Here is a 53,941-nt window from a genome sequence, read left to right as displayed (position 1 = left end):
CCAACCCGGCGTCGCCTTCGGCTACGTCGGCTGAGCCGGGTGGGCTGAACCGGACGGCGCCCGCCCGAACGGGCCGCCGCCACACGGACGCCCTCGACGCCCCGCGGGCCCACGACCAGGTCCGCGGGCCCCGCCGCCGGCGCAAGAACAACAATCAGGACCCTAAGCGCCGCGACCCATCGCAGGGAGGACAACAGCCATGGCACAGGAAGCAATCCATCGAGGCCCGGTCCCAGTCGAGGCCAACCCGGCCGAAAGACCGAGCCGCGTCCGCCTGTTCCTGATCGCCCTGGTCATCGTCGTCATCGCCGAGGCCATCGGCAACATCAACATCCCCGTCGGGACCGGAAAGATCGTCCTGCTGCCCCTGCTGTGGGCCCTCCTGCTCGGCGGAGCCCTCGGTCTGGCGAGCCCCCGGCTCCCGGCCCTCCTGCGCCTGCGGTCCTCGACGCAGTCGGCCGCGGCCGCCTTCCTGCAGCCGGCCCTCCTCGTCTTCATCGCAAAGCTCGGCCTGCTGGTCGGCGGCTCGCTGCCGAGGATCTTCGCGTAGGGATGGTCGCTCGTGTTCCAGGAGTTCGGCCACTTCTTCGGCACCATGGTGTTCGGCCTTCCGGTCGCCCTTCTCCTCGGCATCAAGCGAGAGGCCATCGGCGCCACCTTCTCGGTCGGCCGGGAGCCGAGCCTGGCCATCATCGGCGAGCGCTACGGGATGGATTCCCCCGAGGGGCGCGGCGTGCTCGCGGAATACCTCACCGGGACAGTGTTCGGGGCGGTCTTCATCGCCGTCCTGGCCGGCCTCATCGCCAGCCTGAACATCTTCAATCCCCTCGCGCTCGCCATGGGGGCCGGCGTCGGATCCGGCAGCATGATGGCCGCCGCCTCGGGGGCCATCGCGGCGCAGCAGACCCCCGAGGTGGCCAAGGATGTCGCCACCTTCGCGGCGGCGAGCAACCTGATCACCACGACCATCGGAACCTACTTCACGCTCTTCCTGTCGCTGCCCTTCACGATCTGGGCCTACGGCAAGCTCGAACCGATCCTCGGACGCAACCGCCCCAACACGGTCCGGGAGCCCTCGGCCGTCGCCGTGACCCCGGAGCATGAGGAAACCGCGATCGGATTCGCCGAGATGCTGGTGGCGTGGCTGCTGATCGGCGCCTACGGGCTCATCGGCAACTATCTGACCTACGGCGTGATCCCCGACGCCGCCGTCGTGGGCGGGATGGCGATCATCATTGGCGTCGTGATCCTCGGCTGGGGCCTCTACGTGCTCTCGGCGCGCAAGCTTCCCGCGGTGATCTGGGTCTCCCTGATCGGCATGGCGCTGACCTATCCGGCGATGCCGTACGCGGCCGAAATCGCCGCGATGACCGGCAAGATCAACTTCCTCGCCCTGGCCACTCCGATCCTGACATTCGCCGGCCTGTCCATAGCCAAGGACATCCCCGCCTTCCGGCAACTGGGCTGGCGCATCGTCGTGGTCTCGTTCATGGCGAATGCCGGCACATTCCTGGGCGCGACCCTGATCGCGCAGTTCTGGATGCATGTGCCGGTGACGTGAGACATGGTTCGATCCGCCGCCGGGCCGGGCTCGGTGGCGGATCGACCGACGCGCAGGGATGGCCGGGCTTGGACCTGTGACGGCCAGGGAGCGAACGGCATGAGCATAGACGCGGACATCCTCGATCGCATGGTCGCCTGGCGGCGCGACCTGCCGCCCACCCGGAGCTCGCCTTCGCGGAGGTCCGCACCGCGGATCTCGTCGCACGCGAACTCGCCGCCTGCGGCTTCGAGGTCCATCGCGGCCTGGGCCGGACGGGCGTCGTCGGGACGCTGCGCCGGGGAGAGGGCCCGATCGTCGGCCTGCGCGCCGACATGGACGCGCTGCCCATCCACGAGGCGACCGATCTGCCCCACGCCTCCAGGAACCCGGGGGTGATGCATGCCTGTGGGCATGATGGGCATGTCGCGATGCTGCTCGGCGCCGCCAGCCAGCTCGCCCGCGCCGAGAACCTGCGCGGTACGGTCCGGGTCATCTTCCAGCCGGCCGAGGAATGCGAGGGCGGCGGCCGGGCGATGGTCGAGGACGGCCTGTTCCGGATGTTCCCCTGCGACACGGTCTGGGGCCTGCACAACTGGCCGGGATTGCCACTCGGAGCCTTCGCCACCTGCCCGGGCCCGATCATGGCCTCCCTCGACACGTTCGAGATACGCGTCAGGGGCTCGGGGACGCACGCCGCCATGCCGGAGCGGGGCATCGACACGCTGGTGATCGCCTCCGAGACGGTTCTGGCCCTGCAGACGATCGTCAGCCGCCGGATCGCCCCGCTCGATCCCGCGGTGGTGAGCATCACCCAGGTCCACGGCGGCGACGCCTGGAACGTGATCCCGGACCTCGCCACGATCCGGGGGACCGTCCGCTGCCTGTCCGAGAGCGTGCGCGGGACGGTGGGGACTCTCATCACGGAGATCGCCACGGGAACCGCCCGCACGCATGGCGGCGCCGCCGAGGTCGATTACCACACCGGATATCCCTCGACGGTCAACGCCTCGGACGCCGTCCCGCTCGCGCTCGCCGCGGCGGCCCGGGTCCCGGCGATACCGGCCCGGCATGGAAATGTCGCGCCGTCGATGGCCTCGGAGGACTTCGCCTACATGCTGCAGGCCTGCCCCGGCGCCTACGTCTGGCTCGGCACCGACGGCGCCGAGCCCGGCCGGCCGCTTCACAATCCCGGCTACGACTTCAACGACGACGCCCTGCCGATCGGGGCCGCCTATTGGGTGGCCCTGGCGACCGGCATGCTCGAAGCGGCCCGTACGTAAGCTTGCCGACGCTTCGGGTATCGAGGCCCGCGCCTGCGAAGTTGCCGAACGGCTTCGCAGGCGGATGAGGGATCTTGAGACGGGGAACCGGCATCTTTCGCCGGTAATCGCAGATCTGACGCTCGACACGCTGATCTTAAAGGATGCGTCCCTGAGAGGCGTCTCGAGCCCCGGGCGCCAACGCGCCCGTGGCGAACACATCTCGCCTCCCCGTGGGGCTGATCAGTCGCGGCGAGCGGAACTGACGGGCTGATGTAAAGTAGAAAAAAGTGGAGCGGGCGGCGGGAATCGAACCCGCATATTCAGCTTGGGAAGCTGACGTTCTACCACTGAACTACGCCCGCGGACACGGCCGGTGCGGTGGAGTGGCGCCCACAAGGCCGGGGCCTCGTGGGTGCTCCGTGCACCCGTGTACGAATGCGATCTAGCAGCCCGCCGACAAGTCCGTCAAACGGGGTCTTTCGGTTTCTGCAGGAAAGCGTGTTCGCAAGCCGGACCTCGCCCAGTGGAGCGACCTGCGCCGGAGCCAGCGTCTCAGGCGATCCGGGACAGGTTCCCCGCGGCGGCGTGCGATTCGCGGGCAGCGTCATAGGCCCGGTTGCGCAGGGCCGTCTCGCTGGGCAGCTGTTCGACGACGTTGCCGGACCGCGAATCCACCACCTGGAACACGATCGAGCTCGTGTCCGGATCCTGGATGTAGCGCGCCTTGTCGCCGGTGGGGGTGATATCGAGCTTGACCGCCGGTTCCAGCGGAGCGGTGGCGGCCTGGGCCGGCGTCGTGTCCTGGGTGGCGGCCGGAGCGGCCGATGCCGCGAGCGACTCGAGACCCTGCGGCCCCGGCGTCGTCGCATTGAGCGGACGGATATCCATGGCTGATCTCCTGCGATCCTGTGATCGAGGGATTCAGCGGTTCTGCCGCCTAAGCGTCCGTTAACGGCGCCCCCCGGCGCAGGGGATGGTTGCGCGGCAGCCCGAGTCGCGATGAAGATCGCGTTACCGGAACGGCATCATTTTGCGATTCGTCTGGTCCTTGATGCCGCGCACCGCGCGGGTGGGGCGATCCGTGTCGCTATTGCGCCACGGGGAACGGCACGCGTCCGGAGGTATCCATGCGCTGGACCCGAATAGCGGTGGCGCTCCTGGTTGCGGCGTTTGCCGAGGCACCACCGGGCAGCGGACAGGCGCGATCAGGATTATCACCCCGGGGGCGTTCATCCGGCAGCATCGCTGCGAGGTCGTGGCGCGCCTTGACGCGATCCATCGGCGCGGGCCCGTCGAAACGTCGCGTGATCGCTTCATCGTGGTGGCGCTGCGCGATCGGCCGATGCACTATGTCCAGTGCATCTTCCAGCCCTTCGATACCGTGATGTTGTGCGAAGCCTCGTCTGGCGCCTACGGGAAAACGGGTTTTCGGCTCCAGGCGCAATCCCAGGCCGCCCTCCGGGCCCTTCAGTATGCCCAAGCCGACGGAGAAGCGAATTTCTCGCGCACCGTCAGCCTCGGAGATCCTCCCGATGTCGGCATCGCCGCCGACCTGATGCTCGCGGCGCTCTACGATGCCTACGGGGCCGAGCCGGACTCGGCGATCGAGATCACGGCGCCGCGCGGCGGCGGCGGCGGGTGCGGCACGCCCACGTCTTGAGCGGACGGGGCGTGCCGGCTCCTCATTCGGCCGCGTCGATGTAGAGCTTGCCGCCTTCGGCCAGGAACTCCTGGGACTTGGCCCGCATGCCGGCCTCGGCCTCGGCCTTCGACATTGCGGGCGACGCGCCCACGACCTCGCCCGCTTCCTCCATCGCCAGCACCTCGGCGCGCAGGTCCTGGGTGATCTTCATCGAGCAGAACTTCGGCCCGCACATCGAGCAGAAATGCGCGACCTTGTGGGCGTCCTTGGGCAGGGTCTCGTCGTGGTAGCGACGGGCCGTATCCGGATCGAGGCCCAGGTTGAACTGGTCTTCCCAGCGGAAGTCGAACCGGGCGCGGCTCAGCGCGTCGTCGCGCAGCTGGGCGGCCGGGTGGCCCTTGGCGAGGTCGGCGGCGTGGGCGGCGATCTTGTAGGTGATCACCCCGGTCTTCACGTCGTCGCGGTCCGGCAGCCCGAGGTGCTCCTTCGGGGTGACGTAGCAGAGCATCGCGGTGCCGAACCAGCCGATCATGGCGGCGCCAATGCCCGAGGTGATGTGGTCGTAGCCGGGGGCGATGTCGGTGGTCAGCGGGCCGAGGGTGTAGAACGGCGCCTCGCCGCACTCCCGCAACTGCTTCTCCATGTTGACCTTGATCTTGTGCATCGGCACGTGGCCGGGGCCCTCGATCATCACCTGGCAACCCTTGTCCCAGGCGATCTTTGTCAGTTCGCCCAGCGTCTCCAGCTCGCCGAACTGCGCGGCGTCGTTGGCGTCGGCGATCGAGCCCGGACGCAGGCCGTCGCCGAGCGAGAACGACACGTCGTAGGCCCGCATGATGTCGCAGATCTCGTCGAAATGCTCGTACAGGAACGATTCCCGGTGCCCGGCCAGGCACCAGCGCGCCATGATCGAGCCGCCCCGCGAGACGATGCCGGTGACCCGGCGGGCGGTGAGCGGCACGTGCGCCAGCCGCACGCCGGCATGGATGGTGAAGTAGTCAATGCCCTGCTCGGCCTGCTCGATCAGCGTGTCCTTGAAGACTTCCCAATCGAGCTTGAGCGGGTCGCCACCGACCTTCTCGAGCGCCTGGTAGATCGGCACGGTCCCGATCGGCACCGGGCTGTTCCGGATGATCCACGAGCGGATGTTGTGGATGTTGCGGCCGGTGGACAGGTCCATGACCGTGTCGGCGCCCCAGCGGATCGACCAGACCAGCTTCTCGACCTCTTCCGCGGCCGACGACGTCACGGCCGAATTGCCGATGTTCGCGTTGATCTTGACCAGGAAGTTCCGGCCGATCGCCATCGGCTCCAGCTCGGTGTGGTTGATGTTGGCCGGGATGATCGCGCGGCCGCGGGCGATCTCGTCGCGCACGAATTCTGGGGTGATGAACGGCGGCACCGACGCACCGAAGCTCTCGCCGTCTGCCAGCGTGGCTTCGGCGCCCGCCAGCATCGCGTCGCGACAGGCGTTCTCGCGGTGGGCGACGTAGATCATCTCCTCGGTGATGATCCCGGCTCGGGCGAACTCGTACTGCGTCACCATCTGCCCGGGGGCCGCCATGCGGATCGTCCGGGTAGCGGGGCAGGGCGCCACGAGCTTGTCGCCGGCGAAGCCGTTATCCTCCGGCTTGACCGCACGGGGCTCAACCGCGGTGTAGCCGCGCGCCGCGATCCAGGGCTCGCGCACGCCGGGCAGGCCGGCGGTGAGGTCGATGCGGGCGTCGGTCTCGGTGTAGGGGCCCGACGGATCGTAGACCCGCACCGGCTCCTCTTTCGGATCGGACAGGGCAATCTCGCGATAGGGCACCCGGATGTCCGGCCGGCCGACCGGATTCGCGTAGACCTTGCGCGACCCGGTGACCGGACCCGTGGTCACGGTCTCGGGGCTGCCTTTCACGTCCTTGGGGAGAACGGGTGCGTTCATCGTGGGCCTCTCCTCGTGTTGGAGCGCTCCGGACCACGCGATGGCTGAGATGAGATCCGGCCGCACGCACGCGAGCAGCCGCGGGTTCCCGTCCCTCCGCCGGTATGAGCCGGATCAGGTTCAAGGGTCAGGGCAGCATGCCCAATCTCAGCCCCCTTCAGGGCCCCCCTCGGAACAGTTCAAGACTCGGCCCCGGGGATGGGTTTGTCAATGCTGCGGCGAGCTGAGCGGATAACAGGCTGGTGTTGTACGGCGGGAGAAGCTCCGGTCGCCCAAAGACAAGAGCCCTGTGTAGGGGCAGGGCCGCCCAACCACTCATCAAAGCCGTCCTGGGCCAAACAAACTTGGCTACGATGCCCATCTTTGAACCTTCAAGAAACGATGCGCATCCTGCTCCTGCTGCTGGCCGCCCTGGCGGTGCTCTACCTGGCTTGGCTCGTCGCCCTGGTGCTGTTCCAGCGGCGGCTGATCTACCCGGGCGCGGCTTGGAACGGGCAACCCGTGCGCATCCAGGCGGCACCGCCCGGGACCGAGCCGGTCACGGTAGCGACAGAGGACGGCGAGCGGCTTTTCGCCCTGTGGCGGCCGCCGCATCCCGGCTGCGGCATCGTCATCAGCTTTCACGGCAACGGCTCCCGGCCCGAGCCGCACGCGGCACGCTTCGCCGCGGATCCGTGGCGCGCGGCCGGCTGGGGTGTGCTGGCGCCGGCCTATCGCGGCTATCCTGGCTCGACCGGCACGCCGAGCGAGGACGGCCTGATCCGGGACGGGCTGGCGGCGGTCGCGGCCGCTGAGGCACGGTCCCCGGGGGCGCCGATCCTGCTGCATGGCCATTCCCTGGGTGCCGCGGTGGCGGTCGCGATCGCCGGGCAAGTCGAGGCGATCGGGCTCTACCTTGAAGCACCGTTCGACTCGCTGACCCATGCCGTGCGGCTGCATGTCCCGCTGGCACCATCCTGGCTCCTGCGCGACACCTATCGCTCGGACCGGCGCATCCAAGGCACGTCCGCGCCGGTCCTGATCGTCCAGGGCACCGACGACCCGGTGGTGCCGGCCGAGCTCGCCCGGGCGCTCGCTACGGCGGCGGGGCCCCGAGCGCGGTTCGAGCTGGTGCCGGGCGACCACATGTCGATCTTCGGGTCCCGGGATCGCGAGGCCGAGGCGTGGTTCCGCGGACGTGTGGGGCCGGCCTGCAGGACGCCGGATCAGGCTGTGCCCTGAAAGGACGGGAGGAGACATCGTTTGGTCGGACGCCGCCCCCGGCGCTGGAACGCCGACGATCCGGAGATGCCCGGCGCGGTTGCCCGGATGGATCCGGTCTGCCCGCTCTGCGGCCGGCCTATCCCGCCCCGCGCCCGCTCCAGCCTGCACCACCTCACCCCGAAGCTGAAGGGCGGCACCCACCAGGGCACGGTGCGGCTGCACCAGATCTGCCACTCGGCGATCCATGCCCGCTACAGCGAGGCCGAGATCGCCCGCCGGCTCGCCGACGTGGACGCACTCCGGGACGATCCCGAGATCGCGCGCTTCGTGGTCTGGATCCGCGGCAAGCCCGACGACTTCCACGCCGCCACGCGCATGACCCGCGACCGCCGCGCGGGCAAGCGTCGGGATTGAGGCAGCCGTTTACCCGGCGCTCAGGACATCTGCAGGTTCCGGTCCCGGGCCGGCAACCCCGTCAACCTTGTCGATCCACACTGGCCCCGGTCTGGGAGCTGAACGATGGGCGGGGCAGGGGACGTGGGCGGCCGGCTGGCCTGGGTCGATATCGCCAAGGGGATCTGCATCCTCATGGTGGTGATGATGCATTCCGTCATCGGCACCGGTGCGGCCCTGGGCGGCGAGGGATTCCTGCACCCGGTGGTGGCCTTCGCCAAACCGTTCCGGATCCCGGATTTCTTCCTGCTGTCCGGCCTGTTCCTGGGGCGGGTGATCGACCGGGACTGGCGCCTGTTCGCCGACCGCCGGGTCCTGCACTTCGCCTACTTCTACGGGCTCTGGCTGGTGATTCAGTCGGCGGCGCGCTACGGCGGCATCGTCAGCGATGCCGGGCCGGGCGCCTTCGCCGCCCATCTCGCCCACGCGCTGGTCGAGCCGTATTCCAGCCTGTGGTTCGTCTACCTGCTTGCGGTCTTCTCCGTGGTGACCAAGGTCTTGCGCCGGTGCCCGGGGGCGCTGCTGCTGGCCGGCGCGGCCCTGCTGCAGGTCGCCGACATCCGCAGCGATGCGACCCTCGTCGAGGAGTTCTGCGGCCGCTACGTCTACTTCGTGGCGGGCTACCTGTTCGCCGGCCGGATCTTCGCCTTGGCCGACGCGGCCCGCCGGCATGTCGGCCCCGCGCTGTGCGGCCTCGCCGCCTGGGCCGTCTTGGAAGGATGGATGGCGCTGACGCCCGCCGGCCATCCGGCCTACCCGACCCTCGCCAGCTTGCCGATCGCGAGCCTCGCCCTCGGGGCGGCCGGCGCCCTGGCGATCGTGGTCGTGGCCGCGCTGATCGAGCGGTCGGGGACCGCCGTCGCCGAAGCCCTCCGGACCTGCGGCCAGCGCTCGATCGTGATCTATCTCGCCTTCTCGCTGCCGATGGCCGCGACCCGCGAGATCCTGGTCCGCACCGGGCTCGTGAACGATATCGGGCTTGCGAGCCTGATCGTCATGGCGGCGGCGCTGCTGGTGCCGCTGGCCCTGGAGCGGCTGGTGCGCCACACGCCGCTCGCCCTGCTGTTCGTGCGTCCGGCCTGGTTCCGGCTGGCGGGAGCGCCGCGCCCGCGTCCGTCCCTCGCGGCCACCTGAGGCCGGCAGCTCAGCTCTCGAACGCGATGCCGATCCGGCGGCTGCGCCGCCACGCCACGGCGGCCTGCCGCGGGTCGGCCCCGTCCGTCAGACGGAGCGGGAAGCGGTCCGGCACGGCTTGATCCTCCTCGACCTCGATCTGAGCGCCGGTCTCGGTGGCGTCCCAGACGAGGCAGCCGACCTCGCCGCATGCGAGCAGCAGCGTGCCGAACGTGAAGGCGTTCTTGCGGAATGCCCCGCGGCGATCCTCCGTCATCGCACCCTCTCTCCGGTCCCGGTCCGCGACACCCAGGCGCGCGGACTGAACAATACGGCGAGACGGTTAACGGGCTGGATGGCGCGCGGAGACTGGTATCCCAGGCCGAAACTCAATACGTGTTTGGGTCATCCAGGAGATGCGCCGCCGCTGCAGGCTCGCCAGCTTCGCGGCGTTCAGGATGCCCCCAGGGCTACGGCAATCCTGCAACGCATGGCGTCGATCCCGGCTTCGCCGCTGATCGCGACCTCGATATCGTGGGGCGATGGCTTCCGGCTGGCGCCCGGCATCGGTAAGGCGAACCGCAGCGACGGTCCGCCCTTCGACGCCTTCGCAGGTCGGGGCCGAATTTTCATGACAGGGATCGGGCGCGTGCCGGGTTGTTCACCGGGCGATGGTGCACCGGGAGGACTCAATGCGGGATGCGTCGGCGCAGGAGCTCATGATCCTCAGCGCGTTGCAGGAATGCCGGATCCAGCTGGAGACCGCGCGCCGGGACGAGGCGAGCCGGGCCGCCGTCCGGCTCGAACTCGATGCCGCCCTGCAGCGCGAGGAGGCGCTGAAGACCGAGATCGTGCAGGAGCGGGAGCGCACCGAGGCCGTGCGGGTCGTCTTGCTGGCGCTCACGGCCAGCATCGGCCGGTTCGGCCTGCGCCGAAAGCTGTTCACGGCGCGCATCGCCCGGCTCGGCCGGGAGACGCCGGATTCCGGCCCGCAATCGGTCCGGCACTCGGTGCTGCTCGCCGAGGCGCGGCGGGTGCTGGGGCAGGATCCGACCGCCTCGGGTTAAGGTGCGGGGATGCCCGCGGCCGGGGCCGGGGTGCTGAACGGAACGCTAACGACCCCTTAAACCGCCGCATTTAGCGTGCCGTAACCGGGCTACGCCGCAACGCACGCGCGCGCTGGTTTCGGATCGTTCGAAGACGGGATGCATGGCCAAGGGTCGGGGCAGGATGGAGCCGAATTTCGACGTGCCGGAAGGGCGCGTCCGGGATCGCGGCGAACTCGACCTGCGCCTGTCCCGGGACGACCGGGCCGGGACAGGGGAACGCGTGGGTAAGCGAGCGGACGAGATGGCGCGGGCTCCGGCCAAGACGGCGCCACGCCGGACCCAGAAGAAGTCCGGCCGGCGCCGGCGCTCGTGGCTTGGCCGGATCGCCTACGGCACCGTGGTGCTCGGCCTGTGGGCGGTGATCGGCGTCGCTGGCCTCATCGCCTACCATGCCTCGCAGCTGCCGCCGATCGACCAGCTCGCGGTGCCCAAGCGCCCGCCCAACATCGCCATCCTGGCGAGCGACGGCTCGCTGTTGGCCAACCGGGGTGAGACCGGCGGCCGGGTGGTCTCGATCAAGGAGCTGCCGCCCTACCTGCCCCGCGCCTTCGTGGCGATCGAGGACCGGCGGTTCTACCAGCATTTCGGCGTCGACCCGGTGGGCATCCTCCGGGCGATTGGCCAGAACCTGACACGCCGCGGCGTCGCGCAGGGCGGCTCGACCCTGACCCAGCAGCTCGCCAAGAACCTGTTCCTGACCCCCGAGCGCTCGGCCTCGCGCAAGATCCAGGAGGCGATCCTCGCCCTGTGGCTGGAGCACAAGTACAGCAAGGACGAGATCCTCGAACTGTACCTGAATCGGGTCTATTTCGGCGCCGGCGCCTACGGCGTCGAGGCCGCGGCGCAGCGCTACTTCGGCAAGCCCGCCAAGGAGGTGTCGCTGGCCCAGGCCGCGATGCTCGGCGGACTCGTGCAGGCGCCCTCGCGGCTCGCCCCGAACCGCAACCTGCCCGCCGCCCAGGCCCGCGCCGCGCAGGTGCTGGCTGCCATGCAGGAGCTCGGCTTCGTCCCGGCGCAGGACGCCAAGGTGGCGCTCGCCCAGCCGGCCCGGCCCGCCAACGCGCGCGGCGGCGGCTCGGCCAACTACGTGGCCGATCTCGTGATGGACGTGCTCGACGATTACGTCGGCAAGTTCGACACCGACATCACGGTCCAGACCACCGTCGACACCGGCCTGCAGGCGCTCGCCGAGAAGGCGCTCACCGACGAGCTGAACGCCAAGGGCACGCGCTTCAACGTCGGACAGGGCGCCCTGGTCTCGATGCGGCCGGACGGGGCGATCCGCGCGCTGATCGGCGGGCGCGACTACGCCCAGAGCCAGTTCAACCGCGCGACCACTGCCAAGCGGCAGCCCGGCTCTTCGTTCAAGCCGTTCGTCTACCTCGCCGCCGTGGAGCACGGGGCGACCCCCGACACGGTGAAGGAGGACGCGCCGATCCGGATCGGCACCTGGGCGCCTGAGAACTACTCGCACCGCTACGAAGGCCCGGTGACGCTGCGCATGGCGCTGGCGCACTCGCTCAATACGGTGGCGGTGCGGCTCGGCCAGGAAGTCGGCCCGAAGACGGTGGTGCAGACCGCCCAGCGCCTCGGCATCACCTCGCCGCTCCAGGCCAACGGCTCGATCGCGCTCGGGACCTCCGAGGTGACCCTGCTGGAGATGGTCGGCGCCTACGGGGCCTTCGCCAACGGCGGCACCGGGGTGATCCCGTACGTGGTCACCTCCGTGAAGAGTGCCGCCGGCAAGATGCTGTACAAGCGTTCCGACAACGGTCTCGGCCGGGTCATCGACGCCAACGCCGACGGCATGATGAACGCGATGATGCACGAGACCTTCGTGTCCGGCACCGCCAAGAAGGCCGACATCCCGGGCTGGGAGCTGGCCGGCAAGACCGGCACGACCCAGGATTTCCGCGATGCCTGGTTCATCGGCTACTCGGGTACCCTCGTCACCGGGATCTGGCTCGGCAACGACGACGGCGAGCTGACCAAGAAGGTCACCGGCGGCAACCTGCCGGCGGAGATCTGGAAGACCTACATGACCCAGGCGCTGAAGGGCCAGAACCCGGTTCCGCTGCCCGGCATCAACCGCTGGCGCAAGCCGCCGCCCGAGACCACGGCTTCCGTGGCGAGCGCGGCGCCGAGTTCCCCGGCCGACCTCCTGGGCCAGATCTTCGGCGATCCGGCCGCGCCCGCGCCCCGCCAGCAGGCCCCGGCACGCCGGGCGGCCCCGAAGGACGACCGCAACTTCGTCGAGAAGCTGTTCGGGATCGGCGAGTAAGCCGGTCCGGCTCAGCGCCGGATCAGGACCACGCCGCCGATCAGCAGCGCGACGCCGAGCGCCCGCGGCAGGTCGACCGGGCGCTGGGCGAGGCCGAGCCAGCCGTAATGGTCGAACAGGACTGAGGCCAGCATCTGGCCGGTGACCAGGAGCGCCAGAAAAGTTCCGGCCCCGAGCTGCGGGACCAGGACGATGCCGAGGCCGATGAAGATCGCCCCGAACATCCCGCCGCTCCACGCCCACCAGGGGATCCGCGCGAGCACCCCGGCGGACGGCATCGGGTCCCGGGCGACCAGCGCGAACACGACCATGCAGCCCACCCCGACCGTGAAGCTCACGACCCCCGACAGGGCAGCCGAGTTGAGGGCGGTGCGCAGATTCGCGTTCAGCGCCTGCTGGATGACGATGCTGACGCCCGCCGTGAGGGCGAGCGCCGAGGGCAGGAGCGATTTCAGCATGACGGTCGGGGGCTTTCGGGCGGCGCGCGTGACGGCCGCGGTACAGCGATTCCGCGCCCCCCGCCATTCGCGTCGACGGTATCCGGCTGCCCCCGTCGCTCACAACATCGGCAGCATCCGGGGCCGGGGCCCGCGGGGGAAATGCGCGTCGATCATGGCGATCTCGGCCGGGCCGAGATGCAGGTCCGCGGCGCCCGCGTTCTCGATCGCCCGCGCCGGCCGGCCGGTCTTGGGGATCGTGAAGGTCGCGGGCAGGCGGGTCAGGAAGGCCAGGGCCACCGCGTAGGGCGTCGTGCCGTGGGTGCTGGCGATGCCGTCGAGCACGCGGCCGCCCGCGCTGGAAGGGTCGGGGAACTCGCCGCTCCCGAACGGCGAGTAGCCGACCATCGCGACGCCGTGCCTCTCGCACCACGGCAGCACCGCGTGCTCGATCGCCCGCTCGTTGAGGTGGTACAGCACCTGGTTGCAGGCGATCCGGTCCGGCCCGGCGATGGCCAGGACCCGGTCGAGGTCGTCGACGTCGAAGTTGCTCAAGCCCCAGGACAGGATCTTGCCGGCCCGGCGCAGGTCCTCGAACCCCGCGATCGTCTCGGCCAGGGGATGCTGGCCGGGCCAGTGCAGCAGGTAGCTGTCGAGCCGGTCGGTCTTCAACCGCCGCAGGGAGGCCTCGCAGGCCCGCACGACGCCGCGGCGCGTGGCGTTGCCCGGGACCACCTTCGAGACGAGGAACACCTCCTCGCGGCAATCCGCGGTCGCCTCGGCCACGATCGACTCGGCGTCGCCGTACATCTCGGCGGTATCGATATGCGTCATCCCGGCATCGATGCCGGCCCGCAGGGCGCGCACGGCGTCTGCCCTGTCCGAGCCGTCGATATGCCACGTGCCCTGGCCGATGACCGGCACCGAGACGCGCGTCGCCCCGAAGCTTCTGGCGTACATGGCAGCGCTCCCTTCCGGCCGCGCGGGGTCTCGTTCTGATCGTCCGCCCGACCCGATCGAGCCGATACGCGGACCCCGCTGCGCCTTACTCGCGCCATCTTGGGGGGATGAGCAATGGGCCGTCGCCGCTCCGGTGTTGAACTTTAGGCCAGTGTCTCACACCGCGCTCAACGAGGCCGCCACAGGGCCTACCAAGCGGCCTGCCCGGTTGCCCGCGCGGGCCTGGAGCGCCCCGTGCGGCGCCGGCGCCGAGCCGACCCTGGGGGGGACGCGCTGATGCTGCCGGCTCACCGGATGTTCTGGTCGCTGATCCTCCTGGCCGCCGCCGGCGCCGGGCTGCTGTACAACGTCATCTTCGCCGATGCCGCCGCGCCGCTCGCCGGCTTCACCTACGGCCTGGCCATGGGCGCCACCGTGCTGGCCTTCGATCGCGGCCTGATCCTGGCCGGGTTGCAGGCCCGGATACGCCGGCTCCCGGCCTGGCTCTACGTCATCGCGGCCGAACTGGCCTACGTGCTAATGATCGTGGCCGGCAACGCGCTGGGCGGCCTGATCGTCTGGAGCTTCGGCCTGACCGGCGACGAACTCGCCGTGGCGACCCGGATGACGGCCCGCGTCCTCGCCTACGCGCTGGCGGTGGCTGGCCTGCTGGTCTTCGTCATCCGCATGCGCGACCTCGTCGGCGGCGAGATCTTCGTGAATTTCATGATCGGCCGCTACCACAAGCCGGTGGCCGAAGAGCGGATCTTCCTGTTCCTGGATGTGGTCGGGTCGACCGCCTTCGCGGAGGCGCACGGCGACCTGCGCGCGCAGGAATATCTCAGCGCGGTCTTCGCGACGCTGGCCGAGCCGGTGCGCCGCAACGGCGGATCGGTGGACGACTATATCGGCGACTTGGCCATGGTGACATGGCCGATGAGCCGCGGCCTGAAGGACGCGCGCTGCGTCACCTGCGTGTTCGACGTCATCGACCGGATCGAGGCCGACGAGGCCGCGTGGACCGGCCGGTTCGGCACGGTGCCGAAGCTGCGCGCCGCGCTGCATGGCGGCTCGGTGGTCACCGCCGAAGTCGGCGTCGACCGCCACAAGATCGCGTATTTCGGCGATGCCGTGAACGTGACCTCGCGGATCGAAGCCCTGTGCCGGCCACTCGGGGTCGGCATCCTGATCTCGCAGGATCTCCTGGGCCGGCTGCCGCGCCTGCCCGCGGGGGTGCGGGCGCGCTCGCTGGGCGCCCACGCCCTGCGTGGCCGCGGCGCACCGTTGTCTGTGGCGACGCTGGAGCGCGGTGACGAGGCCGGCGTCGCGGTGACCGAGGATCCGGCCCCGCGCAGGGTCGCGGCGATCCGCTGATGGCACCAGCCCAGGCCAGACCCCGGACCGCACTGATCGTCGTCAAGATGGCCCTGCGCTTCGGCTTTCCGCTGCTCGGGCTGATCGTCATCGGCCGCGCGGTGGTGCTGTCGATCGGCGGGGATATCGAGCGTTGGCAATTCGCCCTCGGGGCGCTCCTGATCCTGGCGGGCTTCACCTCGAAGCTGGTGCCCCGGCGATGAGCGCCACCGAGAACCGGCCGACGATCTATCTCGATGCCGATGCCTGCCCGGTGAAGGATGAGACCTACCGGGTAGCGGCGCGCTACGGCCTCACCGTCCACGTCGTCGCCAACAGCGTGCTTAACCTGCCGCGCGAGCCCTGGATCGTACGCGTCGTCGTCGGTTCCGCCCTCGACGCCGCCGACGACTGGATCGCGGAGCGGGCCGGGCACGGCAGCATCGTGCTCACCGCCGACGTGCCGCTGGCCGCTCGCTGCGTGAAGGCCGGCGCCACGGTCCTGGCCTTCACCGGCAAGCCGTTCAGCGAATCCTCGATCGGCATGGCGCTGGCCACCCGCGACCTGATGCAGTCCCTGCGCGAGGCCGGCACGATCACGGGTGGCCCGGCGCCGTTCTCCCGGGCCGACCGCTCGGCGTTCCTGTCGGCCCTCGACCGGGCGGTGATGCGGATTCTGCGGGACCGGCCCTAGCGCATCGCGCCGGGTATCGGGACCGGCACGATGCGCCGGACCCTCGTCTAGGGTCGCCTGTCACCGAAAGCCGACGGCCACCTCTCGGAACGACCCTTCAGGTTCCTGGCGCGACGCGCTCGCCCGACCATGGCCGCAGCGGCTCCGGGATGCGGAAATCGGCCGGCGGCGCGAAGTCGGAGGCAGCGCCGCGCATACTCCTGGCGCCACGCGGGAAGCCGCTCCGGTCGCCGTAATCGAAGGTCCCAGGGGGTGACAGGCGCTTCTGCCCGATCAGCCCTTGCGCACATATGACGTCGAGGACCGTCACCCCCGCCACGGCGGCGGTCGCGGCGGCGAGGTTCGTGCGCTTCGGGTTGTCGCCTTCGAAGCCGGTCGCCAGCGTGGCGAGGTCCAGCGCGTCGCCGCCGACGCGCCCGATGATCCAGGGCGTCGGATCATGGCTCATGAGGATCGCGACGCCGGTGGCGACCTCACGGACGCCGTAGGCTTGCACCAGGGATTCCCGGCCGCGCAGGCCGAGTGCCCGGCACAGGCCGCGCGGGGCCGCCAGCTCCAGGATGCCGAGGCCGATCGAGAACCAGCCGAGCCCGCGCGCCAGCGCGTCGTGTCCGGTCTCGGGACCGCGCCCTGGTGCGCCCCGGGTCGTCTGCGAATGCTGTTTATCGCTCATGGCCGGATCACCACCTTGATGCAGCCGTCCTGCTTGTCGCGGAACACCCGGTACATCTCCGGGCCGTCCTCCAGCCCGATGGTGTGGGTGATGACGAAGGACGGATCGATCTGCCCGTCTTCGATCCTCCGCAGCAGGTCCGGTGTCCACCTGTTGACGTGCGTCTGCCCGGTGCGGACCGTCAGGCCCTTGTTCATCAGCGCGCCGATGGGAAACTTGTCGATCAGGCCGCCATACACGCCCGGGACCGAAAGCACGCCGGCCGGACGGCAGACCATGATCATCTGGCGCAGCACGTGGGCCCGGTCGGTCTCGAGCATCATCGCCTGCTTGGCCCGGTCGTAGACCGCATCGACCGCGCCCGTGGCATGGGCTTCGAGCCCGACGGCGTCGATGCACTTCTCCGGGCCCCTGCCGTCGGTCATGTCGTTCAAGCGGCCGACGATGTTGGATTCCGTGTTGTAGTCGATCACCTCGGCACCCCCGGCCTCGGCCATCCTCAGGCGCTCCGGGACCCGGTCGATCGCGATGACACGCTTTGCGCCGAGCAGGATCGCCGAGCGGATCGCCATCTGGCCGACAGCCCCGCAGCCCCAGATCGCCACCGTGTCGGTTGGCTGGATGTCGCATTGGACCGCGCCCTGCCACCCGGTCGGGAAGACGTCGGACAGGAACAGGAGCTTTTCGTCGGAGATGCCGTCCGGCACCTTGATGTGCGTCGCGTCGGCATACGGCACGCGCAGGTACTCGGCCTGGCCGCCCGCGTAGCCGCCGGTGAGATGGGTGTAGCCGAACAGGCCGGCGGTGGTGTGCCCGAACGCGGTATCGCCGAGCGCCTTGTTGCGGTTGGAGCGCTCACACACCGAGAAGTTGCCGCGCCGGCACTGATCGCACTGGCCGCAGGTGATGGTGAACGGGACGACGATCCGGTCGCCGGGCTTGAGAGCCTTGTTGTCCTTGCCGACTTCGACAACCTCGCCCATGGCCTCGTGGCCCAGGATGTCGCCCGACTTCATGCCGGGCATGAAATGGTCGTAGAGATGCAGGTCCGAGCCGCAGATTGCGCAACTCGTCACCTTGATGATGGCATCCCGCCCGTCCTCGATCTCCGGATCCGGGACCGAATCGCAACGGACGTCACCGGTGCCGTGCCAGACCAGTGCCTTCATGGGGGCGTTCTTCCCGCTTCTGTTCGTCGTCCGATCGGCGTCGGACCGACCGGAACTCCGGCGTTCTTCTGTCCGCGTGCCTCGATTGCCCCCCGGGGCCGGGCGTCATGCCCGCGCCCCGGAAGGCTGAGCCATCAGCCGATCTGCTCGGACTGGGCGCCGCTGTCCGGACGTGCAGGACCGAGCACGGGCTCCTGACCCATCGGCTGGTTCTGCACGATGCTGTACTCGCCCTTGCCGTCGAGGGACGGGCCCTGGGTCCAGCGGCCCTCGGGCGGCGGCGAGCCGTCAGCCGAGGACGAGAAGTAGTTGTAGTTGAACTTCTGGTTCTCCTTCTCCTGCGGGAAGGAGTTCGGGATCGGCAGGGTGCCGGTATGGCCGCCCAGCTCTTCGATCACCGACAGCCATTGCTGCTGGTGCATCGTGTCCCGGGCGATGAGGAAGCTCCACATGTCGCGCATGCCCGGATCGTTGGTCGCGTTGTACAGGCGCACGGCCAGCACCCGGCCGGTGCTCTCGGCGGCGACGTTGCAGTACATGTCGGCGGCGATGTTGCCGCTGGCGTAGATGTGGCTCATGTCGAACGGCAGGCCGTCGGAATTGCCCGGGAAAGCCGCCATGCCGGTGGATAGCAGCGTCTTGTGCAGCATCCCCTCAGCGATGTGGCGCGGGTTCTCGCCGCCCATCACGGCGCCGACGATGGCGTCGGCTGCACCTGCCTCTTGCACCTTGGTCGGTGCGGTCTCGAGGTTCATCGCCACCGCGGTGGCGAGCATCTCGATATGGCCCAGCTCCTCCGTGGCGGTGTTGAGCAGCATGTCGCGATACTTCGTGGTCGGCGCGCGATTACCCCACGCCTGGAAGAAATACTGCATACAGACCCGGATCTCGCCTTCGATTCCACCGATCGCCTGCTGAAGCATCCGCGCGTAGATCGGGTCTGGGCTGTCGACCTTGACCGGGTATTGGAGACGCTTGTCGAGGTAGTACATGCGGTTTGCTCCTCGCCGCTGATGATGGGCGCCGGCTTTCGGCGCGCAAACTCGTGCGGGCTCGATACCGTCGGGGTATCCCGTCGCGCTATCCGATCAACCGCGTTTGGCGGGACCGGTTCAGTATTTCTTGCGATCAGGATGCGCTTTTTGCGCCGCGGATGGCGATTTTTGAAGAGCGAGAACCAAACGATGTTAGTTTTGTAGCCAATTGCCGCGCTTAACTCGGCATGATGGACCAACATATGTTGTGCCATGCGCCCGGGTTTGTTCCCGGCGCCGGGAATAAGCGTGTGGGTATGCCGGCGATAAGGCTGCGGCGAGCTTCGGCCGGTGCTGGTGATCGACGGGAGGGGGCCTTGTCTGCGGACCGGCCCAAGCGTGCGACGCGGCCGGGTCGGCGGTACCCAGTGCCGAACGTTACGCGTCGGGCCCGCGCGCTTGTTTGCCGGCGTCCGACGCGTAGGCGTTGAGGATCGCCGCCAGCAGGCCCGGAAACCGCGCCTCCACCTCGGCGCAGCGCGAGTGGTTGCGCATCTCCACTCCGTGGCGCTCGCTCCGGATCAGGCCCGCCTCACGCAGCACCTTGAAGTGCGCGGACAGCGACGATTTCGGGATGACCCGGTCGCCCAGGGCGGAGACGGCGGAACAGGCTTCGACGCAGCCCGACCGCATGATCTGCGCGTAAATCGCCGCCCGATTCGGGTCGGACAGGGCGTGGAGGATCGCCTCCGGTCGGATGTCCTCGATGGCGGGGTGAAACAGCGGCCTCATGATTTCCGCATGTAGGGTCTTGATCCGCGCACCGTTAGTTCCGAAATTCCGAACTATGGGACTAAGGCGGCCATACCGGCGCTGGTCCCGTGCCGAGGTTAGCACACATGTCGAAGCTCGAGGGCAAGGTCGCCGTGGTCACCGGCGCATCGAAGGGCATCGGGGCCGGAATCGCAACGGCGCTGGCGCGGGAGGGCGCCGCGGTCGTGGTCAATTACGCCAGCAGCCGGGCGGATGCCGAGGCCGTGACCGCGGCCATCAACGCGGAGGGCGGCAAGGCCATCGCGGTGCAGGGCGACGTATCCAAGTCTGCACAGGCGCAGGGCTTGATCGCGGCCACCGTGACGCAGTTCGGCCGGCTCGACGTGCTGGTCAACAATTCCGGCGTCTACGAGTTCGCCACGCTGGAGGAGATCACGGAGGCGCATTACCGCCGGCTGTTCGACGTCAACGTGCTGGGTGTCCTGCTGACCAGCCAAGCCGCCGCGCCGCATCTCGGCGAAGGCGCGAGCATCATCAACATCTCGTCGGCCATCACCCACGTGCACACGCCCGCCGCCGCGGCCTATGCCGGGACGAAGGGGGCGCTGAACGCGATCTCGGGCGTCCTGGCCAATGAGCTGGCGCCCCGCCGGATTCGCGTGAACGTGGTCAGCCCGGGCTTCGTGGTGACCGAGGGCACGCATACGGCCGGAATCGTCGGCTCCGAGATGGAGGCCGGCTTCATCGCCCAGACGCCGCTCGGCCGCGCCGGACGACCGGACGACATCGCTGGCGTGGTCACGTTCCTGGCCTCCGACGACGCCCGATGGCTGACCGGAGAGGTGATCACCGCCAGCGGCGGGATCCGCTGATCCGCAACGCCCGATTCCGCGTGGTCATCGGCGACGGGGCCGCGAGGGTTCCCGAAGCGGTCGTGCCGTAGGCGCACGCCGTTGCCCCGAGGCGGGTATTCCAGGTGATTCGTCTCGACAGCTGGCTTCTGCCGTTCGGGACGATACGCCAAGCCTTGTACGGTGAAGACGGGCACCAGTTCCGGGACAGCACGCCGCCTTGATACGAAGCGCGGGCCGCCCGCTGCCGTGATCGGCGCCGATGGCGCCAAAAAGGGGTGCGTTCCCTGTAGGGCTGCGACGCGGTCCGGATTGCTTCACGATCCGGAACGGCCTTAGACCGGAACGCGGTCGAAGGGAGCGGACGTGTCGGTCCTCCAACGTCACAATGTGCGGGTCGCAGGATCCGGCGAGACTGCCATGGTCTTCGCCCACGGGTTCGGCTGTGATCAGAACATGTGGCGCTTCGTGGCACCTGCGTTCGAGAACCGCTTCCGCACCGTCTTGTTCGACCATATCGGCGCCGGCGGGTCGGATCTGTCGGCCTACGACCCGGTGAAATACGCAACCCTGGCGGGCTACGCCGACGACGTCGTGGCGGTGTCGCGTGCGCTCGGCGTGAGGGGCGGCGTGTTCGTCGGCCATTCGGTGAGCGCGACGATCGGCATCCTCGCCTGGAAGCGGGCGCCAGACCTGTTCGACAGCCTCGTCCTGGTCTGCCCGTCGCCGCGCTACATCGACGACGGCGATTACGTCGGCGGCTTCACTCCGGCGCAGGTGGAGGAACTGCTCGACTTCCTCGACAGCAACCACATGGGCTGGTCGCACACGATGGCCCCAGTGATCATGGGCAACCCCGATCGGCCGGAACTCGGGCAGGAACTCACCAACAGCTTCTGCCGCACGGATCCCGAGATCGCCAAGCGCTTCGCCCGGACCACCTTCACGTCGGACAACCGGGCTGACCTGGATGGCGTCACCGCCCGATGCCTCGTCATCCAGTGCTCGGACGACATCGTCGCGCCGCAGCAAGTCGGCGCGTATGTCCACCGCAAGCTGCCGAACAGCACGCTGGTCCATTTCGAGGCGTCGGGCCATTGCCCGAACCTGAGCGCCCCGGAGGAGACCATCGCGGCGATCGAGGCCTTCGTCCTTGGCGGCTAAGGGCGACGCGCCGCCCTGCGCCCCCGGGCCGGACGTCGACGACCTCGAAGACCTCTTCGAGAACGCCCCGTGCGGCTACGCCTCGGCCCTGCCGGACGGGCGGTTCTCCCGGGTCAACCGGACGCTGGCCAACTGGCTGGGCTATCCGCCCGCGGAACTCGTCGGACGCAGGTTCCTCGATCTGCTGACCATTGCGGGCAAGATCTATTACGAGACCCATTTCGCGCCGCTCCTGCGCCTGCAGGGATCGTTCAAGGAGGTGGCGTTCGATCTGGTGCGCCGCGACGGAACGACCCTGCCGGTCATCGCCAACGCAGTCGTCCGCCGGGACGACGCGGGCGACGTCCGCTTCATCCGGATCACCGCGTTCGATGCCTCGGACCGCCGCCGCTACGAGCGCGATCTCCTGGAGGCCCGCCGCCACGCCGACCAGGCAAGGATCGCCTTGCAAGACCTCAACCTGACGCTGGAGGCCCGGGTGGCGGAACGGGCCCGCGCCCTCGATCGGGCGTGGCGGCTCTCCCCGGATCTGTTGGTGGCGGCGGATGCCGTGGGCGTCGTGACGGCCGTGAATTCCGCCTGGACGACCCTGCTCGGCTGGCAGTCCGCCGATCTCGTCGGGCAAAAAGTCTCCGCGTTCATCCACCCGGACGACCTTGCGGCGGCCCAGGCTGCGCTGGCCGGAATCGTGACGGCTCCCGTGAGTGTCCCGTTCGAGTCCCGCCTGCGGCACGTGGACGGGAGTTATCGCCGCTTCGCCTGGACGGGGGCGTTCGAGGACGGGCAGATCTACGGAACCGGCCGGCATACCACCGCGCAGCACGAGCAGGCCGACGCGCTGCAGCGAGCGGAGGAGGCGCTGCGCCAGTCGCAGAAGCTGGAGGCGGTCGGCCAGCTTACCGGCGGCGTCGCCCACGACTTCAACAACCTGCTGACCATCATCCGCTCGTCAGTGGACTTCCTGCGCCGCCCCGACCTGCCGGCGGAAAGGCGCGACCGCTACATGGATGCTGTGTCCGACACGGTCGACCGCGCCACGAAGCTGACGAGCCAGCTACTGGCCTTCGCCCGGCGCCAGACGCTCAAGCCCGAGGCGTTCGAAGTCGGCGAGCGCCTGCGCGGCGTGGCCGACATGCTCAACACCCTGACGGGTGCGCGCATCCAGATGCGCACCGACCTGCCGGCCGAACCCTGCTACGTGAAGGCGGATCTCAGCCAGTTCGAGACCGCCTTGGTCAACATGGCGGTCAACGCTCGTGACGCCATGGACGGCGAAGGCACGCTCACGCTCCGGTTGACCTGCGCCAGCGCCCTGCCGCCGATCCGCGGCCACGCGGCCGCCCTCGGTCCGTTCGCGGCAGTGTCGCTCACCGATACCGGGACCGGCATCGCGCCGGACATGCTCAGCCGCATCTTCGAGCCGTTCTACACCACCAAGGAGGTCGGCAAGGGCACCGGCCTCGGGCTCAGCCAGGTGTTCGGGTTTGCCAAGCAATCCGGTGGCGACGTCGCCGTTCACAGCGTCGTCGGCAGTGGCACGACCTTCACGCTCTACCTGCCGGAGATCGACGTCGTGGCGCCGGAGGACCTTGTGGTCCCCTATCTCCGCGAGGGTTTTCCGGCGGGCGGCGGCCAGCACGTCCTGATCGTCGAGGACAATGTCGAGGTCGGGCGCTTCGCCACCCAGATCCTGGAGGATATCGGCTACCGGGCGACCTGGGCGGCCAACGCCGAGGATGCGATCGAGAAGCTCGGGCCGGACGGCGCCGGCTTCGATGTGGTGTTCTCCGACGTGGTGATGCCCGGCATGGGCGGCATCGCGCTTGCGCGGCTGCTCCAGCGCCGGATACCGAACCTGCCGGTGCTGCTGGCGACCGGCTACAGCCACGTCCTGGCCCAGGACGGGCTGCACGGGTTCGAGCTGATCCACAAGCCATACTCGGCCGATCAGCTCGGCCGCATTCTCGGCCGCGTGCTGTCGCCGGCGTTCGGGCAAACGATGACGGAGATCGAGCCGCGAGGGTGACGTTCCGGCTCAGAGACGCGGGCCAGGTCCGACGGCATGCGCCAATCTCCCGCCCGGGTGGCAGCCGAGAACGCGGCACGGAAGTAAGACTGACGGGCCACAGAGGGCCATACTCATCCACGGATCCCAGGTTTCCGCGGACCCTTCAGCCGCTGCCCCGTCGCGGAGACCATAGTTGCCGGCCAGGCGGGGCAGCCATATGCCGCCCGTTACTGCAAACACCTGGGAAGGATCGAGACCTGCGCGTCTTGCACTTGCAGATGACGGCAACTGCTTGCCGACGGGATCGGGTGTTCACTGTCTGCCATTGCCTTTGGCCCGCAAGCCTTCGGGAATGTCCCGTCTCTGGACGGGGACAGGAAGATTCCGGGCGCGCCGCATCCTCTGCCCGGAGCGGCGAACCGGAAAGCTTAGCATTCGGGGAGCACGATGCGTGAGGCCGCTCGCTACCGACGTGGAAGCTGGTTCGCCGTAAACACTCGCGTGAACGCGGGGACCGTGAGGCGAGCCTGAGCGTATCAGCGCAACGCCGCAGGCCAAGACTTCAAGCACGATCGATCGATCCCGACGGCAAGCGGTGGGCCGGCCCAGAGGAAAACAACGGCGCGCGCAAGCGGCCGCGAACACCCGGCGCCTTTGAGGAGCCCGGCTATCCAATCGGAAAGTCCCGATCCGCCCTACGCGTCGTCAGCTGGAACGAGGGTCTTCAACGCCTCGTTGACGCGGTCCTGCCAGCCCGGGCCGTCCTTCTGGAAATGGGCCAACACGGCGCTGTCGAGGCGCAACGTGACCATCTCGCGCGCGCCCGGTACCGCCGTCGGGCGGGGAGCCGACGGCGCGGGTGGTGGAGGAGCAGCGGCGGGCTTGGCGGTCGTGGCGGCTTTGAAAGCCGCCTCGGCGGCCGCGCGCGGATCGGTGAAGCGGCGGCGGTTGCGATCGTCGGCCATCGGCCCTCAGTCCTTCGCGACGGCTTTCTTCGGCGCGGCCTTCTTGGCGGCACCTTTTGCAGTCTTGCTCGCGATCTTGGCGGCGGCCTTGGCTTCCTTCTCGGCAACCTTGGCTTGCACCTCGGCGGCCTTGACCTCGGCCTCGGCCGCTTCCTTGGCGAGACGCAGCGAACGCAGCTTCAGCGTCCGCTCGTCGATCGCCTTGATCGACGCGTGGTGCTCGGCCATCGCCTGCGCGCCCTCGCGGGCCATGCGCTCGGCTCGCTCCGCACGCTCGGCGCGATTGTCGGCCCGGGTCTTCGCTTCCGCTTCCGCGTCGCGGATGTCCTCGGCCTCGTCGAGGTCGGTCTCAGTCTCGTCGCTCATCCTGTGCCTTTCGCCCCGGTCCAGCGGAACCGCATCCTGCGCGTCGCGCGCCGGAACGGTCTCTGGAGCGGGTCCGGCCTGTTCGAGGGGTGAAGGGGCAAGGCCGGATGATCCGCCCCGCCGCGCCGTCCTGAGACGACTGTTCGAGGCCGTGATCGCAAAGGCATTAGCACGCTCCCGCGCCGGATGGCGAATCCGGCCTGTTGATCGTGCTCGACAGACGAACGTATTCGTCTCGGATCGTGGAGCGCCTGTTCAATCGAAACCGGCGCCTCTGCCTCGGCGCGCGCCGTCTATTCGCTCTCAGCGCACGCGATAGTTGAGCGGGATCGTCACCGAAAGGCTCGGTTGCGTCACGCCGGGGGGCGCCGGCGGCAGGCCGCCCCGCACCGCCGCCAGGGCGGCGCTGTCGATCTGGCCTACGCCGCTGGACCGGGCGAGGCCCGCGCCCGACACCGCCCCCGAACGCATCACCGTGAACCGGACCATGGCGGTACCTCCGGCGGTGCCGGCGGCGGCGCCTGGATTCATCCGACCATGGATCGCCGCGCTGATCGCTCCGGTCCATTGCCGCAGCGCGCTCGGATCGCTGCCCGCGGCGGCCCGGCCGGCGGCGTTCTGGCGCGATGCCGACGCCGAGTTGCGCGCCTCGGCCCCCTGCTGGGCCTTGGCCTGCTTCGCCTTCGCTTCGCGGGCTGCCTTCTGCTTCGCTTCGCGGATCTCCTCGAGACGCTCCTCGCGCTTCTGCTCGCGCAGCTTCTCTTCGCGGATCTTGCGCAGCTTCGCCTCGCGCTCGGCCTTGATCTTGGCCGGATCCGGCGTCGGCTTCGGCGGCTCCTCGGTCTTGGCGACCTCGGTCGGCGGCGGCGCCAGCGGCTCGGCGGACTCGGCTGTCGAGGTGATGACCTCGCTCTGGGCCTCCACCGGAACGACCTCCTGCGGCGGCTCGGTGACGGCCTCGGTCTCGTCCGGCTTGACCTCGGTCATCTCGGGCGGTGGCGGCTGCACGGCCTCGTCGGGCGGCAGCTCCACCGGCTTCGCCTCCGGAGGCGCGGCCTGGCTCATCTGCTGCTCCGCCGGAGCCTCGGTCGAGGCCTCGGTCATCACCGGCGCCAGATCGATCGAGATCTGCTGCTCGCCGGGGGGCGCCGGCGGTGTCAGCCGATAGAACATCACCGCCACGAGCACGAGCGCGTGCAGCGCGAACGCGACCAGGAAGGCGGCGAGCAGCCCGGTCGGGCGCGGCTCGCCGGGCCCGGCCGACAGATCCGTCGAAGTCAGCGTGCTCATGGATGTCAGCGGGCGGTCTCTGCGGGGGCGGCCGGTGCCGCCGGGGCGGGGCCGCCCGGCGACTGCGCGATCAGCGACACCTTGGTGAAGCCTGCCTGCCCGACGAGGCCCATCACCTGCATGATCTTGCCGTAGGGCACGTCCCGGTCACCCCGGACCAGGATCACCTGATCCTTGTCGGCCGACGCCATCTCGCGCAGGCGCGGAACCAGGCTGTCCATGGTGAACACCTCCTTGGCGATCGACGGGTTGCCGTCCTTGTCGACCGTGACCTCCTGCGGCTTCTTCGACTGCGCGACCTTGGCGGCTGCGGTCTTGGGCAACTGTACCGGCACGCCGGTCGTCATCAGCGGCGCGGCGACCATGAAGATGATCAGCAGGACCAGCATCACGTCGACCATGGGGGTCACGTTGATGTCCGACATCGGCAGGTCGTCGTTGTCGTCATCGTCGCTTGCGCGGGGCGATGCCATCGCCATGGCGGCGTCTCCGAATGAAGGTGTTCGGCCCGGTTCGAGCCAGGGTTCGAGGCGTCCTCGGCCGCAGCACGTCGCCGACCGGTTGGGCGCCTTGGATCAGGGGCGGCGCGCCGGGCCCGCTCGCGAAGGGCCCCTGCGCCGCAGGAGACCTACTCGGCGGCTGCGCGGTGCTGTCCGGCCCCCGTCCGCTCGCGGGCGAGGCGATCGCCCAGCAACGAGATGTAGGACGTGAAAGAGCTCTGGATGCCGCCGATGTCGCCCGCGAGCTTGTTGTAGGCCATCACGGCCGGGATCGCGACGACCAGGCCGATGGCGGTGGCGAACAACGCCTCGGCGATGCCGGGGGCGACGACGGCGAGCGAGGTGTCCTGGCTCCGTGCGATCGACGAGAAGGAGTTCATGATGCCCCAGACCGTGCCGAACAGGCCGACGAACGGGGCTGTCGAACCCGAGGTTGCCAGCAGCGACAGGCCGGTGCGCAAACGCTTCACCTCGAGGCCCAGCGCGCCGCGCATGGCCCGCTCGATCCGCTCGCGCCGCTCGGCCCGGGTCTCCGTCGGGTCCTGGTCGCGCCACGCATCGATGGCGGCCTTCACGACGTGGCCAGTCAGGCCCTTGTGATTGCCGTCGAGGCTGCCACCGGACCGCACCAGCTTCTCGAACGCCTTCGCCTGACGCCGGGCCGCGGAGAGCCGGATGATCTTCTCGAACACCACCGTCCAGCACGCGATCGAGGCGATGACCAGCAGGATCATCACGCCCTTCACGATCGGGTCGGCCTGCAGGAACAGGCCGAGGAACGAGAAGTCGTGGGCGACCTCGGTCGGGGCTTGTGTCGGGTCCATCGCGGGCTCCTGGGATCGTGGTGTCACGCGGCCGGGGGCCGCCATCGCATCGAGGGGCGGCGAAAGCCGCTGGCCGTCCGGCGGCGCGCCGCCGGGCGGTGTGGTCGAACAGACCCTTATGGCGCCCGCATCAACGGTCGAAGGCGAGGCCGGCCTTGCTCTCGGTCTCGGTCCGCTCCAGGCATGCCTCGCGGGCGGCATCGCCGCCATCGCAGGCCAGAACGTCGTTCAGAAGCACTCGTCCGACCTTGCTGCAGGCGATGCCCGGGAAGTCGAAGATCTTCACGATGGTCTTGCGGGCCGGCAGGGGGCCGAGTTCCACCGCGACGCGCTTCTGGGCGACGCCTTCGGGATCGAACGCGAACAAGTCGACCTTGTACGATTTGAGGCCAACGCCCTTGGCATTGTCGACCACCATCGTCACCCGGCAGGCCTCGCCCGCGGTCTCCAGCTTGTTGAGTTGCAGCTTCAGCGGCGTCTTATCGGCGCCGGCGTCCTGCGCCAGCGCGGAGGCGACAAGGAGCGCCGAGAGTGCGAAGCACGCGGCCGTATCGAGGGCGATCCGACCGATCCGTCGGCGGTACAGTGGGACGCTCAGGGCAAGCACCAGGCTGATTTCCTCTTTTCTTAGGGTCGGCTGTCGCCGGACCAGACCGTCGAAGCGGCCGACTCAGTGAAGCACGACCCGCCGCGGGCAGGCTGCCGGCGCTAGGCGCTCCGCCGCCGCGTCGAGGGTCGCCACGGCGGCACGGACCGCCTCGACCAAGCGGGGCGCCGCTTCCCGCCCCGTGATTTCGGCGGCGGCCTCTTCAAGTTCCGCCCAGAGCCGACGTCGTCCACGACCGATTAGGGCGACCAGGGCGCATTCGTGGCCGGTGACCCGGCAACAGCTCGCAGGCATGAAGGACCAGTCGTCCTCGCGCTCCGCCCGGAGCGCACGCACAATCGCAACCACGCTCGCGACGAAACGGCAGCCTTCCGTTGCTCCGAGCAGCTGCTCCGCGCCGTCGTAGGCGGCATTCCAACAGGCGATGTCGCTGGTCATATATCCGGCCGCGACGAACCGAGCGACCGACAGGGCCAGGATATCGGCCTCATCGCCGCACACGTCGGCGACCCGTTGCATCGCCGCATGACTGGCCGGTGTCGAAGGCGCGCTCATCGGGACTCCGCTCCGTCCCGTCGGGTTCGGGAACTTCCGGCGAGTGTCCGCCCGAACCGGACGATCACCAGTCGGGGCAGTAGCTATGGGCGCTTCCTGGATCAAGGCCCGACGAGAAAATCAGAGCAGTTCCAAACTGTTAGTTGGAAGCGTGGCCGTTCTCGGACTTGCTGGAATATCCTGGCCTAATCTGCCGAAAGATCCCAATTCCTCGATGGTTTTCGCGGTGCACCTCTCCTTCCCACGGGGAAATTTCCCGGTTCCCTTGATGGGGTTGGCGCGCTTGGCCATATCCGATTTACCGGCGGCGTTCCGCCCGGCGGAGCGCTGTCCCGGACGGGCTCCATGGAGTCGAGGTGCTCGGAGATCCGCGGGCTGCGGCTAGCCCTCGTGTCGGAGGCCTCGCTGTGAGGATGGCGGCCGCGATGACTCGACCCTCGCCTTTCGGGCACCCGTTCCTGCTCGGCTTCGACGAGATCGAGCAGGCGCTCGACCGGGTCGCCAAGGGCGCCAACGACGGGTATCCCCCCTACAATATCGAACGGTTGCCCCGCACGGAGCGCGAGCCCGAACGGTTGCGCATCACGCTCGCGGTGGCTGGCTTCACCCAGGATCAACTCGACGTGACGCTCGAGGAAAATCAGCTGGTCGTCCGCGGCCGGCAGGTGGACGAGCGTGAGCGGCACTTCCTGCACCGTGGCATCGCGGCGCGGCAGTTCCAGCGGACGTTTTTGCTGGCCGACGGCATGGAAGTGCTGGGGGCAGATCTCGCCAACGGCCTGCTCTCCATCGATCTCGTCCGCCCGGAGCCCGACCGGATCGTGCGCAAGATCGATATCGGCGCGCGTGGCTAGTGCAACGGCGATCGCGGGTGCGGCGTGAACGCAGCCCGGCGATGCCCGCGGTCGATTGATTGGCCGCCGAAACACACCACATCAGGATGGAACCACCGGTGCCTCCGGGACCGGAGGTAGACGCTCTGCCACCCTAGGAGGGCTAAACATGACGAACTTGAACGCATCGCCCCTCACCCCCGCCGATCTCGACCCGACCGAGTTCAACCCGGCAGATCTCGCGGCGCTCGGCGAGGGCCATATCGCCTACGTTCGCCCGATCCGTTCCGATGAGGTCCGTCGCCTGTTCCCGCAGGCTCCGGAACTGATGCCCGGCCTCGACCTGTTCGCACTCCTCTCGGCGAGCGGCGAGCCGATCATGCTGGCCGATTCCCGCGACGTGGTGCTGGCCAATGCCGTGGCCCAGGATCTCCACGCCGTCAGCCTGCACTGACGCCGGGCAGACCGTCTTCGGTCAGCTGATTGCTGCCACCGCCGCCACGAGCCGCGCAATGTCCTGCGGTCGTGACAGGCGGTGGTCTCCGTCCGCGATCAGCGTGAGCACGGTACCCTCGGCGGGAAGGCGGCTCACCGTTTTCAGGGCGTGCTGGTACGGCACGTCCGGGTCGCACATCCCCTGCAGGATGTGGACGGGGCAGGCAGGGTCGAACGGGTGCTCGAGCAGCCTGTTGCTCCGGCCGTCCTCGATCAGCGCCAGGGTGATCGGATCTGGCTCCGGCGCATAGTCGCTTGGCCTCCGGAGCACGCCGTCTCGCGTCAACGCTGCGCGGGCGGGCCCGTCGAGATTGGACCAGATCAGATCCTCGGTGAAGTCCAGGGCCGGTGCGATCAGCACCAGTGCCGCAGTCGTCTGGCCGCGTGCGGCGCGGTCGCGGGCGGCCAGGCTTGCGATCCAGCCGCCCATCGACGAACCGACCAGGATCGGCGGCTCGGGCACGTAGGCCGACAGGACGGCTTGCGCGTCCTCCAGCCAGGACGAGATGGTGCAGTCGGCGAAGGTGCCGCCGGAGGCGCCGTGGCCGGCATAGTCGAACCGCACCAGGGCGCGCTTTTCCTTGGTGGCCCACGCGTCCAGGGCCGCGGCTTTTGTGGCGGTCATGTCGGAGCGGAATCCCCCGAGCCAGACCACCGGGGGCCCGGCGCCCTCTCGAAACCGCACGGCGATCTTGCGTGCGGCGTCACCTTCACCGACGCTGATGAAGGTCGGCCCTGTATCGGTCATCGATCTCTCCGGTAGGCCTATCTCGGGCTTGAAGAAGTCCATCCCTGACCGGATCGGCTTCAACCTGCGTTTACCAGACCGTAAAGCGCGACCGCGATGCTGGGGCAATGGGTACCAGCATGTTGCAGATGCCGGCGGGAGGCTTGCGTCTCCACGCCGAACGAGCGCGGATGGGTGATGTGACGCGCGGCCTGACGGGCTTCCCCGCCGAAATCGATGTCCTTGCGGGCGCCCGCGTCCTGCAGATCATCCCGGAACTCGAGGCCGGTGGCGCCGAGCGGACGACCGTCGACGTGGCCGGCGCCTTGGCCGCGGTGGGCGCCCGGGCCCTGGTCGCCACCGAGGGCGGCCGCCTCATCGGCGAGCTTCAGGCGAAGGGCGGGCATTGGCTCCGTTTCCCGGCCGCGTCGAAGAATCCGGTCGGCATGGCGGTGAACGTCGTGCGGCTGATGGCGCTGTGTCGGCGAGAGGGCGTGCAGATCGTCCACGCCCGGTCGCGGGCGCCGGCCTGGGTCGCGCTCGGGGCCGCACGCCGGCTCGGCCTGCCGTTCGTCACGACCTACCATGGCAGCTATTCCGGCCGGACCGGCGTGAAGGTGCTGTACAATTCCGTGATGGCCCGGGGCGACGTGGTGATCGCCAACTCGCGCTACACCGCCGACCTGATCCATCGCCTGCACGCCGAGCAGGCCGGCGATCGCGTGCGGGTCATCCACCGGGGCACGGATCTCGCGGTGTTCAATCCGGTGGCGGTGGGCGCCGGACGGGTCGAGGCGCTGCGTCGGGCCTGGAACGTGGCACCCCACGAGCGGGTGATCCTGCTCGCTGCCCGCCTGACCGCCTGGAAGGGGCATCGGGTGCTGATCGACGCCGCGGCGCAGATGCGGGATCGGGGCGTGCCGGACCTCGCGGTGGTGCTCGCCGGAGACCCGCAAGGCCGGACGTCCTACGAGCGCGAGCTCGATGCGCTGATCGCCGCCCGCGGCCTGGGCGGCATCGTGCGCCGGGTCGGCCACTGCACCGATATGCCCGCGGCGTTCCGCGCGGCGTCCGTGGTGGCCGTCCCGTCGGTGGAGCCGGAGGCGTTCGGCCGCTCGGCCGTGGAAGCCCAGGCGCTGGGCACGCCTGTGGTCGTCTCCGATCTCGGCGCGGTCCCCGAGACGGTGCTGGCGCCGCCGGACGTCGCGTCCGGCCAGCGGACCGGCTGGCGGGTTCCACCCGGCGATGCCGGCGCCCTTGCCGCAGCTCTCACCGAAGCCCTGTCTCTCGGTGCCAGCGCCCGCGATGCGCTGGTCCGGCGCGGGCGCGCCCATGTGGAGGCGAATTTTTCGCTTGAGCGCATGGCCGGCGACACCCTGGCCGTCTACGCCCAGCTGCTGGGGCGGCAGAGCTGAGAAACCCGCGCCTTTGGGCACGGTGGGCCGGCCAGACGACCACGGGGTGCCGATTATTTCACCGACCACGCCGGCGACCCGTTGACTCTCGTGGAGCTTCCTCCAACGTAGTAGGTCCGGGACAGACCGGAACGGCTGGCGGTCAGGGGATCCACGGAACGGGTCGCCAGATCCGCCGTTTCGTCGTTGCAGCAGGAGACCGAAGCCATTCGTAGACCGATGAGAGCCATGCCGGCCCCGCAGAAGGACGGGCCGCGCGCCAACCGCGACATTCGCGGGGTGCGGGAAGTGCAGCTGATCGACGATACCGGGCAGAACCGCGGCGTCGTCCCCTTCTTCGATGCGCTGACTCTTGCTGAGGAGGCCGGCCTCGATCTCGTGGAGATCGCGCCGAACTCGGTGCCGCCCGTCTGCAAGCTGCTCGATTACGGGCGCTTCCGCTTCAACGAGCAGAAGAAGCAGAATGAGGCGCGCAAGCGGCAGAAGACCGTCGAGGTCAAGGAGATCAAGCTCCGCCCCGGCATCGACAAGCACGATTACGATACCAAGATGAAGTCGGTTCATCGCTTCTTCGAGGAAGGCGACAAGGTCAAGGTGACCCTGCGCTTCCGCGGTCGTGAGATGGCTCACCAGGATATCGGTCTGCGCCTCCTGGAGCGCGTGAAGAACGAGACGGCCGAGATCGCCAAGGTGGAGAGCGAGCCGATGCTCGAAGGCCGCCAGATGATCATGATCCTCGCGCCGCGCTGATCCGCTCGGCCACAGCGATTTACGCCGCCTCCTGACCCGGGGCGGCGTTCGTATTTGTAGCGCTTCCGCAAAGCGGCGGAGGCGACTATCTCCTGACTATGGCCCTCGCTCCCGAAGAGATCGAACGCTACGCCCGTCACCTTGTCCTGGCCGAGGTCGGTGGCCCCGGGCAGGCACGCCTCAAGGCGGCCCGGGTGCTGGTGATCGGGGCAGGGGGGCTCGGCGCGCCGCTGATCCAGTATCTTGCGGCCGCCGGCATCGGCACGATCGGCATCGTCGACGACGACACCGTCTCGCTGTCGAACCTGCAGCGCCAGGTGATTCACGGCACGCCGGATCTCGGCCGGCCGAAGGTCGAGAGCGCGGCCGACGCGGTCGAACGCCTCAACCCGCACGTGGCGGTGATCCAGCACCCGTTCCGCATCACGCCGGACAATGCCGTCGACCTGATCGCGGGCTACGACCTCGTCGCCGACGGCTCCGACAACTTCGCCACCCGCTACGCCGTCTCGGATGCCTGCTTCCACGCGCGGCGACCGCTGGTCACGGCGGCGCTCGGCCGGTTCGACGGCACGCTCACCACGATCCGGGCGCATGGGTCCGATCCGGACGGCAAGCCGAACCCGACCTATCGCTGCCTGTTCCCGAACCCGCCGCCGCCCGGCAGCGTGCCGGCCTGCGCCGAGGCCGGTGTGCTCGGGGCGCTGGCCGGCGTGATGGGCTCGCTGATGGCCATGGAGGTGATCCGCGCCGTGGCCCAATTCGGCGAACCGCTGGTCGGGCGCCTGCTCATGGTCGACGCCCGCTCGATGCGATTCGAGACGCTGCGCTACGGCTGGGACCCGGACAATCCGCTCAGCGGCACCGCGGCCTCAGCTCAGTAGAGCGCCCGGCGGCATCCACGGGCCGTCAGTCTCCGCCTTGCCGAGGCAGCACTTCTTGAACTTCTTGCCCGAGCCGCAGGGACACGGATCGTTGCGACCGACATCCTTGAACGGGTTGCGCTGCGGCTCGCCGGCGCCCTCCGCGGTCCAGTCGAGCGCCTCGACCGGATCGTCGAGATAGCCGTACTGGTAGGGCCCGAGCCGGTCCCGGTCCTCCGGCTTGGTCTCGGCCTTGCGCAGCGCCTCCTTGAACCAGGCCGCGTCGCTGATCTCGTCGGTGATCCGCCCGTCCGCCCGAGCCGCCGCGGCACGCGGGGCGAGATCGCGAAAGCCCAGATGTGCGATCGCCTCCTCCCAGCCGACCCAGGCCGGTCCCTCCTCGACGGCCGCCTGCGCGTCGTCGAAGCGGACCAGCAGGTCGTGCATCGCCTCGCGCGCGATCCGGCCTTCCAAAGCCAGGAAGGTGCAGGCTGACAGCAGCGCCATGCGGGTGAGGTCATCGACCGTGCTGTCGAGGATCAGCCGGAACAGCGGCAGTTGATCGCCGTCGAACAGGCTCGCCACGACCTTGGACAGCGTCGCCGTCACGGCGTCGCCCAGGATCGCGTCGAGCGTTTCCTCGTCCTGCCGGAGGAGCTTGAGGAGCGGCGCGAGGGCGCGCGTATCCCGGGCATGCGCCAGGACGTGCACGCCCCAGAACAGGAGGTTGGCGTCCTCCGGCGAGACCTCCCGCCCCTCGGCCGCGGCTTCGAGCAGCGGCAGAGTCGCATCGGCGATCTCGGCCGGATGTCCGAGCGCTTCCCGCAGCGCCTTGGTCGGCAGGTGCTCGGACGCCGCCAGGTCCTCAATAAGCGCTGCGATCCGGTTCATGCCGTTTTCCTTAGGACCGCAGGGTCGCGCCGGTCCGGCGCGAGACTTCCGTGACGATCTTGGCGCTCACCGCCTCGATCTCGGCATCGGTGAGGGTGCGCTCCACCGGCTGCAGGCGAACCGCGATGGCCACCGACTTGGACCCGTCCGGCACGCCGGTCCCCTCGTAGAGGTCGAAGACCTCGACGCCGGTGACCAGCTTGCGCTCCGCCCCTTGCGCCGCCTTGACGATGTCGCCTGCCGGGACGTCGCGGTCGACCAGGAAGGCGAAGTCCCGGGACAGCGGCTGGAACTCGGAGAGGGCCAGAGCGGGCTTGGCCTTGGTCGGCTTGTGCTTGGGCAAAGGCAGGGCGTCGAGCACGATCTCGAACGCCACCAGGCTGCCCTTGAGGTCGAGGGCCTGCAGGGTCCGCGGATGGACCTCGCCGAACCAGCCGATCTCGGATTTCGGCCCGAAGCGCAGCGTGCCCGAGCGTCCGGGGTGGAGCCAGGACGGGCCGCCTGCCGTAACCTGGAGGCCGCCGGTCGGAACGCCGAGGGCGCCCAGCAGGGCGAGGGCGTCGGCCTTCGCGGCGAAGACGTCCACCGTCCCGGCCGAGCCGTCCCAATGGCGCCCGGCACCCGTCAGGGTTGCGCTGCCGCGACGCACTGCGGCGGCGCGGATGCTCTGCCCTTCCGGCTCGTCCGAGGCGAAGCACTGACCGACCTCGAACAGGGCCGCATCCGGATAGCCGCGGTCGGCGTTGCGCTGCGCCGCCCGCAGCAGACCCGGCACCAGGCTCGGGCGCATGTCCGACAGTTCGGACGCGATCGGGTTGGCGAGCACGAGGTCGGCGCCGCCCCCGCCGAACAGCTCGGCATCGGAATGCGGGACGAAGGACCAGGTCACCGCTTCCATCAGGCCGCGACTCGCCAGGGCCCGCTTGGCCGTCCGGGTGCGCTTCTGCATCACCGTGAGCAGCGGCCGGCCGATCCCGGCAATCCGCGGCAGCGGCTTCGGCTCGATCCGGTCCAGGCCGGCGATACGGATGACCTCCTCGACCAAGTCGGCCTTGCCCTCGACATCGGGCCGCCAGGACGGCGTCAGGACCTCCACCCGGTCGCCGGTGCCGGAGATTTGGAAACCCAGCGTCTCCAGGATCAGCTTGATCTCGGTCTGCGGCAGTTCGATGCCGGCCAGGCGCCGCACCTCGGTCCACGGGAAATCGATGATCCGCTCCGATTCCGGGGGCTCGCCGGCGATCGTCGCCTGGGAGGGCGTGCCGCCGCACAGATCGACCACGAGGCGCGTGGCGAGGTCCAGGCCGGGGAGCGTGAAGGCCGGGTCGACGCCGCGCTCGAACCGGTAGCGCGCATCGGTGATGATGCCGAGCCGGCGCCCGGACTGGGCGATGTTGGCCGGGTCCCACAGCGCCGATTCAATCAGCACGTCCGTGGTGGACTCGTCGCAGCCGGAGGCCTGGCCACCCATGATGCCGGCTATCGATTCGACGCCGGCTTGATCGGCGATCACCACGGTGTCGTCGGTGAGCGTGTAGGTCCGTCCGTCGAGCGCCAGGAGGCTTTCGCCTCCGTGGGCCCGCCGCACCGTCAGGTTGCCCGAGACCTTGGCGGCGTCGAACACGTGCAGCGGCCGGCCGCGATCGAAGGTGACGTAGTTGGTGATGTCCACGAGGGCGTTGATCGGTCGAAGACCGATCGCCCGCAGCCTGGCCTGCATCCAGGCCGGCGACGGACCGTTCTTCACGCCGCGCACGAGTCGAAGGGCGAAGAGCGGGCAAAGTCCGCGATCCTCCGGCGCGAGGGCCAGGTCGACCTCGACCGGGCAGGGACCTTCGCCGCGCACGCCCGGCGCGGCCTCGTGCTTGAGGCTGCCGATCCCGGTCGCCGCGAGGTCGCGGGCGATGCCGTGCACCGAGGTGCAGTCCGGACGGTTCGGCGTCAGGTTGATCTCGATGACCGCATCGTCGAGCCCGGCATAGAGGGCGTAGCCCTGGCCGACCGGCGCATCGGCCGGGAGTTCGAGGATGCCATCATGGTCCTCGCCGAGTCCGAGTTCCGCCCCCGAGCACAGCATGCCGTGGCTCTCGACGCCGCGGATCGTGCCGACCGAGAGGGTGATCGCCTTCCCGGGCACATAGGTGCCGGGCGGCGCGAACACCGACACGAGACCCGCGCGTGCGTTCGGCGCACCGCAGACCACCTGGATCGGCACGCCCGCCCCGGTCTCGACGGTGCAGACCCGCAGACGGTCGGCGTTCGGATGCTGCTCGGCTGTCAGGATCCGGGCGACGACGTAGGGCTTGAGCGCGGCCGCCTTGTCCTCGACGCCCTCGACCTCGAGGCCGATGCGCGTCAGCGTCTCGGTGATGGTGTCGAGGGAAGCCTCGGTGTCGAGGTGGTCCTTGAGCCAGGAGAGGGTGAATTTCATCGATCGTAACCTCTTGGCTCAGGAGAGCCGGGCTTTCGTTATGAGGAGGATAGCCAGCTTGCGGCGCTGGTCGTCGCCCAGGGACTCAAGGGCCTCCACGGCCTCTCGGGCGCGAGCCATCGAAACAAAGACCGTGGGAGACGGTGTAATAGACAGTGCTCACGGCACGTCGCAGCGGTGCCGTGCGCAAGTTCATCCGACCGCTCTGGTGGGCTGGCATTTCGGCCACTTCAAGAAGATCGGAGATGATGGAATTGCCGAGACGCGGCATTACGGATCTCCGCGCTCGCACTCGTCATCATGGTCCCCCCCAAACCTCTCCCTACCCCGTCAGACCGCCGATCAGGCTCGGCACGTCGAGCGGCCGGAAACCGTAATGGTCCAGCCAGCGGACATCCGCCTCGAAGAACGGACGCAGGTCCGGCATGCCGTACTTGAGCATGGCGATGCGGTCGATGCCGACCCCGAACGCGAAGCCCTGCACCGCGTCCGGATCGAGGCCGCAATTGCGCAGGACGTTCGGGTGGACCATCCCGCAGCCCAGGATCTCCAGCCAGTCGTCGCCCTCGCCGAAGCGAATCTCGCCGCCCTTGCGGGAGCACTGGATGTCGACCTCGGCCGACGGCTCGGTGAACGGGAAGAACGATGGGCGGAAGCGCATCTTCACCCCATCGACCTCGAAGAACGCCTTGCAGAACGCCTCCAGCACCCATTTCAGGTTCGCGATGTTGGCTGCCGTGTCGATCACCAGGCCCTCGACCTGATGGAACATCGGCGTGTGCGTCTGATCGGAATCGTGCCGGTAGGTCCGGCCCGGGATGATCACCCGGATCGGCGGCGTCTGCGACCGCATCGTGCGGATCTGGACGGGTGACGTGTGGGTGCGCAGCACCTTGCGCTTTCCTGCATGGTCGGCCGCCAGGAAGAAGGTGTCGTGCATCTCGCGCGCCGGGTGGCCGGGCGGGAAGTTGAGCGCCGTGAAGTTCAGTTCGTCGGTCTCGATATCGGGGCCTTCCGCGACGGCGAAGCCCATGTCGGCGAAGATCGCCGTGATCTCGTCGATCACCTGGGTGATCGGATGGATCCGGCCGCGGACCTCCGGGGCCTCGCGCAACGGCAGCGTCACGTCGACCCGCTCGGAGGCGAGGCGTGCCTCCAGCGCGGCTTCCATCAGGACGGTCTTGCGGGCGGTGACGGCGCCCTGGATCCGGTCGCGCAGGCCGTTGATCAGGGGCCCGCGCTCCTTGCGCTCGTCCGGCGTCATCGCGCCCAGCGTCTTCAGCAGGTCCGAGACGCTGCCCTTCTTGCCCAGCGCGGCGACGCGCACCGCGTCGAGGGCCGCCTCGTCAGAGGCCGCCGTCACCTGAGCCAGGAGGTCGCGTTCGAGGGTATCGAGATCGGTCATCGCTGCCTTCGAGCAGGGTTGTCGGAGCCGCCGTCGCGGCGTGCTCTCGCGCGTTGTTCGCCGTCGCGCAAGCGCGCGCGTGGCCGGGGCGTGCCCCGGGAACGCAGAAGGCGCGACTCTCGGGGGAGAGCCGCGCCTTCCTGTGTCTCGCCGAGGGCCTGAAGTCAGGCGGCCTTGGCGGTGGTCTCGGGGAGGGCGGCCTTGGCCTTCTCGACCACGGCGGCAAAGCTCGCCGGCTCGTGGATCGCCAGCTCCGACAGCGCCTTGCGGTCGACGATAATGCCGGACTTGGCAAGACCGTTGATGAAGCGCGAATAGGTTAGGCCATGCTCCCGTACCGCCGCGTTGAGGCGCTGGATCCAGAGGGCGCGGAACGTACGCTTCTTGTTCTTGCGGTCGCGATAGGCATACTGCATGCCCTTCTCGACCGCCTGCTTGGCGATGCGGATGGTATTCTTGCGCCGGCCGTAATAGCCCTTGGCGGCCTTCAGAACTTTTTTGTGCTTCGCGTGACTGGTCACGCCGCGTTTGACGCGGGCCATCGGTTATCTCCTGGTTTCGACGAAAGACAGTGGCAACGGGTGTCGAAGGCTTACCGTGCGTTCGGCAGGAAGTACTTCTTCACATTGGCGGCATCGCCCTCGAACAGGGTCGTGGTGCCGCGCAGGTTGCGGATCTGCTTGGTCGTCCGCTTGATCATCCCGTGGCGCTTGCCGGCCTGGGCGTACATCACCTTGCCGGTGCCGGTGATCTTGAAGCGCTTCTTGGCGCCTGATTTGGTCTTCAGCTTGGGCATTTGGCTCTCCGTTGCGCGAAAATCCCTCCGGGCCGACCCGTGAGGGTCGGATGAGGTGTGCGCGATGATGCTTCTGGTGGAGCAGCACGAGCCGCCACGGCAGCCCTATCGGCCGGGCGGTTCGACGCGGGGCGGCTTATGACAGAAACGCGAAGCCACGGCAACGGCTTCGGTGGCATCGGGGTGCGCCGCAGCCGAAGCCCGAGGGTGGGCGCGCATCGGGGAATGCGGGGACAGCTTCCGCGCTGCACAAAAGTTATCGAGACAACCTGCAGGCGCAGGAACCATAACCTTGGCCGTCGGTTTCATTCATGTCCCGCTCAGGCCGGCAGGGTTAGATCTTTCGCCAAAGTCGGCCAACCAGGAGACACTTCGTGCGCATTGCCCAAATCGCTCCGTTGTCGGAGGCCGTCCCTCCGAAGTTCTACGGCGGCACCGAGCGCGTCGTCAGCTGGATCACGGAAGAACTGGTCCGCCAGGGCCACGACGTCACCCTGTTCGCCAGCGGCGATTCGGAGACGTCGGCCAAGCTTGCGGCCTGCACGCCCGAAGGCCTGCGTCTGCTCGGCTACCGGGATCACACCGCCAGCCACCTGGCTATGCTGCATCAGGTCCATCGCCGGGCGCACGAGTTCGATATCCTGCACTTCCACATCGATCTGCTTCAGTATCCGATGTTCGAGGATCTGAACCACAAGTGCATCACCACGATGCATGGTCGTCTCGACGTTCCGGACTTCATGCCCGTCTACCGCACCTTCACCGGCATGCCGCTCGTGTCGATCTCCGACAACCAGCGCGAGCCGATGCCGCCGAACGTCAACTGGCTGGCCACGATCCATCACGGCCTGCCGTCGCAGAACTGCCCGTACACCCCCGAGGCCGCCGGCGGCTACCTGGCGTTCCTGGGTCGCATCTCTCCGGAGAAGCGCCCCGACCGTGCCATCGAGATGGCGATTCGTTCGGGCACGCCGCTCAAGATCGCCGCCAAGGTCGATAAGGCGGACCAGGATTACTGGGACGAGGTCATCGAGCCGATGACCCATCACCCGCTGGTCGAGTACATCGGCGAGATCAACGAAGAGCAGAAGAAGGCCTTCCTCGGCAACGCCCTGGCGCTCGCCTTCCCGATCGACTGGCCGGAGCCCTTCGGCCTCGTCATGATCGAGGCGATGTCGGCCGGAACCCCGGTGATCGCGTTCCGGAACGGCTCCGTGCCTGAGGTGATCAAGGACGGTGTCAGCGGCGTGCTCTGCGAGACGATGGACGACGCGGTGAACGCGGTGGCCAAGGTCAAGACCATAAGCCGCGAGGGCGTGCGCCGCCACTTCGAAAGCCAGTTCACCGCTGAGTGCATGGTCAAGAAGTATGTCGCCGCCTACGAGGAGCTTCTGTCCCGGGGCGCCGACGTGATCCAGATGCAGAAGTCCGGGTTCCAGCCGCATTACGGCGACGTCAACGGCTCCGCGCGTCCGGCCATCTCGGTCGCCGCGATGCTGGCCTAAGATTCGGCATCGGGCTTGCGAGGGACGGCCAGCCCGGCCTAGCGTCGCAAAGGCGCCTCATCCGAATGGTCACGAGGGCCGCCGCATCAGTACCGATGCGGCGGCCCTCTTGATTCGTACCCCTCACACGCACTCGGAGACGTTCTGCATGGCGGCGGAGAATACGGCGGCCCACGATGCGACCGCGCGGACACAGGGCGGCACCGTCTCGGTGGCGCCCGGCTTCCAGGACGCTGACGATGTGCTGCCGACCTACCACATCGAGGCCCACACCTCGCTGGTCGAGCGCCCGCTGCGGGCCCTGAAATTCGGCGAGGCGTTCGGGGTCCTGGACTCCTACGGGGATATCGGCGTCCAGCCCGGGCCGGAGGGCCTGTACTTCCAGGACACCCGGTATCTGTCCCGCCTCGAGCTCACGGTGGAGGGCCAGCGTCCGCTGATGCTGTCCTCGGTCATGCAGGACGACAACGGCGCTCTGAGCGTCGACATGACGACGCCCGACATCCGCCTCGACGCCCACGACGAGACCTCGATCCCGCGCGAGACCATCGCGATCGAGCGCACCAAGTTCCTGTTCCGGGGCGCCTGCTACGACCGCATCGGCCTGCGCTCGTTCGATTCGAAGCATCGGCGCCTGCGCATCGCCATCACGTTCGATGCCGATTACCGCGACCTGTTCGAAGTGCGCGGCACGGACCGCAAGGAGCGTGGCAAGCGCGGCGTGCTGGTCGCGAGCGACCGGGAAGTGCAGTTCCGCTACGTCGGGCTCGATGAGATCGTGCGGACGACGTCGCTCCACTTCGGCCCGAAGCCGGACGTGATCGAGCCGGGCCGCGTCGCCTTCGACGTGTCCCTGCCGCCGGAGGGCCGTGCTTCCCTGTTCATCCGCGTGGCCTTCGAAGCCCACCGGGCCTTCACCAAGCCCCCGGGTGCCGAGATGGTCGGCGAGGACGCGGCCGCCAAGCTGACCCTGGCGGCGAATGTCGGCGGCGCCCGTCGCGAGCCGAAGGACCTCGCCGAGGGCATGATCTTCGCCCGGGCCTATCGCGATTCGCGCCGGGACCTGCGCGAGCTGACGGCGGGGATCACCACGATCATCTCGTCGAACGACCAGTTCAACGAGGGCCTGTGCCGGGCCACGGCCGACCTCTACATGCTGGCGAGCCGCACGCCGGAGGGGATCTACCCGTTCGCCGGGATCCCATGGTACTCCACGGTGTTCGGCCGCGACGGCATCATCACCGCCATGATGGCGCTGTGGATCGATCCGAAGTTCGGCCGCGGCGTCCTGCGCTACCTCGCGGCGACCCAGGCCCGGGCGGTCGATCCGGCAGCCGATGCCCAGCCCGGCAAGGTACTGCACGAGACCCGCCGGGGTGAGATGGCGATGCTCGGCGAGGTGCCCTTCCGTCATTACTACGGCACCATCGACGGCACGCCGCTCTTCGTGATGCTGGCCTGGGAGTACTACGCCGTCACGGGCGATCTCGAGACCATCCGGGCGATCTGGCCGTCCCTGGAACTCGCCCTCGAATGGATGGACCGGTACGGCGATCGCGACGGCGACGGCTTCGTCGAATACGCCCGCGACACCGACAAGGGCCTGGAGAACCAGGGCTGGAAGGACAGCCACGATTCGATCTTCCACACCGACGGCCAACTCGCCAAGGGGCCGATCGCGCTGTGCGAGGTGCAGGGCTACGTCTACGCCGCCAAGAACGGCATGGCCAAGCTCGCGGCTTTGCTCGGGCACGATCCGATGGCCGAGCGCCTGTCGCATGAAGCCACCGCCCTGCGCGAACGCTTCGACGCCGCGTTCTGGAACGAGGAGATCGGCACCTACGCACTCGCGCTGGACGGCTCCAAGAAGCAGTGCGCCGTGCGCTCGTCGAATGCCGGGCACGCGCTGTTCACCGGAATCGCCAAGCCGGAGCGGGCCGCCCGGGTCGCCGAGACCCTGCTGGGCAAGGACGGCTTCAACGGCTGGGGCGTGCGCACCATCGCCAAGGGCGAGGCGCGCTACAATCCGATGTCGTACCACAACGGCTCGATCTGGCCGCACGACAACGCCCTGATCGCGATGGGGCTGGCCCGCTACGACCGCAAGCACGAGGCGGCGCGCATCTTCCAGGGGATGTTCGACACCTCGCTCTACCAGGACCAGAAGCGGCTTCCGGAGCTGTTCTGCGGCTTCATGCGCCGGCGCCAGCGCGGGCCGGTGGCATACCCAGTGGCCTGCAGCCCGCAGGCCTGGGCGGCGGCGGCACCGTTCGCGTTCCTGGCCGCCTGCCTGGGCCTGGAGCTCGATCACGACCGCAACAGCGTCCGGCTGAAGAACCCGGTCCTGCCCGGCTTCCTCGACGGTGTGACGCTCTACAACGTCAAGCTGGGGCACTCGCGCCTGGACATCCGGTTCCAGCGCTACGACGACGACGTCACGGTCTCAGTGCTGCGCCGCCACGGTGACGTGCAGCTGATCGTGACGAAGTAGGCGGGCCCGCCAGCCGCCGCGGCCCGATGACGGCGCCGCGGCGGTCCGTGGCCGAGGCCAGCCCACGGCCTTTCGTGGCAGGTCGAGGACGGAACCGCTGGCCGCCCTTTCCTGGCCGCCTGCCGGGTCGGTGGAAGGCGATCCGGTGTCCAGGTGACGAACGCGCCGAGAAGCGGCACAGACGATCCGGTGGATGCTGCGCGTGCCTTCGTGCTGGATCCCGGATTGCATCCCGCTGCCGCTGCATGCGTCCTGGGAATAGCGCTGCGGGAACAACAACGCTCTGGGATGCCAGGGTCTCGCTCATCTCCCGTCTCCGGGCGGCCCGACTTGCTGTAAGGGGCCGCCCGAATTCCTCAGTTCCGGGACACGCCCCATGCCGGCCGACCATTCCGCTCTGTCGCTCGCTCAAGCGCTGATCCGCTGCCCGTCCGTGACCCCTGAGGATCGCGGCGCCCTCGATGTGGTTGCGCAGACTCTCGGCGCGGTCGGATTAGCGATCGAGCGGCCGGTCTTCGCCGAGCCGGGTTATCCCGATACGCCGAACCTGTACGCACGCATCGGCACGCGTGGTCCCTGCCTCGTATTCGCCGGCCACACCGACGTGGTGCCGGAAGGCGACGGGGCCTGGCGCCACGGACCGTTCGACGGGGCGGTGGCGGACGGCATGCTCTATGGCCGCGGCGCCGCCGACATGAAGGGCGGTATCGCCTGTATGCTGGCCGCGACCCTGGCGTTCCTGGGCCGCCGGGGCAGCAACTTCGCCGGCTCCATCGCCTTCCTGATCACCGGCGACGAGGAGGGGCCGGCGGTCAACGGCACGGTCAAGCTGCTCGACTGGGCCCGCGCCCGGGGCGAACGCTTCGACCATTGCCTGCTCGGCGAGCCGACCAATCCGGGTCAGCTCGGCGAGATGATCAAGATCGGCCGCCGCGGCTCGCTCACCGGCAAGCTGACCGTGCTCGGCCGCCAGGGCCACGTCGCCTACCCGCATAAGGCCGAGAACCCGATTCCCGGGCTGCTGCGGCTCGCCTCGGCGCTGGTCGCGGAGCCGCTCGACCGCGGCACGGCACATTTCGATGCCTCGAACCTGGAATTCACCACGATCGACGTCGGCAACCCGGCCACCAACGTGATCCCGGCGACCGCCCGTGCCACCTTCAACGTCCGGTTCAACGACGATTGGACCGCCGAGAGCCTGGGCGCCGAACTCCGCAGGCGGCTGGAGCAGGCGGCCGGCAACGCGATCCGCTTCAGCCTGGACCTGCAGCCGTCGAACGCACCCGCCTTCCTGACCCAACCGGACGCCTTCGTGGACCTCGTCTCCGAGGCGATCCGGGTCGAGACCGGCCTGACGCCCGCCCTGTCGACCACCGGTGGGACGTCGGACGCGCGCTTCATCAAGGATGCCTGCCCGGTGATCGAGTTCGGGCTGGTCGGCGAGACCATGCACCAGGTCGACGAATGCGTGGCGGTGGCCGATCTCGACCGGCTGACGGCGATCTACGAGCGGGTGCTGGAGGCGTATTTTCGACCCCGGAGCTGAGTCCGGCATACGCCTAGAATCGTCACGCGTAATCCACCCCGACGAACGTCAGCCCGGCTGCCGGCGCGAGCGGCCCGCACCGGCGCTTCTCGCCCGAAGCCAGGATGTCGGCGACATCGTCGGCCGAGAGCCGGCCGCAGCCGGCGAGCATCAGCGTCCCGACCATGGCCCGGACCTGATGGTGCAGGAACGAGCGCGCGCAGGTCGTCACCACGATCTCCTCGTGCAACGCCATGGTCGTGCGGGCGACGTCGAGCCGTTCCAGGGTCCGCATCGGGCTCTTGGCCTGGCACTCGGCGGCCCGAAACGCGGAAAAATCGTGGTCGCCGACGAGGCGCTGCGCGGCGCGGTCCATCGCGTCCGGATCGAGCGGCCAGGGCACCTGCCAGACATGGGCGCGGGTGAGCGCGGCGGGGCTTCGACGGTTGAGGATCCGATAGCGGTAGTGCCGGCGGATCGCGGAATGGCGCGCGTCGAAGCTCGGCGGGACGATCCGGGCCGAGAGGATCGCCACCGGCTTGGGGCGCAGATGGGCGTTCAGCGCATCCCGCACCGTGTCGGCCCGCCAATCCTTGACGAGGTCGAGATGGGCGACCTGATGGATGGCGTGCACCCCGGCATCGGTCCGGCCGGCGCAGGTCAGCCGGGATTGCTCGCCCGAGAAGCGGGTGACAGCCGCTTCGATCGCACCCTGCACCGTGGGTGCTTCGGGCTGGCGCTGCCAGCCGTAGAACGGCGTGCCGTCGTATTCGATGACGAGCTTGTAGCGGGGCATCAGCCGAGATGCGTGCCGGGCGCGATGCGCGCGCCGCGGACGAACTCGGCCCCGTTGGCGCTGCCGCCCTTGCCGGCCCGCCGCAATTCCAGCAGCCGGACTGCCCCCGCGCCGCAGGCGACCTGGCCCTCGGCGTCGAGGAGCGTCCCCGGTGCCCCGGCGCCCTCGGCAGCCGACGCCCGGAGCACCTTCACCCGCTCCGCCCCCTTGCCGAGATCGAGTTCGAAGAACGCGCCGGGGAACGGCGACAGGCCGTTGATATGGTTCGCCACCTCCCCGGCCGGACGCGACCAGTCGATCCGCGCCTCGTCGTTGCCGATCTTGTGCGCGTAGACCACACCCTCGGTCGATTGCGGCGTGAACGTCAGGTCGCTGCGGCCCAGGCGTTCGAGGGCCTGGGACATCAACGCGGCGCCAACCGGCATCAGCGCATCGTGCAGTTCACCGGCGATCATGCCCGGCGTGATCGGGACCCGTGCCTCCAGGGCCACCGGTCCGGTATCGAGCCCAACCTCCATGCGCATGATGCCGACGCCGCTCTCGGCATCGCCCGCCATCACGGCGCGCTGGATCGGCGCGGCGCCGCGCCAACGCGGCAGCAGCGATCCGTGCAGGTTGAGGCATCCATGCCGGGGCACGTCGAGGATCGCCTGGGGCAGCAGCATGCCGTAGGCGACCACCACGGCGACATCGGCCGCGTGCCCGGCGAAGGTCTCGGCAGCCTCCGGTGTCCGCAAGGTCCCGGGAGTCAGAACCGGGATCCCGAGTGTGTCCGCGAACGCGTGGACCGGCGAGGGGCGCAGGCTCATGCCGCGGCCGGCCTTGGCCGGGGCGCGGGTGTAGACCGCAACGATCTGGTGCCCGTCCTGCGCGAGACGTGCGAGGGTCGGCACCGCGAAATCCGGCGTGCCCATGAAGACGACGCGCATGGCCGTCACGCCGCGTCGCGCTTGGCCGCCTTGGCGAAGCGCTTGATCACCCGGTCGCGCTTCAGCTTTGAGATGTGGTCGATAAACAGCACGCCGTTCAGGTGGTCGATCTCGTGCTGGATGCAGGTCGCCAGCAGGCCGTCCGCCTCGATCTCCTGCACCTCGCCCTCAATGTCGCGGAACTTCACCCGGACGCGGTCAGGCCGCTCGACCTCGGCGTAATATTCCGGGATCGACAGGCAGCCCTCGTCGTAGACCCGCTTCTCCTCCGATGCCCAGACGATCTCCGGATCGATGAACACGCGCGCGTCGCGCACGCCCTCTTCCTTCGAGGTGTCGATGGTCACGACCCGCTTGGCGACGCCGACCTGGATCGCCGCCAGCCCGACGCCCGGCGCGTCGTACATCGTCTCGAACATGTCGGCGACGAGGGTGCGGATTTCGGGCGTGATCGGCCCGACCGGATCGGAGACGCGGCGCAGGACGGCGTCGGGGAGGATGACGAGCGGACGGATGGTCATGGCGGAAACCGGCAGGGGGCGCGCATCGAACGTGTGCCCCGGGGATCCCGAGGCAATATGGCGTGGGTGGGGGCCGGTCAAATTCCGGTCCTCCGAACCCTCCTATCCAGGGTTGCCGCGCCGTCCGCGCCGCCGGCTGTGCTCAGAACGCCGTACGGCTGCGGATCGCCGCGGTGAGCGTGCCTTCGTCGAGGTAATCCAGTTCGCCGCCGACCGGGACGCCGTGGGCCAGGCGCGTCACCTTGCGGTCGAGGTGCCGGATCGACTCGGTGACGTAGTGGGCGGTGGTCTGGCCGTCGACGGTGGCGTTCAGCGCAAGGATGATCTCCTTGACCGACGGATCGGCCGCGCGCTCCACGAGGCTGGCGAGGTTCAGGTGCTCGGGCCGCACGCCGTCCAGTGCCGACAGCACGCCGCCGAGCACGTGGTAGCGCGACTTGACCGCCCCGGACCGCTCGAGCGCCCACAGGTCCGACACGTCCTCCACCACCACCAGGGTCGTGGGATCGCGCTCGACGTCCCGGCAGATCGTGCACGGCTCGGAGGTATCGACGTTGCCGCAGCTCGTGCACACCACGATGCGCTCGGCCGCCACCCGCATGGCATCGGCCAGCGGGGCCAGCAAGGTCTCGCGCTTCTTGATGAGTTGGAGCGCGGCCCTCCGCGCGGAACGCGGCCCGAGACCCGGCATCCGGGACAGAAGCTGGATCAGGCGTTCGATCTCGGGGCCGGCGACGGCTTGGGGCATCGTACCTCTTGGCGGGGATCGACAGTGGGGATTTCGAAGGTCGAACCTTCGAAACGTCCGGCGGGCATAGCCGTCACCGGGCAACGCGCAAGGGCGCATCTCAGCCCAGCCAGGATATAAGTTTTTCGAACGCGTTCTGCTCGGGCCAAAATTAAGAATACCGAGCAGCAACGCGTTACACGAGCGGCCTCTTGCGATCAGCACTGCGTTCAAACACGCTTCATGATGTTGCGGGCGTTCAGCAACACCCAGTAAGACGGCAACGCTTGGCCGCCTATCCAGTATGGGGGCGAGCAACCGGGGAACGGTGATCCAGCGTGCGGCGGTCCTGTACGCCCGCACGGACGTCCCCCGGGAAGTCCCGGGCGCCCCTGGCGTCCGGTCTTGTCGCGTGGACGGCACGAACAGGGGCCCCGGGAGATACGCTCTTGACCAACATCGGTGATCACAACGCGGCCCACGATGCCGACGCGGCCGGCTTCAACGCTCTGAAGGCCGTCCACTGGAATTTCGAGGCTCCGCGCCTCTACGAGGAGGCGCTCGCCCGCAAGGAGGGCCAGCTCGCCCGTGGCGGCGCCTTAGTGGCGACCACCGGCAGCCACACCGGCCGCTCGCCCAAGGATAAGTTCGTGGTGCGCGATGCCAGCACCGAGAACGAGATCTGGTGGGAGAATAACGGCGCGATCACGCCGGAGCAGTTCGCGGTCCTGCACCAGGACTTCCTCAAGCACGCCGAGGGCAAGGAGCTGTTCGCCCAGGATCTCTACGGCGGTGCCGACCCGGTCCACCGGGTCAAAGCCCGGGTGTTCACCGAACTCGCCTGGCACTCGTTGTTCATCCGCAACCTGCTGATCCGGCCGGACCGCTCCGAGATCGCGTCCTACGTGCCGGACCTGACGATCATAGACCTGCCGAGCTTCCAGGCGGACCCGGCCCGGCATGGCTGCCGGTCCAAGACTGTGATCGCCATCGACTTTTCGAAGAAGCTCGTCCTGATCGGCGGCTCCGCCTACGCGGGCGAGATGAAGAAGTCGGTCTTCACCTACCTGAACTACATCCTGCCCGGCCAGAACGTGATGCCGATGCATTGCTCGGCCAACGCGGCGCTCGACGCCGAGGGGGGCTCGGCGATCTTCTTCGGCCTGTCGGGTACCGGCAAGACCACCCTGTCGAACGATTCGTCCCGGCAGCTGCTCGGCGACGACGAGCACGGCTGGTCGAGTGAGGGCATCTTCAACTTCGAGGGCGGCTGCTACGCCAAGACGATCCGCCTCTCGCGCAATGCCGAGCCCGAGATCTACGCCACCACGGAGCGCTTCGGCACCGTGATGGAGAACGTGGTGATCGATCCGGTCAGCCGCGTGCCGGATTTCGATGACGGGTCGCTCACCGAGAACACCCGCTGCGCCTACCCGCTCGACTTCATCGCCAATGCCAGCGTCACCGGCCGGGCCGGGCATCCGAAGAATATCGTGATGCTGACCTGCGACGCCTTCGGGGTGATGCCACCGATCGCCAAGCTCACCGGCGCCGAGGCGATGTACCACTTCCTGTCCGGCTACACCGCCAAGGTCGCCGGCACTGAACGCGGCCTCACCGGGCCGGAAGCGACGTTCTCGACCTGCTTCGGCGCGCCGTTCATGCCCCGGCATCCGAGCGCCTACGGCAACCTGCTGCGCGACCTGATCGCCGCGCATGACGTCGATTGCTGGCTGGTCAACACCGGGTGGACCGGCGGCGGCGTCGGCACCGGCCGGCGCATGCCGATCCGCGTGACCCGCCGCCTGCTCGCCGGGGCCCTCGACGGATCTCTCGCCCAGGCGGAGTTCCGCCGCGACCCGTATTTCGGCTTTGCGGTGCCGGTCTCGGTCCCGGGCGTCGAGGCGGAGATCCTCACCCCGGTCAAGACCTGGGGCAACAAGAGCGCCTTCGTCGAGACGGCGGCGCGGCTGGTGAAGATGTTCGACGACAACTTCAAGCGCTTCGAGGCCCACGTCGATGCCGACGTGCGCGCCGCCGGGCCGACCGCGCAGGCCATTGCCGCGTAACATGTGGATCGGGCGGCGGTTGCCGCTGCCGCCCGTTCACCCGAGCCCGCTCCGCAACTTCGCCAGCAGCCCGTTCAGCGTGCGCTGCTCGCCATCTGTCAGGACGGCCAGGATCTTGCGCTCGGTCTCGACATGGACCGGCAGCAGGGTGTCGATCAGCGCTTTGCCCCCATCCGTCAGCGCCACCAATGTCCCGCGTCGGTCCGTCGGATGTTTGCGCCGCTCGATCAGATAGGCTTTCTCCAGGTGGTCGATCTGCGATCACCGGCGAGGGCCTCGCGGTTGCGCTGCTGGGCGAGAGCTTCCCGCCGATCCTCGCGCTGGCAATTCCGCTCATCCTGGCCAGGGTCGTCCTGGTGAGCCGCCGGCCGCGGTGACGCGGACGCGGCTCGAGCCCGCGCCTAGAACGGCAGCTTCATGCCGGGCGGCAGGGGCAGGCCCTTGGTCAACTCGGCCATCCGCTCCTGCATGGTCGCCTCGGCCTTGCCGCGGGCGTCGTTGCAGGCGGCCACGATCAGATCCTCGAGGATCTCGCGCTCGTCGGCGACCAACAGGGAGGGGTCGAGCGTGACGCCCTTCATCTGACCCTTGGCGGACATGGTTACCCGCACGGAACCGCCGCCCGAGGCGCCGGTCACCTCGATCTCGTCGAGCTCGGCCTGCAGGGAGCCCATCTTCTCCTGCATGGCCTGAGCCTGCTTCATGATGCCCATCAGGTCGCGCATGCAGCTCTCTCGTGTGGTGTCTCGGTCAGTCTACTTGGGTATCGCGTCGGCCCGCCGCCATGTGGGACGGCGCCTGCGTGTCAGAAGTCGTCGTCCGGGGCCTCGTCCGCCGGCACTGGATCGCCGTCCCCCGGGATCTCCTGATCGGGCGAGGGGAGCGGCGCGGTCTCCCGCACATCCACGATCTCCGCGCCGGGGAAGCGGGTCAGCACCTCACGGACGAACGGGTCGGCGGCGGCATTCTCGCGGCGGGTCTCTGTCGCGGCCTTCACGGCGGCGTCGAGGGTCGGGGCGCCGGCCTCCTTCGAGACCGCGACGACCCAGCGTTGGCCGGTCCAGCGCAGGATCGCGGCGGCGATGTCGGTGGCCAGCGTCGCCCGGCCGCCCGGGGCGAGGGCGAACTCGATCCGCCCTTCCTCGAAGCGTACGAGGTGGACGTCGCGCTCCAGGGCGGTCTTCAGCAGGATGTCGCGGTTGGCATCGGCCAGCGCCACCACGTCCTCGAACCGGGCGAGCCGTGGCGCGGGCGGCGCAGCCGGGCGCTCGGCCGGGGCGGCCATGACGGAGGGGGCGGCCATCGCCACCGGCGCCGCCATTGGAGCGGCAGCGGGCGCCGCCATCGGTGCGGAGACCGGCATGGGACGGGGTGCGACGGCCGCTGCCGTCTGCCCACCACCGCGCAGGTCGGGAATCGGCGGCAGGGGCGGACGGCCGGAGGATGGCGGCGCCTCCTCGGCCGGTGCCGCCGCAGCCTCGGCCTTAAGCTGGCGCAGGGCCTCGTCCGGTGTCGGCAGGTCGGCCGCGTAGGCCAGGCGGACGATCGCCATCTCGGCCGCCGCCAGGGGGCGGGGCGCGGCCTGGACCTCGGGGATCGCCTTGAGCAGGATCTGCCAGGCCCGCGACAGGGCGCGGATCGAGAGCTGTTCCGCGAACTGACCGCCGCGGACCCGCTCGGTCTCGCTGAGCGTCGGGTCGGAGGCGGTCTCCGGCACGGCCTTGAGGCGGGTCACGAGGTGGGTGAAGGCCGCGAGGTCGGACAGCACCACCGAGGGGTCGGCACCGGAATCGTATTGCGCCCGCAATTCGGCGAACGCCGCCGGCACCGAACCGCGCATCACCGCCTCGAACAGGTCGAGGATGCGCGCCCGGTCGGCCAAGCCCAACATGTCGCGGACGCTCTGTGCGGTGACGGCGCCCGCGCCGTGCGCGATGGCCTGGTCCAGCAGCGAGAGCGCGTCCCGGACGGAGCCCTCGGCCGCACGCACGATGGCGCTCAACGCCTCGTCCTCGGCCTCGACCTTCTCGGCCGCGCAGACCTTGGCGAGATGCGCGTGCAGGACCGGCGCCTCGACCCGGCGCAGGTCGAACCGCTGGCAGCGCGAAAGGATCGTCACCGGGACCTTGCGGATCTCCGTGGTGGCGAACACGAACTTGGCGTGGGGCGGCGGCTCCTCCAGCGTCTTCAGGAAGGCGTTGAACGCCTTCTCGGAGAGCATGTGGACCTCGTCCACGATGTAGACCTTGTAGCGGGCCGAGACCGGCCCGTACCGGATGCCGTCGATGATCGCCCGCACGTCGTCGATGCCGGTGTGCGAGGCGGCATCCATCTCCAGCACGTCCATGTGCCGGGATTCCATGATCGCCGCGCAGTGCAGGCCGAGTTCCGGCATCGAGACGGTCGGGCCGGTATCGGGGACGCCGGCGCGGGCGTAGTTGAGGCCGCGGGCGAGGATGCGGGCGGTGGTGGTCTTGCCGACCCCGCGCACGCCGGTCAGCATCCAGGCCTGGGGAATGCGGTTGGCCGAGAACCCGTTGGCCAGCGTCCGGACCATCGCGTCCTGGCCGATCAGGTCGCCGAAATTGGTCGGACGGTATTTCCGAGCCAGCACCCGATAGGGCGTCACTGCGCCAGCGGGGCTCGCGAACCCGGGCAGGCCCGGCTCGTCGTCAGGCGTGCCGGTCGTAGCGTCCATGCCGTATCGGGTCGGGCTGCCGAGCGCCAAGAAACGAGGCAAGAAATAAGGTGGGAGGCTGGACGAAGACCCGCTCGGTCTCGTTAGGGCTGCTTCCTTCCGGACCTGACCCGGTTGGCGAGTGAAACGTCCCTCGCCAACCCCCCGCCGGTTATATGGCCGGGCTATTTGCCGAACGCAAGCGCCGGCTACTCGGCCTTGCGCTTGACCACGGCGAGGGTCTTGGGATCGAGCTTCAGGTCGAACTGCTTGCCGTTGGCGTCGATCGCGTCGTCGACCTCGATCATGCCGTCGTCGAGCTCGATCTCCTTCCACTTGGTGAAGCCCTCCTGGCGGAGCATGGCCTCGACCTTGGCCTGCTGGTCGGGCGGGAGCTTCTCGTCGGCCCGGGCGACGCTGGTGAGGCCGGCGGCCAGGGTGAGGGCGAGGAGGGGGGCGGCGAGGCGCATGAGGGGCTCCGTTTCGGTGTTGCGTGCCGCCTTTGAACAGGAAGACCGCGCCCAGGTTCCGCGTGAACCGCGATCCTCTTGAGGCCGCTTCGATTTTCCCGCACAGCTAAGGTTGCCCGTCGCGCCGCTCCGGCGCCGCGGCCCAGGACTGCCGACCTATGGTCACACGCGTCGCCACCGTGGCGTTCGAGGGGATCGAGGCCCGGGCCGTGGACGTGCAGGTCCAGATCATCCCGGGCAACGTCGTCTTCAACGTGGTCGGCCTGCCCGATAAGGCGGTGGCCGAATCGCGCGAGCGGGTGCGTGGCGCGCTGATCGCCTCGGGTCTTGCGCTGCCGGCCAAGCGCATCACCGTCAACCTGGCCCCGGCCGACCTGCCCAAGGAGGGCTCGCACTACGACCTCCCGATCGCCCTCGGCGTCATGGCGGCGATCGGGGCGATCCCGACCGATGCGCTGGGGGGCTATTGCGTGCTCGGCGAGTTGGCGTTGGACGGCAGCATCACGGCGGTGAGCGGGGTCCTGCCGGCGGCCATCGCGGCGGGGGCCCGCGGCCTCGGGCTGATCTGCCCGGCCGCGACCGGGTCCGAGGCGGCCTGGGCGGGAGGCGATCTCGACGTGCTCGCCCCGCGCTCGCTGATCCAACTCGCCAACCACTTCAAGGGCAGCCAGGTCATGGCCCGGCCGGAACCGTCCGTGGCCAGCCTGGCCGGCCCGCTCCCGGATCTCTCCGACATCAAGGGTCAGGAGGGCGCCAAGCGGGCCCTGGAGATCGCGGCGGCGGGTGGCCACAACCTTCTGATGAACGGGCCGCCCGGCTCCGGAAAGTCGATGCTCGCCGCCCGGCTGCCGTCGATCCTGCCACCGCTGACGCCGCGGGAATTGCTCGACATCTCCATGATCCAGTCGGTGGCGGGCCAGCTGAAGGGCGGCGCGCTCTCGAACCGCCG

General features: G+C 69.1%; 53 protein-coding genes, 1 tRNA gene, 1 other RNA gene, 1 pseudogene and 1 riboswitch (1 of these 57 cut by a window edge). Of the genes and pseudogenes, 24 read left to right on the top strand and 32 right to left on the bottom strand.

Features of this window, described 5'->3' with window-relative positions:
• The first annotated feature begins 199 nt into the window (after positions 1-199).
• Positions 200-1,561, top strand: a pseudogene (locus FV242_RS09170) (DUF3100 domain-containing protein).
• Positions 1,562-1,698: 137 nt separating this feature from the next.
• The gene (locus FV242_RS09165; RefSeq protein ID WP_306440291.1) at positions 1,699-2,823 is read left to right on the top strand and encodes a M20 aminoacylase family protein; all 1,125 of its coding nucleotides are present in this window, start codon (positions 1,699-1,701) and stop codon (positions 2,821-2,823) included.
• 270 nt (positions 2,824-3,093) lie between these two features.
• Here the strand turns inward: FV242_RS09165 and FV242_RS09160 are convergent.
• Positions 3,094-3,167, bottom strand: a tRNA-Gly gene (locus tag FV242_RS09160).
• Positions 3,168-3,357: 190 nt separating this feature from the next.
• Positions 3,358-3,693, bottom strand: a complete 336-nt coding sequence (locus tag FV242_RS09155) for a flagellar protein FlaG (protein WP_147905910.1) — start codon at positions 3,691-3,693, stop codon at positions 3,358-3,360.
• A 163-nt stretch (positions 3,694-3,856) separates the two neighbouring features.
• Between FV242_RS09155 and FV242_RS09150 the strand changes: the two genes are divergently transcribed.
• Positions 3,857-4,465, top strand: coding sequence for a hypothetical protein (locus FV242_RS09150; protein ID WP_147938700.1), 609 nt, complete (start codon positions 3,857-3,859; stop codon positions 4,463-4,465).
• A gap of 22 nt (positions 4,466-4,487) precedes the next feature.
• On the opposite strand, the gene thiC is transcribed toward FV242_RS09150, so the two are convergent.
• Positions 4,488-6,374 (bottom strand): phosphomethylpyrimidine synthase ThiC, encoded by a 1,887-nt coding sequence (gene thiC, locus FV242_RS09145; RefSeq protein ID WP_147938699.1) that lies wholly within the window; start codon positions 6,372-6,374, stop codon positions 4,488-4,490.
• Between the two features lie 74 nt (positions 6,375-6,448).
• Positions 6,449-6,554: riboswitch (TPP riboswitch) on the bottom strand.
• A gap of 201 nt (positions 6,555-6,755) precedes the next feature.
• Here thiC and FV242_RS09140 point away from each other — a divergent pair.
• The 3 genes from FV242_RS09140 (at position 6,756) to FV242_RS09130 (ending at position 9,164) form a co-directional block, all read left to right on the top strand.
• Positions 6,756-7,595, top strand: a complete 840-nt coding sequence (locus FV242_RS09140) for an alpha/beta hydrolase (RefSeq protein ID WP_147905907.1) — start codon at positions 6,756-6,758, stop codon at positions 7,593-7,595.
• A gap of 21 nt (positions 7,596-7,616) precedes the next feature.
• Positions 7,617-7,991 carry an HNH endonuclease gene (locus tag FV242_RS09135; RefSeq protein WP_147938698.1) on the top strand — a complete coding sequence of 125 codons (375 nt, stop codon included), beginning with the start codon at positions 7,617-7,619 and terminating at the stop codon, positions 7,989-7,991.
• A 105-nt stretch (positions 7,992-8,096) separates the two neighbouring features.
• Positions 8,097-9,164 (top strand): acyltransferase family protein, encoded by a 1,068-nt coding sequence (locus FV242_RS09130; RefSeq protein WP_147938697.1) that lies wholly within the window; start codon positions 8,097-8,099, stop codon positions 9,162-9,164.
• A 10-nt stretch (positions 9,165-9,174) separates the two neighbouring features.
• On the opposite strand, the gene FV242_RS09125 is transcribed toward FV242_RS09130, so the two are convergent.
• Positions 9,175-9,420, bottom strand: coding sequence for a pilus assembly protein PilZ (locus FV242_RS09125; protein ID WP_147938696.1), 246 nt, complete (start codon positions 9,418-9,420; stop codon positions 9,175-9,177).
• A gap of 415 nt (positions 9,421-9,835) precedes the next feature.
• On the opposite strand from FV242_RS09125, the gene FV242_RS09120 reads away from it, so the two are divergent.
• Both FV242_RS09120 and FV242_RS09115 read left to right on the top strand, forming a co-directional pair.
• Positions 9,836-10,210, top strand: coding sequence for an ATP-dependent helicase (locus FV242_RS09120; protein WP_147938695.1), 375 nt, complete (start codon positions 9,836-9,838; stop codon positions 10,208-10,210).
• 142 nt (positions 10,211-10,352) lie between these two features.
• Positions 10,353-12,533, top strand: a complete 2,181-nt coding sequence (locus FV242_RS09115; RefSeq protein ID WP_147905902.1) for a transglycosylase domain-containing protein — start codon at positions 10,353-10,355, stop codon at positions 12,531-12,533.
• Between the two features lie 11 nt (positions 12,534-12,544).
• Here the strand turns inward: FV242_RS09115 and FV242_RS09110 are convergent, their stop codons facing one another.
• Together FV242_RS09110 and FV242_RS09105 are read right to left on the bottom strand one after the other, a co-directional pair.
• Positions 12,545-12,991 carry a DMT family transporter gene (locus FV242_RS09110; protein WP_147938694.1) on the bottom strand — a complete coding sequence of 149 codons (447 nt, stop codon included), beginning with the start codon at positions 12,989-12,991 and terminating at the stop codon, positions 12,545-12,547.
• Positions 12,992-13,090: 99 nt separating this feature from the next.
• Complete coding sequence (locus tag FV242_RS09105; protein ID WP_147938693.1) at positions 13,091-13,930, bottom strand: aldo/keto reductase; 840 nt, start codon at positions 13,928-13,930, stop codon at positions 13,091-13,093.
• Between the two features lie 276 nt (positions 13,931-14,206).
• On the opposite strand from FV242_RS09105, the gene FV242_RS09100 reads away from it, so the two are divergent.
• Genes FV242_RS09100 through FV242_RS09090 form a run of 3 tightly spaced genes read left to right on the top strand, consistent with a single transcriptional unit; the run spans position 14,207 to position 15,956 of the window.
• The gene (locus FV242_RS09100) at positions 14,207-15,283 is read left to right on the top strand and encodes an adenylate/guanylate cyclase domain-containing protein (RefSeq protein ID WP_147905899.1); all 1,077 of its coding nucleotides are present in this window, start codon (positions 14,207-14,209) and stop codon (positions 15,281-15,283) included.
• A complete protein-coding gene (locus FV242_RS09095; protein WP_147905898.1) occupies positions 15,283-15,486 on the top strand; it encodes a hypothetical protein in 204 nt (67 codons plus the stop codon). Before FV242_RS09100 ends, FV242_RS09095 begins: the two co-directional genes overlap by 1 nt.
• Complete coding sequence (locus FV242_RS09090) at positions 15,483-15,956, top strand: YaiI/YqxD family protein (protein WP_147905897.1); 474 nt, start codon at positions 15,483-15,485, stop codon at positions 15,954-15,956. The genes FV242_RS09095 and FV242_RS09090 overlap by 4 nt, the downstream gene beginning before the upstream one ends.
• 97 nt (positions 15,957-16,053) lie before the next feature.
• On the opposite strand, the gene FV242_RS09085 is transcribed toward FV242_RS09090, so the two are convergent.
• From FV242_RS09085 to FV242_RS09070, 4 genes are all read right to left on the bottom strand, one after another.
• Positions 16,054-16,629, bottom strand: a complete 576-nt coding sequence (locus FV242_RS09085) for a cyclase dehydrase (RefSeq protein ID WP_147938692.1) — start codon at positions 16,627-16,629, stop codon at positions 16,054-16,056.
• The gene (locus tag FV242_RS09080; protein WP_147938691.1) at positions 16,626-17,798 is read right to left on the bottom strand and encodes a zinc-dependent alcohol dehydrogenase; all 1,173 of its coding nucleotides are present in this window, start codon (positions 17,796-17,798) and stop codon (positions 16,626-16,628) included. The genes FV242_RS09085 and FV242_RS09080 overlap by 4 nt, the downstream gene beginning before the upstream one ends.
• A gap of 134 nt (positions 17,799-17,932) precedes the next feature.
• Positions 17,933-18,790 carry a manganese catalase family protein gene (locus FV242_RS09075; RefSeq protein ID WP_147938690.1) on the bottom strand — a complete coding sequence of 286 codons (858 nt, stop codon included), beginning with the start codon at positions 18,788-18,790 and terminating at the stop codon, positions 17,933-17,935.
• Positions 18,791-19,210: 420 nt separating this feature from the next.
• The gene (locus tag FV242_RS09070) at positions 19,211-19,564 is read right to left on the bottom strand and encodes a helix-turn-helix transcriptional regulator (RefSeq protein ID WP_147905894.1); all 354 of its coding nucleotides are present in this window, start codon (positions 19,562-19,564) and stop codon (positions 19,211-19,213) included.
• Between the two features lie 107 nt (positions 19,565-19,671).
• Between FV242_RS09070 and FV242_RS09065 the strand changes: the two genes are divergently transcribed.
• From FV242_RS09065 to FV242_RS09055, 3 genes are all read left to right on the top strand, one after another.
• Positions 19,672-20,418, top strand: a complete 747-nt coding sequence (locus FV242_RS09065) for a glucose 1-dehydrogenase (RefSeq protein WP_147938689.1) — start codon at positions 19,672-19,674, stop codon at positions 20,416-20,418.
• A gap of 345 nt (positions 20,419-20,763) precedes the next feature.
• Positions 20,764-21,561, top strand: coding sequence for an alpha/beta fold hydrolase (locus tag FV242_RS09060; RefSeq protein ID WP_281407054.1), 798 nt, complete (start codon positions 20,764-20,766; stop codon positions 21,559-21,561).
• Positions 21,551-23,587: a PAS domain S-box protein gene (locus FV242_RS09055; protein WP_147938687.1), complete on the top strand. Its 2,037-nt coding sequence runs from the start codon at positions 21,551-21,553 to the stop codon at positions 23,585-23,587. The genes FV242_RS09060 and FV242_RS09055 overlap by 11 nt, the downstream gene beginning before the upstream one ends.
• Before the next feature lie 677 nt (positions 23,588-24,264).
• Here FV242_RS09055 and FV242_RS09050 read toward each other — a convergent pair.
• From FV242_RS09050 to FV242_RS09020, 7 genes are all read right to left on the bottom strand, one after another.
• Positions 24,265-24,534 carry a BrnA antitoxin family protein gene (locus FV242_RS09050; protein WP_147854718.1) on the bottom strand — a complete coding sequence of 90 codons (270 nt, stop codon included), beginning with the start codon at positions 24,532-24,534 and terminating at the stop codon, positions 24,265-24,267.
• A 6-nt stretch (positions 24,535-24,540) separates the two neighbouring features.
• Positions 24,541-24,900, bottom strand: coding sequence for a hypothetical protein (locus tag FV242_RS09045; protein ID WP_147905890.1), 360 nt, complete (start codon positions 24,898-24,900; stop codon positions 24,541-24,543).
• A 303-nt stretch (positions 24,901-25,203) separates the two neighbouring features.
• Positions 25,204-26,190, bottom strand: a complete 987-nt coding sequence (locus FV242_RS09040) for an energy transducer TonB (RefSeq protein WP_147905889.1) — start codon at positions 26,188-26,190, stop codon at positions 25,204-25,206.
• A gap of 5 nt (positions 26,191-26,195) precedes the next feature.
• Positions 26,196-26,669, bottom strand: a complete 474-nt coding sequence (locus FV242_RS09035) for an ExbD/TolR family protein (protein ID WP_147905888.1) — start codon at positions 26,667-26,669, stop codon at positions 26,196-26,198.
• Between the two features lie 149 nt (positions 26,670-26,818).
• Positions 26,819-27,514, bottom strand: coding sequence for a MotA/TolQ/ExbB proton channel family protein (locus FV242_RS09030; RefSeq protein ID WP_147854539.1), 696 nt, complete (start codon positions 27,512-27,514; stop codon positions 26,819-26,821).
• Between the two features lie 130 nt (positions 27,515-27,644).
• A complete protein-coding gene (locus FV242_RS09025; RefSeq protein ID WP_147938686.1) occupies positions 27,645-28,121 on the bottom strand; it encodes a Tat pathway signal protein in 477 nt (158 codons plus the stop codon).
• Positions 28,122-28,184: 63 nt separating this feature from the next.
• Positions 28,185-28,676, bottom strand: a complete 492-nt coding sequence (locus FV242_RS09020; RefSeq protein WP_147905886.1) for a hypothetical protein — start codon at positions 28,674-28,676, stop codon at positions 28,185-28,187.
• 425 nt (positions 28,677-29,101) lie between these two features.
• Between FV242_RS09020 and FV242_RS09015 the strand changes: the two genes are divergently transcribed.
• A complete protein-coding gene (locus FV242_RS09015) occupies positions 29,102-29,530 on the top strand; it encodes an Hsp20 family protein (RefSeq protein ID WP_147906003.1) in 429 nt (142 codons plus the stop codon).
• Between the two features lie 148 nt (positions 29,531-29,678).
• A complete protein-coding gene (locus FV242_RS09010; RefSeq protein WP_147854535.1) occupies positions 29,679-29,963 on the top strand; it encodes a DUF1150 domain-containing protein in 285 nt (94 codons plus the stop codon).
• Between the two features lie 21 nt (positions 29,964-29,984).
• On the opposite strand, the gene FV242_RS09005 is transcribed toward FV242_RS09010, so the two are convergent.
• Positions 29,985-30,752 carry an alpha/beta fold hydrolase gene (locus FV242_RS09005; RefSeq protein WP_147938685.1) on the bottom strand — a complete coding sequence of 256 codons (768 nt, stop codon included), beginning with the start codon at positions 30,750-30,752 and terminating at the stop codon, positions 29,985-29,987.
• A 170-nt stretch (positions 30,753-30,922) separates the two neighbouring features.
• Between FV242_RS09005 and FV242_RS09000 the strand changes: the two genes are divergently transcribed.
• The 3 genes from FV242_RS09000 (at position 30,923) to FV242_RS08990 (ending at position 33,780) form a co-directional block, all read left to right on the top strand.
• Positions 30,923-32,146 carry a glycosyltransferase family 4 protein gene (locus FV242_RS09000; RefSeq protein WP_187278368.1) on the top strand — a complete coding sequence of 408 codons (1,224 nt, stop codon included), beginning with the start codon at positions 30,923-30,925 and terminating at the stop codon, positions 32,144-32,146.
• Between the two features lie 228 nt (positions 32,147-32,374).
• A complete protein-coding gene (infC, locus tag FV242_RS08995; RefSeq protein WP_007561393.1) occupies positions 32,375-32,896 on the top strand; it encodes a translation initiation factor IF-3 in 522 nt (173 codons plus the stop codon).
• 98 nt (positions 32,897-32,994) lie between these two features.
• Complete coding sequence (locus FV242_RS08990; protein ID WP_147938684.1) at positions 32,995-33,780, top strand: molybdopterin-synthase adenylyltransferase MoeB; 786 nt, start codon at positions 32,995-32,997, stop codon at positions 33,778-33,780.
• Here FV242_RS08990 and FV242_RS08985 read toward each other — a convergent pair.
• The 5 genes from FV242_RS08985 to rpmI form a co-directional block, all read right to left on the bottom strand.
• Entirely contained in the window at positions 33,769-34,650 is an 882-nt protein-coding gene (locus FV242_RS08985) for a DUF1186 domain-containing protein (protein ID WP_147938683.1), read from the bottom strand. The genes FV242_RS08990 and FV242_RS08985 overlap by 12 nt on opposite strands.
• 10 nt (positions 34,651-34,660) lie before the next feature.
• The gene (pheT, locus tag FV242_RS08980) at positions 34,661-37,081 is read right to left on the bottom strand and encodes a phenylalanine--tRNA ligase subunit beta (RefSeq protein ID WP_147938682.1); all 2,421 of its coding nucleotides are present in this window, start codon (positions 37,079-37,081) and stop codon (positions 34,661-34,663) included.
• Between the two features lie 322 nt (positions 37,082-37,403).
• The gene (pheS, locus tag FV242_RS08975) at positions 37,404-38,486 is read right to left on the bottom strand and encodes a phenylalanine--tRNA ligase subunit alpha (protein WP_147938681.1); all 1,083 of its coding nucleotides are present in this window, start codon (positions 38,484-38,486) and stop codon (positions 37,404-37,406) included.
• Positions 38,487-38,650: 164 nt separating this feature from the next.
• Positions 38,651-39,028 (bottom strand): 50S ribosomal protein L20, encoded by a 378-nt coding sequence (gene rplT / locus FV242_RS08970; protein ID WP_147905880.1) that lies wholly within the window; start codon positions 39,026-39,028, stop codon positions 38,651-38,653.
• A gap of 50 nt (positions 39,029-39,078) precedes the next feature.
• Positions 39,079-39,282, bottom strand: a complete 204-nt coding sequence (gene rpmI / locus FV242_RS08965) for a 50S ribosomal protein L35 (RefSeq protein WP_007561407.1) — start codon at positions 39,280-39,282, stop codon at positions 39,079-39,081.
• Positions 39,283-39,656: 374 nt separating this feature from the next.
• Here rpmI and FV242_RS08960 point away from each other — a divergent pair, with 374 nt between their 5' ends.
• From FV242_RS08960 to dapE, 3 genes are all read left to right on the top strand, one after another.
• Complete coding sequence (locus tag FV242_RS08960; protein ID WP_147938680.1) at positions 39,657-40,787, top strand: glycosyltransferase family 4 protein; 1,131 nt, start codon at positions 39,657-39,659, stop codon at positions 40,785-40,787.
• A gap of 148 nt (positions 40,788-40,935) precedes the next feature.
• The gene (locus FV242_RS08955) at positions 40,936-43,278 is read left to right on the top strand and encodes a glycogen debranching N-terminal domain-containing protein (protein ID WP_147938679.1); all 2,343 of its coding nucleotides are present in this window, start codon (positions 40,936-40,938) and stop codon (positions 43,276-43,278) included.
• Between the two features lie 376 nt (positions 43,279-43,654).
• Positions 43,655-44,824, top strand: a complete 1,170-nt coding sequence (dapE, locus tag FV242_RS08950; protein WP_147938678.1) for a succinyl-diaminopimelate desuccinylase — start codon at positions 43,655-43,657, stop codon at positions 44,822-44,824.
• A 22-nt stretch (positions 44,825-44,846) separates the two neighbouring features.
• On the opposite strand, the gene truA is transcribed toward dapE, so the two are convergent.
• From truA to recR, 4 genes are all read right to left on the bottom strand, one after another.
• Entirely contained in the window at positions 44,847-45,599 is a 753-nt protein-coding gene (gene truA / locus FV242_RS08945; protein WP_147938677.1) for a tRNA pseudouridine(38-40) synthase TruA, read from the bottom strand.
• Positions 45,599-46,528 carry a methionyl-tRNA formyltransferase gene (fmt, locus tag FV242_RS08940; RefSeq protein ID WP_147938676.1) on the bottom strand — a complete coding sequence of 310 codons (930 nt, stop codon included), beginning with the start codon at positions 46,526-46,528 and terminating at the stop codon, positions 45,599-45,601. The genes truA and fmt overlap by 1 nt, the downstream gene beginning before the upstream one ends.
• A gap of 5 nt (positions 46,529-46,533) precedes the next feature.
• Positions 46,534-47,049 carry a peptide deformylase gene (def, locus tag FV242_RS08935; RefSeq protein ID WP_147905874.1) on the bottom strand — a complete coding sequence of 172 codons (516 nt, stop codon included), beginning with the start codon at positions 47,047-47,049 and terminating at the stop codon, positions 46,534-46,536.
• Positions 47,050-47,191: 142 nt separating this feature from the next.
• On the bottom strand, positions 47,192-47,797 hold the full coding sequence (gene recR, locus FV242_RS08930; RefSeq protein WP_147938675.1) for a recombination mediator RecR: 606 nt from the start codon (positions 47,795-47,797) through the stop codon (positions 47,192-47,194).
• A gap of 428 nt (positions 47,798-48,225) precedes the next feature.
• Between recR and FV242_RS08925 the strand changes: the two genes are divergently transcribed.
• Positions 48,226-49,845 (top strand): phosphoenolpyruvate carboxykinase, encoded by a 1,620-nt coding sequence (locus FV242_RS08925; protein ID WP_147938674.1) that lies wholly within the window; start codon positions 48,226-48,228, stop codon positions 49,843-49,845.
• Positions 49,846-49,881: 36 nt separating this feature from the next.
• Here the strand turns inward: FV242_RS08925 and FV242_RS34440 are convergent, their stop codons facing one another.
• The 5 genes from FV242_RS34440 to FV242_RS08900 form a co-directional block, all read right to left on the bottom strand.
• On the bottom strand, positions 49,882-50,031 hold the full coding sequence (locus FV242_RS34440) for a hypothetical protein (RefSeq protein ID WP_187278367.1): 150 nt from the start codon (positions 50,029-50,031) through the stop codon (positions 49,882-49,884).
• 215 nt (positions 50,032-50,246) lie between these two features.
• Positions 50,247-50,570: a YbaB/EbfC family nucleoid-associated protein gene (locus FV242_RS08915; RefSeq protein ID WP_147905870.1), complete on the bottom strand. Its 324-nt coding sequence runs from the start codon at positions 50,568-50,570 to the stop codon at positions 50,247-50,249.
• Positions 50,571-50,650: 80 nt separating this feature from the next.
• Positions 50,651-52,543 (bottom strand): DNA polymerase III subunit gamma/tau, encoded by a 1,893-nt coding sequence (locus tag FV242_RS08910; RefSeq protein WP_147938673.1) that lies wholly within the window; start codon positions 52,541-52,543, stop codon positions 50,651-50,653.
• 48 nt (positions 52,544-52,591) lie between these two features.
• Positions 52,592-52,690, bottom strand: an RNA gene (gene ffs / locus FV242_RS08905) — signal recognition particle sRNA small type.
• A 41-nt stretch (positions 52,691-52,731) separates the two neighbouring features.
• Positions 52,732-52,992 (bottom strand): PepSY domain-containing protein, encoded by a 261-nt coding sequence (locus tag FV242_RS08900; RefSeq protein WP_147905868.1) that lies wholly within the window; start codon positions 52,990-52,992, stop codon positions 52,732-52,734.
• A 158-nt stretch (positions 52,993-53,150) separates the two neighbouring features.
• Here FV242_RS08900 and FV242_RS08895 point away from each other — a divergent pair, with 158 nt between their 5' ends.
• Positions 53,151-53,941, top strand: partial view of a YifB family Mg chelatase-like AAA ATPase gene (locus FV242_RS08895; RefSeq protein ID WP_147938672.1) — the 5' portion only. The gene runs 748 nt beyond the window's last position; the window shows 791 of its 1,539 coding nt (coding positions 1-791); the start codon lies at positions 53,151-53,153; its stop codon lies beyond the right edge, outside the window.

The sequence above is a fragment of the Methylobacterium sp. WL64 genome (genome assembly GCF_008039945.1).
Taxonomy (GTDB): Bacteria; Pseudomonadota; Alphaproteobacteria; order Rhizobiales; family Beijerinckiaceae; genus Methylobacterium.
The sequence above is the reverse complement of the archived record's forward strand: the minus strand, read 5'-3'. Positions and strand labels throughout refer to the sequence as shown.

Bases quoted from the DNA above. Each gene is read 5' to 3' on its own strand.
- FV242_RS09155 (WP_147905910.1), bottom strand. From the start codon at position 3,693: ATGGATATCCGTCCGCTCAATGCGACGACGCCGGGGCCGCAGGGTCTC.
- FV242_RS09150 (WP_147938700.1), top strand. From the start codon at position 3,857: ATGCCGCGCACCGCGCGGGTGGGGCGATCCGTGTCGCTATTGCGCCAC.
- thiC (WP_147938699.1), bottom strand. From the start codon at position 6,374: ATGAACGCACCCGTTCTCCCCAAGGACGTGAAAGGCAGCCCCGAGACC.
- FV242_RS09140 (WP_147905907.1), top strand. From the start codon at position 6,756: ATGCGCATCCTGCTCCTGCTGCTGGCCGCCCTGGCGGTGCTCTACCTG.
- FV242_RS09130 (WP_147938697.1), top strand. From the start codon at position 8,097: ATGGGCGGGGCAGGGGACGTGGGCGGCCGGCTGGCCTGGGTCGATATC.
- FV242_RS09125 (WP_147938696.1), bottom strand. From the start codon at position 9,420: ATGACGGAGGATCGCCGCGGGGCATTCCGCAAGAACGCCTTCACGTTC.
- FV242_RS09120 (WP_147938695.1), top strand. From the start codon at position 9,836: ATGCGGGATGCGTCGGCGCAGGAGCTCATGATCCTCAGCGCGTTGCAG.
- FV242_RS09115 (WP_147905902.1), top strand. From the start codon at position 10,353: ATGGCCAAGGGTCGGGGCAGGATGGAGCCGAATTTCGACGTGCCGGAA.
- FV242_RS09110 (WP_147938694.1), bottom strand. From the start codon at position 12,991: ATGCTGAAATCGCTCCTGCCCTCGGCGCTCGCCCTCACGGCGGGCGTC.
- FV242_RS09105 (WP_147938693.1), bottom strand. From the start codon at position 13,930: ATGTACGCCAGAAGCTTCGGGGCGACGCGCGTCTCGGTGCCGGTCATC.
- FV242_RS09100 (WP_147905899.1), top strand. From the start codon at position 14,207: ATGCTGCCGGCTCACCGGATGTTCTGGTCGCTGATCCTCCTGGCCGCC.
- FV242_RS09095 (WP_147905898.1), top strand. From the start codon at position 15,283: ATGGCACCAGCCCAGGCCAGACCCCGGACCGCACTGATCGTCGTCAAG.
- FV242_RS09090 (WP_147905897.1), top strand. From the start codon at position 15,483: ATGAGCGCCACCGAGAACCGGCCGACGATCTATCTCGATGCCGATGCC.
- FV242_RS09085 (WP_147938692.1), bottom strand. From the start codon at position 16,629: ATGAGCGATAAACAGCATTCGCAGACGACCCGGGGCGCACCAGGGCGC.
- FV242_RS09080 (WP_147938691.1), bottom strand. From the start codon at position 17,798: ATGAAGGCACTGGTCTGGCACGGCACCGGTGACGTCCGTTGCGATTCG.
- FV242_RS09075 (WP_147938690.1), bottom strand. From the start codon at position 18,790: ATGTACTACCTCGACAAGCGTCTCCAATACCCGGTCAAGGTCGACAGC.
- FV242_RS09070 (WP_147905894.1), bottom strand. From the start codon at position 19,564: ATGAGGCCGCTGTTTCACCCCGCCATCGAGGACATCCGACCGGAGGCG.
- FV242_RS09065 (WP_147938689.1), top strand. From the start codon at position 19,672: ATGTCGAAGCTCGAGGGCAAGGTCGCCGTGGTCACCGGCGCATCGAAG.
- FV242_RS09050 (WP_147854718.1), bottom strand. From the start codon at position 24,534: ATGGCCGACGATCGCAACCGCCGCCGCTTCACCGATCCGCGCGCGGCC.
- FV242_RS09045 (WP_147905890.1), bottom strand. From the start codon at position 24,900: ATGAGCGACGAGACTGAGACCGACCTCGACGAGGCCGAGGACATCCGC.
- FV242_RS09040 (WP_147905889.1), bottom strand. From the start codon at position 26,190: ATGAGCACGCTGACTTCGACGGATCTGTCGGCCGGGCCCGGCGAGCCG.
- FV242_RS09035 (WP_147905888.1), bottom strand. From the start codon at position 26,669: ATGGCGATGGCATCGCCCCGCGCAAGCGACGATGACGACAACGACGAC.
- FV242_RS09030 (WP_147854539.1), bottom strand. From the start codon at position 27,514: ATGGACCCGACACAAGCCCCGACCGAGGTCGCCCACGACTTCTCGTTC.
- FV242_RS09020 (WP_147905886.1), bottom strand. From the start codon at position 28,676: ATGAGCGCGCCTTCGACACCGGCCAGTCATGCGGCGATGCAACGGGTC.
- FV242_RS09015 (WP_147906003.1), top strand. From the start codon at position 29,102: ATGACTCGACCCTCGCCTTTCGGGCACCCGTTCCTGCTCGGCTTCGAC.
- FV242_RS09010 (WP_147854535.1), top strand. From the start codon at position 29,679: ATGACGAACTTGAACGCATCGCCCCTCACCCCCGCCGATCTCGACCCG.
- FV242_RS09005 (WP_147938685.1), bottom strand. From the start codon at position 30,752: ATGACCGATACAGGGCCGACCTTCATCAGCGTCGGTGAAGGTGACGCC.
- FV242_RS09000 (WP_187278368.1), top strand. From the start codon at position 30,923: ATGGGTGATGTGACGCGCGGCCTGACGGGCTTCCCCGCCGAAATCGAT.
- infC (WP_007561393.1), top strand. From the start codon at position 32,375: ATGCCGGCCCCGCAGAAGGACGGGCCGCGCGCCAACCGCGACATTCGC.
- FV242_RS08990 (WP_147938684.1), top strand. From the start codon at position 32,995: ATGGCCCTCGCTCCCGAAGAGATCGAACGCTACGCCCGTCACCTTGTC.
- FV242_RS08985 (WP_147938683.1), bottom strand. From the start codon at position 34,650: ATGAACCGGATCGCAGCGCTTATTGAGGACCTGGCGGCGTCCGAGCAC.
- pheT (WP_147938682.1), bottom strand. From the start codon at position 37,081: ATGAAATTCACCCTCTCCTGGCTCAAGGACCACCTCGACACCGAGGCT.
- pheS (WP_147938681.1), bottom strand. From the start codon at position 38,486: ATGACCGATCTCGATACCCTCGAACGCGACCTCCTGGCTCAGGTGACG.
- rplT (WP_147905880.1), bottom strand. From the start codon at position 39,028: ATGGCCCGCGTCAAACGCGGCGTGACCAGTCACGCGAAGCACAAAAAA.
- rpmI (WP_007561407.1), bottom strand. From the start codon at position 39,282: ATGCCCAAGCTGAAGACCAAATCAGGCGCCAAGAAGCGCTTCAAGATC.
- FV242_RS08955 (WP_147938679.1), top strand. From the start codon at position 40,936: ATGGCGGCGGAGAATACGGCGGCCCACGATGCGACCGCGCGGACACAG.
- dapE (WP_147938678.1), top strand. From the start codon at position 43,655: ATGCCGGCCGACCATTCCGCTCTGTCGCTCGCTCAAGCGCTGATCCGC.
- truA (WP_147938677.1), bottom strand. From the start codon at position 45,599: ATGCCCCGCTACAAGCTCGTCATCGAATACGACGGCACGCCGTTCTAC.
- fmt (WP_147938676.1), bottom strand. From the start codon at position 46,528: ATGCGCGTCGTCTTCATGGGCACGCCGGATTTCGCGGTGCCGACCCTC.
- def (WP_147905874.1), bottom strand. From the start codon at position 47,049: ATGACCATCCGTCCGCTCGTCATCCTCCCCGACGCCGTCCTGCGCCGC.
- recR (WP_147938675.1), bottom strand. From the start codon at position 47,797: ATGCCCCAAGCCGTCGCCGGCCCCGAGATCGAACGCCTGATCCAGCTT.
- FV242_RS08915 (WP_147905870.1), bottom strand. From the start codon at position 50,570: ATGCGCGACCTGATGGGCATCATGAAGCAGGCTCAGGCCATGCAGGAG.
- FV242_RS08910 (WP_147938673.1), bottom strand. From the start codon at position 52,543: ATGGACGCTACGACCGGCACGCCTGACGACGAGCCGGGCCTGCCCGGG.
- FV242_RS08900 (WP_147905868.1), bottom strand. From the start codon at position 52,992: ATGCGCCTCGCCGCCCCCCTCCTCGCCCTCACCCTGGCCGCCGGCCTC.